This is a genomic window from Ruegeria sp. HKCCE4148 (assembly GCF_017872495.1).
Classification (GTDB): Bacteria; Pseudomonadota; Alphaproteobacteria; order Rhodobacterales; family Rhodobacteraceae; genus Ruegeria.
In genome coordinates, this window is record NZ_JAEDOS010000003.1 from 60,172 (window position 1) to 117,842 (window position 57,671).

The window sequence follows — 57,671 nt, forward strand, 5'->3', positions numbered from 1 at the left end:
CACGATGGCCAACCGCTCTACGCCCGCCACTTTAGCCGGAATGGCGTTCATCAACACCGACGACGGATAGGATGCCAGACCGCCCGGCACGTACAGCCCTGCGGCGGAGACTGCCGACCAGCGCCAACCCAGGGTCGCCCCGGCCTCATCCGTCCAGCTATGATCGGTGGGCATCTGTTTTTCGTGATAGGCCCGGATGCGGGCTGCAGCCAGTTCAAGCGCCTCGCGATCCTCGGTCGAGACTTGCGCCACCGCATCCACAATTTCCTGCGCGCTGAAGGCCAAAGTTTTCTGTGTTAGCTCCAGACGGTCAAACTTAGCAGTCAACTCGATGACCGCCACGTCACCGCGGTTGCGAACATCATCAATGATCTGAGCCACAACCGAATCCACATCTGGGCTGTCTTCGCGCTTGGCTGACAGCAGCGTTTGGAAGGCACCCTCAAAATCGGGTGATGTGGTGTCGAGGAAAACGGGCATGATCAGGCACTCCGGGCGTTGCGACATGGGACATATCGCTGCGAAGGTCGGGTCTCAACCCTCAGTCGTCGGGGTGCAGCGATTTGCGCATCGCCAAGCAGGACAAATCCTGGCGGTCACTGCACCGCCCGGTATCTTCCCACCCATGGCGTAGATAAAACTTCCGCGCCGTCCGGGTCGCATCCAGATGCGCCTCGGTGCAACCGCACGCAGCCAGTTGCTGTTCTAACCGATTGAGCAGAGCGGCCCCAACTCCGCTGCCTACATGACCGGGATCAACGTAGAGCAAGGTGATCTTCCCGGTCTCGAACAAACCGCCGACGGCAGCCACCCGCCCTTCATGCTCGGCCACCCAGATCTGCGACCCTGATTTGAACCAACCCCTGATGGTTTCTGGATCTTTGTTTGTAGTCCACTCTTTCAAATGGTCAGGATCATTACTGTGGTCGGCCACACAAAGCTGCGTGATCGACCGGATCAGCACCCGGCTGATGTCGAACACGTCGAACACGGTGGCCGGACGCAGCGCGATGCCTCCTGGCAGTCTAGACAACGCCTGAGAGATACCGCGCTTATTCTGCATCTATTCGGGGTGATGCGGGGCCTGACCCGACGGGGCCTGATACGGGCGGGTTACATCCTTGAGGGTCACATCGACGGCTTCAACCCGCAGGCGGATCACACCATCCCCTGCCAAAGTCAGCAAGATATGGCCTGCGCCATCCTCGCCCGCTTCAAAATCGACGGACAGAAGGGACATGATCATGTCCTTGTCGCTGCGATCGATACCCTGGCTGGCCACGGACAGTACCGAATCAAAGACCAGCACGGATTGCACCCGTTCAAACGGGCGTTCACGGCGGGTGGCCGCATCTTTGTCTTCCCAGCGAAAGCGGTTCAGCAGCAGACCAAAACGGCGCTGCGACGGCTGCCATTTCATCTCGGTCGCCGGGAAAACCGCGTCCTGCGCCAAGGTCGAGATCACCTGAAGGTCGTCGCTGTCCTCAGCACCCAGATTCAGCGGGGCCTCGCGCCCGTCTTCAAAACTTGCGTCTGTCATTGGCCCTTGATCCGTTCGATTTTTGCACCCACGCCTTCCAGCTTGCGCACCACATGCTCATATCCGCGGTCCAGATGATAGACCCGGCTGACCGTTGTTTCACCTTCTGCCGCCAGCCCCGCCAGAATCAGCGAGACCGAGGCGCGCAGGTCCGTTGCCATAACAGGCGCACCTTTCAGGCTTTCAACACCGGTAACTGTGGCTGTGCCACCATGCACCTCGATATTCGCGCCCATGCGCACCAGTTCGGGTGCGTGCATGAATCGGTTTTCGAAAATGCGTTCTTCCAGCACCGAGGTTCCTTCGGCGGTGCACATCAGCGCCATCATCTGCGCCTGAAGGTCCGTCGGGAATCCCGGGAAAGGTTCGGTCACAACATCCACGGCCTGAACGCGGCCATTCTTTCGCGCGACTTTCAGTCCCTTTTCGGTTTCCGTAACGCTGACTCCTGCTGCGTCCAGCTTCTCGGCAAAGGATTCGACCAGCGACATGCGCCCGCCCAGCAATTCAACTTCACCGCCGCAAATCGCCGGAGCCAGCATATAGGTACCCAGTTCGATCCGGTCCGTAACGACCTGATGCGTGGCACCATGCAACCGATCGACACCCTGGATTTCAATGGTCGAGGTCCCCTCGCCCGAAATCTGGGCTCCCATCTTGCGCAAGCATTCGACCAGATCGACAATCTCAGGCTCGCGCGCGGCATTCTTCAGAACAGTGGTTCCCTTGGCCAGCGTCGCAGCCATGACGATGTTTTCAGTTGCCCCAACCGAGGCAAAGCGCATCTCATGCACCGCGCCTTTCAGCCCGCCCTGTGCCTTGGCGTGCAGATACCCGTCTTTCAGTTCGATCTCTGCACCCAGCGCTTCCAGCCCCTCGACATGCAAATCCATCGGACGCGCGCCGATCGCGCAACCACCAGGCAGTGACACAACGGCCTGACCAAACCGCGCCAGCAATGGCCCAAGCACCAGATTAGATGCACGCATCTTACGCACGATGTCATAATCTGCAGTCTGACTGGTCAGGTTATGACTCGACATTGCGATCACCTGCCCGTCCTGCAGCGCCGACACCTCGGCCCCAAGCGATTGCAGCAGGGCAGTCATCGTTTTGATGTCGCTCAGCCGTGGAGCGTTGGTCAGTGTCAGCGGTTCTTCGCTCAGAAGCGTCGCGGGCATCAACGTCAGGCACGCATTCTTGGCCCCCGCAATCGGAATTTGCCCGGTCAGCGGGCCATTGCCCGTTACAAGAATCGAATCCATCTGCTCTTATCCCTCGTCCTTATCGGCTTTGTCCCCCGAGGCCGCCCGCGCCTTGGCCTGCGCCTTGCGCCGCGCCATGTTCGCCTTCAGCGCCGCCTTCAAACGCTCTTCTCTTGCGCCCCCGGATTTGCCTTGTTTTTTGGGTGAATTTTTATCTGTCATGCTCTTTCTCTACAGGAGGCGAAAAAAACCGTCCAGACACCCTTGCGCCGCGTTTCGTTTGAGTCTAATCACCCGCCCACAGCGCTGCTGTAGCTCAGAGGTAGAGCACTCCCTTGGTAAGGGAGAGGTCGAGAGTTCAATTCTCTCCAGCAGCACCATCTTTTCAATAACTTAGAAGATCGTGTCTCGGAAGTGTGTGGACTGTTCCCACCCCATTCCCACCCCGATCTCTCAGTTCGCTTCCATTTGACCAATGGATCGAAGCGCTCTTCTTCGGGCCAGTTCGATACTCGCGATCTGGTCGTCGGCGCTGTGGACCAGATGCAACAGTTGAGCGTCCGTCAACTGGGTGTGATCCTCAACAATCAAAGGGGGCGACATTGCTACTCGCATCGCCTGAACACCGGCCTGCTCTTCCAGTTGCTTTTGGGCGGGCAAGTCTTCGAATGGAACCAGCACGTCGGTCGGCAGATAGTGGAGTGTATCCCCACGCGACATTTCAATCGCCCACTCGTGTCGGACCTGAGCAGGCGACATCCGACCTTCGCACCGGATGAAAGTCGCAGCTAACTTCAGCGATACCCGCCACTGTCGTTCACTTACAACTCGGGGGTCATCGTCGATCTCAGCGCCACTTCCGACCGCATAGCAGGCCTTATTGTAGGCGTGTGCCGCTCGGTGGATTTGCTGGATGGCGGCAAGTTCGTCGCGCCTGCGCTGCAAGTCCGTTGGGTTCTGTTCGACAAAGGCTGCAATCACGGCATCCTGTTCAGCCTGCGGCGGGTCGATGATCTCTCGTTCGCTATCAGGCAGCTGCATTTGCTTTCTCCTTTTCGTCGTAAGTCTCAAGCAATCTCGAAAGCAACTCTTCTTCATCACTCGGTGCTTCAGTCTTGTTTTCGGTTTCGCTGGGAAGTTCACCGGCCCAGATGCGGTAGTACGAGGCGACCCGGTGAGTGGCGTAAGGCTCGGCCACTTCTAGCTTGAAGCTCTCGCCGTCGATCACCTCCCACATTAAGTCAATTACATACGGCGCTGGATATTGGTTTCCGGGCTCGGTTAGCCAGTGGGTCATAATTGGCCGCACGATCATGTCCGACTGCACCCACATACCGGGTTTGATGTCGTTGGGTATGGCGTCGGCGGGACGGTCCTGACCCCAAGTGATCGGTTCGCTCCAGCCGAGCGCTTTATTCAAGTCTGTCATAGTTGATTTCCTTTTCATCGATTGATGCGCATCCCGTCAGATCGATTGATCTACCGGCGACCACCCGTGGAGGCGGGTTGGTGGTCAGGCGGGTTGCCTGACGCTCAGGATGCATTGGGTTGGCAAGACCGGACTTCCTAACAGGGTCTCCGAAATAGGGCAAACGGATCGTTCTAGGCTCTGGACCTACAAACAGGTCACAGCGTCAACGGCTGCTTTGACCCAGGAGCAGACACTTGCAGAAAACACGACTATGACCGGGTCGCGGACAAAGCCGACATTACGAAAATCATTCAAATGCCTCTCAGTGGTCCAAAGTGGATCACCAAACCACAGTCTAGAAATCTCCGCTTAAAGTGTTTGTTTAAGCCAAGTAGCAAGTAAGCTTCGCAACTATTGAACTTCTAAATGTCCGGGCGGATGTAGTTCAAGATTGAGTTCATCCGAATGATGACCTTACGAATAACATGTGTGGCGGACGCGCTTTCTGTGTAAATCGCCGCGATTCCGGCGGCACCAGGCGGGATCTCATCTAGGATGTTTGGATCGTCGAGAACTATCCTTACAATGAACGGTTCGCTCGCGATCTGACCTGCCTGATACACCGTACCGGTCACCTGCGCTTGCCCTTGCGAGGCAATGTCGAGCACGGTTTCGACGGTACCTGTTATCAACACACCTGGCATTGTTTTGAAAGCCACTTCGACAGGCTGACCCACTTCGATGTGGCGGAGATAAATCTGATGGACTTCGGCGATCACAACTTTTTCGGCTGTGTCGACAAACACTCCCGCTGGAGCAAAGGGAAACGTAACCACGCGCTGACCTTCAGTAATCGCGAGATTGGTCAGGTATCCCTCTGATGGCGCACGGATAATCGTCTGTTCAAGATTCCATTCAGCCTGGTTAAGGGACGCTCTGGCCTCAGCCAGTTTCGCGACTTCACCGTCATCTGTGAGGGCACTGATTTCCACCTCGGCACGTGACACGGCAGATCGAGCTTGATCTACAGCGCCTTCCGCAGCTTCCAGGCTGGCTTCTGTTGATTCGAGTCGGCTTTGAGAGATCGTACCGCTGACGGCCAACCTGCTGTCATCTTCAAAACGTAGTTTTGCGAGGTCCCGTTGCGCAAGAGCCTGACGTAATTGGGCTTGTGCTGAGGCAAGCGCATCTTGGTCCTGACGAACCTGTGCCTCAACCCGCGCCAGGGTGGCTTCCGCCTGTCGAGCGGCTATCTCGAAGGGCTCCGGATCGAGGCGAAAAAGTACTTCACCTTCTTCCAGCGGAACGTTTGGTTTCGCTGCAACTTCGATCACCTGTCCCGCAACATTCGGAACAATCTGGGTGGCGCGTGTTAGGACCTTTATCGGTCCTGAAGGAGCGCCCCACTGCATTGGAATGAAAAGAAAGATCAACAGCACGACCATCCACACAATCGTTGAAAGCCATGTGGCCTTGGTGTTGGGTAGAACCTTCATCTTTACGAGAACGAACAAAACCGCGACATAAGCTAGGGTTAGAAAGACAATCATGCGGTCTCTCCTGAATCCGCACGTCTGCCCCCGCTCGATTCAATCTGTTTTGACAATGGCGACCTTGTGAAAGCCCATATCAAAGCGAGCGGCCAGAAAACCCCAAAAGTCAGAGCTCCGACCCAACCTGCGACATTGATCGCGTCCCGTTGTGGATGACTGCGCTCTGTGGCGATTTTGCCTGGCAACATGGCCAGGTAAATGAACCCGACCAGAAATGTGAGGATCAACACAATCAGCACGATCCACGCAAAAATATCCAATCCACTCATTTCGATTTTCTCCAGCAGCCCCAACCTCTTGTGTCGACCACCGGACCTTCAGCAAAGTATGGCGGACAGTTCGAGCGGTTACAGATTTTATGCGGATCAGTGTGGCCGATCCGCACGATCGACGGTCAATTAGCCTATGGCTAGGCTTGCGTACTCAATGCGGCGCGCAGCTCTTTTTCATCACTGACCGATAAGGATGTTTCGATCACTTCGCCCTTGAGGCCCTCGAGTTCGTTGAGCAGCTTTGTCGGACGGCTGGTCCAGCCGATCATTGCAAGCGCAGAGGTATCTGGCTTCAGTTTGGAACCGAGCATAGCCGCCAGACGGTCTTCGTCATCGGCCTGATCGAGGGCTCCGGCCAGTGTTCCCATCCCGGTTCCAGCAGCCGCCCCAAGTAGCAGGCCAGCCGCCGGATTGCCTGCCAGCGCACCAATCATTACGCCTGTCAGGCTACCCATCGCACCTCCGCCGAGCATACCAGTCGCGGTGAGCGTGTCAGAGTTCTTGATCCGGATGTCGCCAGCTTCATTCCGCGTAATCACTATGAACTCATTAATGTCGGCCTCCCATTCCTTCGACATTTTCGCGACGCGAAGTAGCGCCTCGTCCGCGGCATGACGGCCTTCAAAAAGTATGATGACAAGGTTGGACATTGGTTCTCTCCCTTTGAAATTTTGAAGCCAGTGAACGCGACGTCTTTGATAAACTTACCGTTTGCGTTGTGATCGGGAGTAAATCGAACGCCCCAATCGTATCCAAGCCGGGTTCATTTCACGGAGACATCGACGGTCTCGACACGGTGAATACTCGGCAACCGATAGGATCCATCATTGAACTCAGCATGCGCCCCTTAGGCTCGGACTTAAAGAAAACAGCTGCGACTTTGAGTGACGGCATGGTTGATTGACTAACATCAGAGTTGACCTTGCATGTTAAAAGAGCAGCAGGGGCGCAGGACGCCGCCCCCGCCTGACGGCGATCAGTCGCCGCTTACCAGCTCGAACTCACCGGGCCGCCAGGACTTGTCGAAGAACGCCTTCTCGGGGAAGTAGAGGCGCAAGAAGGTGAACCAGCCCTTTTTCGGATCGGTCTCGATCCAGTTGCCCCGCTCCACACCTTCCGGCTGTTCCGGCGCGAACCAAATGGTTGTCGAACCGTCCTCGTTTTCCACGGCTGCCGGGCTCGGGTAGGTCTGACTGCCCGCACGCGGATAGCGCTGCGATGTCTGCAGCATCCCGCGTGATTGGTTGTCGTAGACCGTCATCGACCAGAAGCGCGCCGCGGGAATGTCCGGCGGTAGATCCAGCTTGTAGGTCTTGGCGCCGTCGAACGGGTTACCATCGGAATCGACATTGGCAATCAGGTACTGCGAGCCGATGTTTTCGAGCCGCATGATCATCGCCGGTGTCACGCCAGTAGCGGTGTAGAACCACGACGTCCGCGAATGATACTTGCGCGCGCCTTTGTCCTCCAACGGCTTGATCTCTCCGTCTTCGACCACACCCGGCGGGTTCATGAAGTCATAGCCACCTGCCCAAAGACTTGCCCACCAGGCCGAGTCCTCATCGTAGTATCGGAAATGGTCCCTGGGATGTGCGCCCATGCCAAGGGTACGGGCCCCGGCGTTGCCGACCGCGACTGCCTCATCAAGGATCCGTCTCATCCGCTCATCCGGATTGAACTCTTCACCCTTCACGATGCCAATTGCAGCTGCTTGCCCTGCAAGCTCGACATCAAACGAAGAGGCAGGTTCCATCTGGATCACTTCGTGAAGCCACTCGTAATGGGTGAAATCGTTCGGTGGGATGGTGTTGAACGACACGCCAGTGCCGTTGACGAACCGAGGAGAAGGATGTTCCGTGGTTACACCGGCGATTGGCGCTTCGCCCAACAGAAATGACCCGATGCTCGTGCCCGTTCCACCCGGAACATAGGGGTAGATCTTGGTGTATTCTTTGACCGTGTCCATCGGTGGCTTTGGGTCATTGTCCTCAAGGAACGCACGCCCCAGCATGAAGACCCGGTTCGTGCGGGAATGGGCCACATAGTAGCCGCCTTCGGGCAGTACGCCGTCATATCCCGGGGGCACCAGCAAATACCGGCCGCCTTCACCGCGGTCAGGGCCGGGGAAGCCGAAATCGATGACCCAACGGAACCACATGTCATCGAAGATGCCCAGCACATTAGGCGGGGTCTCGACAACCATGGGGCCATCGTTCAGGTCGATGAATGACAGGAAATAGGGTGTGTCGGCATTCGCCGTGAGAAAGAGCGAATGCGCGTCCATCAGTTCTTCGAACAGCAGCACTTCGTTGTGCTGCACGCCGATGTCGAGAAAGCCTTTGTAGAAGCCGTGCATCGATACGACCTGGATCGTGTTCATGAAGGTCTCAATCCCGTGAAGGTAGTCGAGCTCATCCTGCACCTTCTGGGCTGTGTCTCCCGTCGGATAGCCGTCTTTGAACGTCAGAGTTCCGAGACGCGTCGATTCTACCTCGTCAGGCGTTGTGAGAAATTCTGGAATGGGTTCGTATTCGACCTCAGCGTAAGCCGGGCTCAATCCCGATACCGACAATGCCAGAATTATCGCGATGGATATGGTGGTTCTTCTTGTCATGAAGAGTGTTCTCCAGATTCGATTTGAGGGATAGCTGTTGATGTCTTCGTTGCGCAGACAGGGGCTGATGCCCCTGTCCACACCTGAACACCTCGGTTACCGCAACTTGACCTCGACCTTCTCCAGCGTGCCGGGGAAGTCGAAGGGCACGTGGTAGCTTTCGCTCACGGGTTCGCCCGCGTCGGAGCCGATGTCGAATGTCTCATCGAGCGAGATTCGGAAGCCCATGGTGCGCTCGACCCGACCCTCGCCAACGAGTTCATCGTTAACGAAAAGCTTGCCCATGCCGCCCTTGCCGACGCCGCCGCCATCATACTCGAACTCGTAGCGGATCGTGTGCTTGCCAGCCGACAGAGGGTCGCCCTCAATGTTGTAACGTTCAAGATTGGCAACATTGTAGGTGTAGACCGGCTTGCCATCGAGCACGTAGAGCGCCCAGCCGCCGAACCGGCCGCCCTGGGTGACGAGCATCCCGTCATTGTCCCCGTCAGCGATCTCGATATGCGCCGTGATGGTGTGCGACTTGTTTTTGAAGTCGGGCGCGGTGCCTTCGGGAATGCGTGTCATGTTGTCGTAGTAGGTGAACTCTGTACGACCCGCCGTCAGGCTGGGGCGCAGCGAGACATCCATGCGCTCCACCTTGCTGCTGACAATCGGCAGCACGTCATATTTTGCTGCCTCGCCGTAGAACAGAAGCTGCAACTCTGCCAGTTTCTCGGGGTTCTCCGCGGCAAGGTTGTTGGCCTGGGTGAAGTCCTCGGCAACGTTATAGAGTTCCCAATCCCACTCGGTGATTACATCGGTCGGCTTTACCACGCTGACCCAGGGGGCTTCCGGCGGTGTGGTGGTCGCCATCCAGCCGTCACTGTAGATCGCGCGGTTGCCCAGCATTTCGAAATACTGGGTCCGGCGGGTTGAGGGTGCCTCCGCGTTATCGAAGGCATACATCATGCTGGTGCCCTCGATCTCGGACTGGGCCACCCCGTTGATCGAGGTCGGTGCTGGCAGGCCAGCCGCTTCGAGGATTGTCGGCATGATATCGATAACGTGGTGGAACTGATCACGGACCTCCCCCCGCGCTTCAATGCCAGCGGGCCAGCGGATGATCATGCCGTTGCGGGTCCCGCCAAAATGGCTGGCCACCTGCTTTGTCCATTGGAACGGCGTGTTCATCGCGTGCGCCCAGGCCGAGGGAAAGTGGCCGAACGTATTCGGTCCGCCCAGCTCATCGATGCGCGCATACGTGTCCTCGAAGGGCACGGGGATGTTGTTGAAGAACGTCATCTCGTTTAGCAATCCATCCGGGCTGCCCTCAGCCGACGCGCCGTTGTCACCCATCAGGTAGATAATCAACGTGTTGTCGAGTTCGCCGGTTTCCTCGACCGCGTCGATGATGCGGTTGATCTGGTAGTCCATGTGCGACAGCGCCCCGGCATAGACCTCCATCATGCGGGCATAGAGCTCTTTCTGCTGATCATTCAGCGAATCCCAGGCACGAAGCTGTTCCGGACGCGGCGTAAGCACAGCATCCTGTGGAATGATGCCGCGCTCTTTCTGACGCGCGAAGGACTCTTCGCGTACGGCGTCCCAGCCCTGATCAAACTGGCCTTTGAACCTGTCGATCCACTCTTGCGGGGCGTGGTGCGGCGCGTGACTTGTGCCCGGCGCGTAGTAGACGAAGAAGGGCTTTTCCGGTGCGAGCGCGTGCTGTTCCCGGATGTAGTTGATGGCCCGGTCGGCCATGTCCTCATCCAGGTGGTAATCATCGGTGTTCGGCGGCTCAATCGGCTTGGTGCCGTCAAAGATCGCGGGCGTGAACTGGCTTGTGTCGCCACCGATGAAGCCAAAGAACTGCTCGAAACCAAGCCCCGTCGGCCACAGGTCGAACGGCCCGGCCTGGCTCGACTGCCAGTCCGGCACGTTGTGGTTCTTGCCATACCAAGCGGTGTTGTACCCGTTGCCTTTCAGGATCTCGGCAATGGTGCCGTTCTCTTTTGGCATCAGCGAGTTGTAGCCCGGGAAACCAGTGCCCAGCTCCATAATGACGCCGGTTGAGTTGGAATGGTGATTGCGCCCGGAAATCAGCGCCGATCGGGTCGGAGAGCAAAGTGCCGTCGTGTGCATCCGGGTGAACAGGAGGCCATCCTCGGCAAGCCGATCATAGGCTTCGGTTGGCACGGGACCACCAAAGGCAGTCGGCGCGCCAAAGCCCACATCGTCCGGCATGATCAAGAGAACATTGGGCGCACCCTCGGGTGCGGACACCTGCCGCGGAAAATCGAGACTCGAGTCCGAGGTGCGGAGCGCGATATGGCCACCAAACTCAGTCATTGGGACCGGCAAGACCGAGCGATCCCAGTCATCTTGGGCCACAGCTGGCGCGGCAGTCAGGGCGAGCGTTCCTGCCAAGAGCGCCATGGGCAACCTGGTCAGTTCAAAAAGTTTCACGGCTGTCTCCTCCTTTTGATTTGAACTGCGCGACGCACCTCGTTTTGTCAGACTGCTTCCATGTCGCGCGGCATGAAGCGCGAGCCAGAATGAAACCGCTACCTTTTGGCAGCGCTCTTCGTAGGACATGTCCGGGAGGCGCCGCGTCGAGTTCTTTTTGCTGCAGTGTTGTAGGCACAAATCGCTTAGTCTAAGAATCAACACTAGCGCCCAAGGAACCAGCTATTGTCTTCAAACACACGGGAAGATCGATCGTTTTGCCGTCCCGACGACTCGAGACAGGTCCGTGCGGGCCTGTTGCTGGGTTTGTTTAAGTGCCTGTCTGATCCCATGTTTGGTCTGGGGAAAGGTCTCTCCGCAGAGGTAGCGGGGCTCGATGTTCCGAATCAGGCGGAGCGTTGGATGCCCGACGGCACCTACCTAGAGGGCCTCGCCCGCATCGACCACCTCGATGATCTTGGCGGGATCATGCTGAGGGCAGGTATGGACCAAGAGTTCGCGGATATGGGGCTTTTCGGCAAAGCCGTCATTCATTCTGAGACTATCTGGGCCGCCCTCTGCATTCTGCGCGACACGGTTCCCTATATCGTTCCCGGGGTCAGTGTTGGCCTCCGAGTGCGAAGGGATCGTTGTCGGTTCACGTACGTTCACCCCTTCGGCGTGGGCCCGGAAGCCTCGCTCGATGTGCAATACACAATCGGACTGATCTGCAACCTTCTCGCCCAGCGCACGGGCACACGCAGCGCGCATATCCGGGTGAGCTATCCCGGAGCGCGCGCTCACCACACAACATTTCTCAGTGGCGTGAGCCAGGTTTCGGAGGGTGATATCGGAACAGTTGAGTTCGATGATCACCTCTTGCGGACGCCGCTCAAACACTCCAGGCCCGACCTGTCCGATCTCCTTCTTTTGGCCATGGCAGAGGCGCCCGAAGTGCCCAATGCGTCCTGTGAGATGTCCGACCTCGTAACTCATTTGCAATACGCGTCATTGCGCACCAACCAGCGCCCTCTTGCGCAAACCGAAGTCGCTAACCTTCTCGACAAACCGCTCAGAACCCTCCAGGATGCCCTAAAAAAAGAGGGCAGCCGTTTTGATCGCCTCCGCGATGGCCCGCGCCATGCCATCGCGCGAGAGGCTTTACGGCAAGGCCGCGAAATTGACGAGGTCGCTCAAAGCATTGGTTTTTCGCACCGGCAGAACTTTTCTACGGCCTTCTCAAAGTGGGAGGGGTGCTCTCCATCAGAGTTCCGGTCGCGCGGAGGCACCTGACCCTCTTCTCTGGCTAGCAAAAGGCATTGAGCAGTGGAGTTTATAGCCACGAGACAACCGACCAGAAGCATTCAACGTGTACGCGAAAGGCTTACTTTGAGACACCATTACTGCTAGATAGCAGTGGAGCGATTTCCGTTTCGCGCTTAGTTCTGCCTGTTGCCGCGTCGAGTTCGAAGGTCCGCTTTGGGCTCTGAGCAGTCGGTCAGCCAGGATTGCCCCAACGACAGCTTCCGAAATCCGAACGGCGGCTTTACTGCCCCGCCACGCCCAACAAAAGTTCGTCTGACAAGACCAGACGGAGGGCCCAAAAGTTGTTACGAATGGGAAACTCACATAGCTTTGGCCCGAGGGTAACTCAGTCAGGCTTTCCCCTGTCTATGGAATGGGCGATGAAATGCTCGGCACGGTTTTGATTATTGCACTCATCGCGTCAGAGGTCATTGCGATTGTTTTCGCGTGGCGCGCTATCCAGACGGCGCGTACTCCTCAAGGCGCGATCGGTTGGGCAATCTTTCTTGTAACAGCACCTTACCTTGGTGTGCCGCTTTATCTGTTTCTTGGACACCACAAATATCGTGGCTATGAAATAAGTCGTGCCTCAAGCGAACAGGTTCTTGAAGGTGTGGCGACTTATCGCGAACAACATAGGCCTAAGTCCAAACCCAAGAACGACACAACACTTTTTGAAAAGATCGCAGAACTACCCGGAGTAGACGGAAATGGTTTTCAGCTTCTCATAGATGGTGAGGAGACGTTCTCAGCGATTTTCAAGGCGATTGATACTGCAAAATCATACGTGCTTGTCCAATCCTATATCGTCAACGATGATGGCGTTGGCCGAGCCCTTTGCGATCACATGATCAATGCCGCTGAACGAGGGGTGTCGGTCCGCTTCATGGTCGATGCTGTAGGAAGCAAAAAGCTTCCTCCCACCTATTTTCAGCGCTTAAAGTCAGCAGGGGTAGAGTTCGTCGATCCGAAGTCGACAAGGGGGCCGAAGTACCGTTTTCAGCTCAATTTTCGCAATCACCGCAAAACAGTAGTTGTCGACGGTCATGTGGGCTTCACGGGTGGTTTGAATTTCGGAGACGAGTACAAAGGACTCGATCCACGTTTTGGTAATTGGCGCGACACACATGTTCAGATGACTGGCCCAGTAGTTTCCCAGCTTCAGTTGATTTTCGTGGAAGACTGGCACTGGGCAACAGACGAAATACTGATCGATGACCTGAATTGGAATGCCGATCGAGATAAAGCTGACATGACATCACTTTTGGTCGCTACTGGTCCGGGTGACGAACTGGAAACAGGGGCCATGTTCTTCATATCCTGCATCGCTGAAGCTAAGAAACGAGTGTGGATTGCATCTCCTTATTTTGTGCCAGATATCGATATTCTGACCGCGCTTAAACTAGCGGCGCTACGCGGCCTAGATGTGCGTATATTGGTCCCGGAGGTCATAGACCATACCGTTCCTTGGTTGGCTGCCTTCGCATACTTTGACGAGATCCGCGACGTAGGAGTCAAAGTGATGCGCTATGATGCGGGTTTCATGCATCAAAAGGTCGTACTTGTTGACGATACGCTTGCAGTTGTCGGAACCATGAACATGGATAACCGGTCGTTTCGATTGAACTTTGAAGCCATGGCGGTTTACTTTGATGATAGTGCTGCATCACAACTAGAAGCGATGTTTGAAGCTGATTTCGAACGTTCCTTCGAACTTTCGAAAAGGCTGTCGCAGCAACCAAAACGTATCAGAATTGGTGCTCCCTTGTCCCGACTAGTTTCGCCTTTGTTGTGATTGGTAGCTTGCACCTTCTTGTAGAGAGACTTCGCCGTCGTTGAAAAAAGCGGGCCAAGCAGAGTCGATTCCACAGCGCCAAACGGATAGGAGGCAATACGCCGCACATTTTCTTCCAGATGCTTTGCCTCACCCAGCCATTCCGACTATGCCGCCTTGATATCGTCCATTGCGAGATCGCGAAATTCAATGACAGGTTCCGGTTCTCGTTCAGCGCTCATTCGAGGCGCGACAAGCACCGGGACGACAGCAAGATCCAGGCTCAAACAGCAAGGATTCCGCCGCCCAGCGCTTTCCCGTAGTTATCGCCCAGACAGAAGAACAGGCAACGTTCCCAAAAAATAGGCCAATCACTGCAACAAGCATAGCAAAACCACTAAGCCAGATTGATAGCGTGCCACCGCAAGACGACGGCGCGCGATCTGATCGCCTGTCCCTTGCGGTTAAGAAATGAACAATCGTCGAGATGGCAATTTTGCAAGGACACTACGCGATTGAGACTATCTCGCTCAGAACACCTCAATTAAAATGACGTAGCCACGCCATACGTTTGAGTTTTTCAAAACTTTTCGCGTTTAGTGATCCTCGCTTGTTTCCGCAGACTAAACTGCTTTCTTCATACGTTCGTAGGCGGCCTTCATCTTCAGACCCAGCTCGCGGGCCGCTTCTCCGACTTCATCTTCGGACTTTTCGAACTGAGACTTACTCAAGAACGAGTCCCAGTCACGCATAAGGCTTTCCCATTCATCCTCTGCTTCTTTCGCACCAAGATGAAGTTGCAAACGAAGCTCGTCACGTGTTTGCTTGAGATCATCCATCCATTTCGCAATATCAGCCATGTCAATCTCTCCTATCGCTGCGGGCCAGAACTTATTTAATGATGTAAGTATTAGTTTAAATTCAAAGTTCTGTATACTCTCGCAGCGCTACAGTTTTGCTAATTTGGGATTGGAATTGAGATCCGAACCAAAAGCCAAACGCTTGACTGCGATACCCTCCAAACACTTTGCATGCACGGTTCAACCACTGTTTGCTGATCCATTACTCGCCGTCATCGCTGCAGCCACGTTCAATCGATTACAGGGGCAAATAATGGTGGCTTAAAAAATTTGACAACCTGGCCGCCGTTTTGACACTGGTAGAGAACTTCATCGATATAGTCGCGCCCCTGTTAAGCGTAGACTATTTATCTCTACTGTCGAAGTCTGCGCGAAGTTGCTCAATTTCCTCTTCAAACTCTTGGCGTTTTTTGGATTGGCCTATATGCGACAACACCGATTGATTATTCTTTTTTGAAGCAACAGTCTGCTCTTCCAGTAATTGACCATCCGCTGACAGAACTATTGCGATCCACCGTGTTGCGGGGATTTCTGCACAAAAAACCATAACGATTACCGTCATCGGTATCGCTAAAAACGCGCCGATCCCGCCCCAGACAGTGGCCCAGAAAGTAAGAGCGACCATTACCATGAACGTGCTGAGGTTCAGAGAGCGACCTTGCATTTTCGGCTGTATGACATTGGCGATGAACTGATCCGCAAGGCCATAGCCAATCAACACGATTAAAAACGGCCTCATAGTATCGAATTGGATCAGAGCAACGAGAGAGGGCAGCGCAATTGCGATGAACGCCCCAATGTTTGGAATGAAGCCGGCTACAAACACGGTCAGTGCAAGTAGTGGCGCAAAGTCCAAGCCAACCCACGAAAAAATGGCGAATGCAACAACGCCGCTCATGGCACTTGTTACTGCATTCACCCACATATACTGCTTCACGCCATTGGAAATTCTCGAAAGCACTTTCTTGGCGCGATGTGCCTCTTCCTCCCCAGAAGCCAAAAGTGGCAATTTAGTAGCCCAAGCTAGTCGTTCAGCAGTCAAGAAGATCAAATAGAGCGTTATAAGGCCAAGCATTGAAAGTGCTCCGCCCACTCCGCTCATTGCTGCAGTAAACCAACGCCCTACATCGGCTTGCTCCATGGCTTGTTGGATTGCGATCACGATCTTGGGTCCGAGAAAACCTTCCAGTTGTTCCGACAAAATTGAGAAGCGCTCCCGGTATCTTGGCAACGCGTCTTGAACATCATCCGCTGATGAAGCGGCAACAAGACCCAGAAGAACGACCGCTCCGACTATCAAAACCGTGCTCAGAAGTTGAGCTAACCAGCCGGGTGGCGACCAGCCAATCAAACTGGTGTGCTGAATCTTATCAACAAGCGCAGAGGTGAGAATATAAAGAAGACCCGTTACCGCAAGAGGAATGAGAAACCCGCGCCCGAACCACAGAGCGCAAATCACGAGAGCGATAGTGACCATCGTGAGGAACCAAATCGGCACTTTTGTATTGTCTTCGCGAGTTGGGTCCAAACAATTGAGTCCTATTGGTAAACTTGTCTCAAATTGAACACGTTATGCATACAAAATACAACATCGCTTAATCGGCTGGGGCACTTCGCGCAGTTTGGGGGCCACTGTCCGACCAGTCTGGCAACTCCGACGTCCAGACGCCAACAAATTCGGACGCGGATGAAATGACTGAAATAAGCACCCGTGCATTTTTGGAGGATGAGGTAGCGAAAGAACTAAATGAACCAAAGAGCGCAGAGACGAAGGTGTTCTGCAAAATGAAAATGGCTCGTTAGCCACCAGTTCGTTTGGCTTCAGCTTTTTCCTGCGTGCTCTGCCATATGTATCGTTTGGGTGGGGTAGGCTAGCGCGGTGCCTGCCCTTGCGACAGTCTCTAAAACTTCTAGGGCAAGGCGTTCACTTGTTTCCAGATAGTCTGAATAAGTACCAGACTTCGTCCAGGCATAGAACTGAATGTCGATGGAACTGTTGCTGATACCCGATACGTTAACGTACTTGGGAGCATCATCATCGAGTGAGAAGGCCCCACTGTTCTTCAAGAACTCACTCAAATCACGTCTAACTTTTTCAATTTGGTCACGGGACGACGAAAGAACAAGTGGAATTGAAATCAGGATACGCCTGTGCTGCATTCTTGAGTAATTTTTAACAACAGAATTTGACAGATCAGCATTCGGAACATGGCGGGGCACTTGGTCGAAGCCAACCACGAGTGTGGAACGCAGATCGATCTTTTTAACCGTCCCCAGAAACTTGCCATCAACTTCTATGGCGTCTCCGGTGACAAATCGAGCCTCGCTTTGGTTGGTCATTCCCGCGATCAAATTCCGTACTAAGTCCTGTGCAGCGATCGCAAGCCCTGCGCCCAAAACACCGACGCCAGTAAGAGCTCCACTAATGTCGACGTTCCAGACCTTCAATATCGCAGTAAGTCCAAAGATAAAAATGGCGAAGCGAGTAACTCTAGTGGTCCAGTCGGCCTCAAGGGTTACATCCTGAAACTCACCTGTTTTTAAGATTGAAACAAAGTTACCCGCTAGTTCATACCAAGTTGCAAACACAGCCACTATGGCAGCGGTCGCTAGAACGCTCCTAAAGAGGCCACCTGTAAACTCGGGAAGTTCCAGAGCTTCAGAGACAAGGAAAATCGATAGGGCTACAAGAAGTACTTGAGTAGCCGAAACGAGGCGTTCACGCGTCGCTTCACCAATCTCGGAAGATAAGTTTGACAGCAATGCATTGAGCGCTGAAACCACCACCATGGCCAGTGCACGACGAAAAACCAAAACCGCCGCACAAAACACGATCGCGGCAAGGGCCGCGGGATGATCTACTGAGCTCCACCACCGTGACAGAGCATCACCGTAAGTGGAAAGTGGCTCTCGAAAACTGTTTTCTTCCATAAATTCGATTTGTAACTCCAGCAAACGGCTGTGTCGAACCCGCTTTAGAATTTGGCGGGTTCGTTGGCCCGTTAGCCGAGTGCCTCACCTGCCAGCTTGGCTGCTTTGCTCAAAAGAGCTTTTCTGTGAGAGTATTCCTCTTGTATCTCTGCTTTTCTCTTTTGGAACCGAGCTTTCGAATTTTCTGTCGCCGAGTCGATTTGCTGGTCAATTGCATCCAACCTAGCATCGAACTCCGCGTCGATCTCCTCTAGCCGAGCGTCAATGCGGTCTATTTGCTTCTTTGACCTTTGATTTGGTCTTGTCGATACTTTCTTGGATGTCTGTCGCCATTTCTTCAGCGGCTTCGTCCAGTTCGTCTTCCATGGCAGTCAGCTCTTTGTCCAATGCAACCATTTCCGCCATCCTCAACTACATCCGTCCCGGCTTATAGCGATTGAAATGGCGCTGGACCGGAAGCTGAAGAGCCCTCCGTAACCTATTCGGCAGTCCTGTCAGAGACTTGAGCCGAAAACGTACTGGCAAGAGCTTTTTCCTGCAGCCGTGGTGTCGTTGTATGATGGCTAAACGATCATCGTTTTGATGAACACACCTGCGGATTATACTGACTTAAGAGCATCGTTGATCTGTTGCACGACATCGTCAGAGAAATCCGATATCAGCACCTCACCCTCAAAAGCAGACAGCTTTTCAAGAACCATTTCTGGGTTCTCGGTTCCACCCAATAGGAAAAGTATGGCACGACCATCTTCCAATGATCGTGCTGTTTTCTTCATAAAATCATCCGGAATGCCACGATCAGCGACCGATCCTCCAACGGCACCTGTGAGTGACCCAAACACACCGCTTGCAGCCAATAGCGCTGGATTCCCGCTCATCAGACCAATAGCGCCACCGATAACCACACCGACCCAAAGACCGCCCAGAGCCCCGAATTTCGTCATGTTGACGGTCTGATCAAGTTTGATTTCGCCATCTTCAGTGTAGACGACAACCGCGTCTTCTAACTGAACAAGCGCCATTCTGGTTAATCCCGCAATTTTGCCACGCGCGGAGCGCGCCGCTTCAACATCTTTCATGAGAATTGCGACCAGGTTCATCGTTCGGTCTCCTTTGGTTCGGCCGCGGATCCTTCTGCGAGACCCATCGCATTATTGTTGGGCCCAAAGTTATGAAACTTCTGGCGGGCTGGCAGCCGGGTTTGAGGCCGCACTGAATCACCCAATAGCCTGCTTGATCAGGTTGCCTTTTTCATCTTGTCATACGCGGCCTTCATTTTGAGGCCGAGATCGCGTGCCGCTTCTCCAACTTCCTCAGCGGACTTTTCGAACTCGGCTTTTGTAAGAAACTTGTCCCATTCGGCCTGAAGCTCTGTCCATTCATCCTCAGCTTCTTTCGACGCAAGGTGCAGTTGCAGTTTCAACTCGTCGCGTCGTTGCTGCAGGTCTTTCATGAGTACAGTCAAGTCCATATGAATTGCCTTTATTTTGATTGAGAGCAGACGAATGTTGCCAGTGTCCGTCGTCAGGGGTTTTGGTACAGAAGGCGGCCATAGCTAAGAGAGGATCTGGCCCATCTGGTTTTTCCGATTATGCGGCGGATTTTCGGTGAAGCAAGCGCCTTGTTTCGATTGTCTTCCGTTTGATCCTTTCGCGTTGTTTCAGAATGGTCTGCCCGCGCCCGAAGTAGACATCAGCCGGCGTGAGGTTTTGTAGGCTTTCGTGGTAGCGACGGTGATTGTAATGCTCGACGAAGGCGTCGATCTGTTGTTGGAGGTCGCCGGGCAGATAATAGTTTTGCGATAAGATGCGGTTCTTGAGAGTTTGATGCCAGCGCTCGATCTTGCCTTGGGTCTGTGGGTGATATGGCGCACCTCGGATATGATCCATTTGTTGATCTTCCAGCCAGTCTGCAAGCTCACCAGAGATGTAACTGGACCCGTTGTCGCTGAGCAGACGCGGCTTGTGCAGCCCGGTTGCCTGATCACAACCTGAGGCCTGCAAAGCGAGGGCCAACGTATCGGTCACATCCTCGGTTTTCATCGTCGCGCAAAGCTTCCAGGCGATGATGTAACGGCTGTAATCATCCAGGATCGTACTGAGATAGAACCATCCTCAGCTGATCACTTTCAGATAGGTAAAGTCGGTCTGCCAGAGCTGGTTCGGTCGCGTCGTCTTGTCCTGGAACTCATCCGCTGCGGACAAAACCACATAAGCCGGACTAGTGATCAGGTCGTACGACTTGAGGATGCGATAGACGGAAGCCCCTGGCACAAAATACTTTTCCGTGTCGGTGAAGCGTACCGCCAACTCACGCGGGGAAAGCTCACTTTCCTTGAGGGCCAGATCCCTGATCTTCTCGCGTACTGGCGTGGGAATGCGGTTCCAGACCCGCGATGGCCTGGGGCAGCGGTCTTCAAGCGCGTCGGGACCACCGGCACGATATCGGTCGTACCAGCGATAGAAGGTGGTCTTCGGGATGCCCAGCTATTCCAAAGTCGAATTGCGTCGCTTTCGCTGCTATGAACACACCGCGATCATTTCCTATGCCCGACCGTTCTCTGACGGGAAAAGCAAGGTACCACGTCTTTCACTCAAGCAAATCCGCGCCGACCTGACCCAGGATCAAAAACAGCTTCACAACCGTGTTCTGCGACTTCGAAACAAACTCGTCGCCCATTCGGATGCCGAGATGATGAACTTTACTGCGGAAGCGAGACCAATAGACGTAAACCATGATCAACCATTCTACGCTATTTTCGCTCAGCACGATGAAGGTTTACAGTTCTAAAGATGGCGCGATCAACCGGATTTTATTGAGCAAATTAGAAAGGTCAGCTTCTGTCTCTATGAGAAGATGACCGAGATCGTGCAGTCCGAACCCGAAGCCTTCAATTTGACTGTCCACTTTCCGGACAACTAGACGCTGGCCCAGAACAATTCCGCATGATCTCCGATGCAGGCTAGAGCAACTGCAGGAATTCCGCAGAAAGCCGTCGATCCAAACGCAGTGGGGGGAGGTACTCGAATGGTTAGAGAAGCATGGCGTAGAGCCTCCGGACCATGGATTGCCTATTGAGCCTGAACTGGGAGGTCCGGACGGCCATCGGTGACCACTCCCCAATAGTAGCCTTAGAAACCCCAAGGGCTTAGGTATGTTCACTTACCGTACTTCTGTGATCGGCTCAGGGGATAACCACCATTCGCCAGAGCAGCACTGGTATCTCTTAACTTCTTCAGACCAGAGGTGCCTTGAGCGGCTTTTCTGTTGGTAAGCTTAGCGCCCCGCTTCATCGATCCTTTCATTGGAAACAAAGGTAACTGGCCGTTGCGCCTGCGAAGCTCGTTGTGTTTGGACAGGTAATCAGTCTTTCTTGGCATCAGCTTCCTCCTTTGCCAATTGAGCCTTGGCCTCGGCAATCATGCGCGCAGTTTCGGCCTCACCGTAGGCTTTCACCAACAGGTGTCTGCCGCGCCGGTTCCCTCCTGCTATCGACCGCGCCATTGTGGCAGCGGCCTTCGGTAATACACGTTTCAACCGTGCCCGCACGTCATCCATTCCGACTACCTCCAAAGGCCAGTTCTTTGCTGAACTCGGAGGGAGGCCTCTTGCGTTTTCGGTTGTGAAAATCACCACTGTGGTTATGCCGTCCGTTCTTTCGGACATATCGCCAATATTGGTGAGACGCTGACCGGCAGGTGTTGCTGCAGAAGAAGTGAGCACGACGCACTGGTTCAAACTGCTGGTGGCAATGGCGACAAATTCGATACTCACCAACATCGTTATGATCCCGATGTCCCTCGCGCAGGGGCGGTTGGCTGTATTCCTTGTTTCGGCGTTCGATCCCCCAAGCTGCTTTCACCGGCCACATCTCAAACCATGACTTGTGAATGCGGCAAGCATTCAACTGACGGATCAGCCAGACAGCCAGCTTCCTACGTGCTTGATATCTTCGGTGCCTGATCCTCGCGCCGCCGCTCGGTGATCTCAGCGGATGCAAGGATTTCACGGACTTCCTTCATGCTTTTTACTCGGAGCGAGCCGGGGAACACCTGCACACAGTTTTCCTCGCGGTTCAGAAGATGTGCTTCTTCCAGCCAGGCGACGGCCGTCTTCACTCGCGTATCGTCGGTATTGCTGTCCCGATGGAAATCTCGCTCTTTCTCCTCATGAACGATCTCACCGGGTGTAGCGACAATTTCACCGCCTTTTCCGGTCCGAGCATCAAGGCGCCGAAGCGCCTTCAGGATCGCGCCGATTTCGTGCCGCGCGAGTCGAGAACGCGCGCTGAGGCTGAACTGACGATCAACGTCTTCTGTATTGAACAACAGGACGCAGTTTGCAGGTTCGCGGTCTCGCCCGGCGCGACCCGCCTCTTGCAGGTAGTTTTCCAGCGACCCCGGCACGTCCCCGTGAACCACCAGACGGATGTCCGGCTTGTCGACCCCCATCCCAAAGGCATTGGTGGCCGCGATCACGCGGAGATTGCCGACCCGGAAGTCCTCCTGGATCTCACGTTTGTCATCGGGGCTGAGGCCCGCATGATACCGTTCAGCAGCAATGCCCTGTTGTTTTAAGAACTCCGCCACGCGCTCAGTTGCGTTTCGGGTCGCACAGTAGACGACCGCCCCAGACACGCCCTCGCGCGGAAGCTGGGCTTCGATCGTGTCGAGGATATCGCTCATCTTGGTGGCACGCTGCGTTGGTAGCACCTGGAAGCTCAGGTTCGACCGCGATGCGCCACCGTCGATCAACACCAGTTCGGACCCCAGCCGCTCTTTGAAATGAGTTCGGATGTCCTGCACGACGTCCGGCTTTGCTGTCGCGGTCAAGCAAAGCACCGGAGCCGGTTCGTCGCCTGAGCTTTCTTTGATAAACCGCGAGACGTAGCGATAGTCGGGTCGGAAATCGTGCCCCCATTTGGACACGCAGTGCGCCTCGTCCAGCACCCACAGCCCCACCTCGCGCTGTGCCAGAGCGGACCGAACTGTTGTGCTGCGCAGTTGTTCCGGCGAAATCAAAAGGATCGCAGCATCCCCAAGCCGCACTTTGTCGAGCGCATCCTGACGCTCGGGCAAAGACAATAACCCGTTAATCGTGACCGCCGAGGAAATTCCGGCCCGTACCAAGCCCTGAACCTGGTCTGCCATCAGCGCCACAAGCGGCGATATAACAACGGTCAAGGCCCCGGTCTTGTCGAACCGAGACAGCGCGGGGATCTGATAACAGATGGATTTACCCGTGCCCGTCGGAAGGATGCCCAACAAATTGTCGCCTTCCATGGCCGTCGCCACAATCTTTTCTTGAAGCGGGCGTCCGTTCTCGTCGACTGGTTCCGGGCGGAAACTTGGAAAGCCGAACCAGCGCTCGAGCGCACGGGTGGGATCATTGTGCTCTGCGCAATAGGCACAGTGCGGATCACGACAATTCGTATCTCTCAGATCTTTGACAAGTCGCGCTGCATCACGGAACTGCGCCCGCACCCAAGGGGGCATAACAGAATCCCCACCAGCGACCGAAATCCAAGCGAGCGCATATGCCATCGGCCAACCCAGTCCAGTGTCCGAGAGCCGCTCGAGCAGAGCGTCCACTTGCCTGCCACAGGCCACGTCTTTTAGCAACGCCTGAATGGCCTCGTGCGCCTCCACTTCCGTCGGGATGGGCGCCCCGCGCACGTCGCTGAACAACCGATCAAATCCGACGCTACTGGGACCTCGGCAGCACAGCCAGTGATAGGCGATCATCGTTTCTGGCGACAACGTGTTCAGCGAGACGAAGGCGTCGATCTGGTTGTGAAGAACCTCGAACACAAGACGCGCGTCGAGCTCGGGATCGTTGACGTAACCACTTTGAAGCCGCCCATCGCGGTAGTGCTTGACCAAATGATGGTAGGGATTGCGCGGGAACGCCAAGGGGTTGAGCCACAGCGTGTCAATCGGTCCGTCCGCGAGCTTTGCGAAGCGCGGCGAGACCGCCATGAGATGCGGCAGGTCATGGCGCAGAATGTTGTGACCAATGACATGTGCGAAACCGGCGCAAAACAAGTCGAGCTTTTCAAGCGCGGCCTTCGGATCACCTTTCCGATGAATAATCCCCTCTCCATCGCCTTCCGGCACGGCTGCAAAGGCAAACAACTTGGCTTCCTTGGGATCAACTTCCAAATCAATCGACAGACAGCGCGACAAGATTTCGGATTGTTCCCGTGGCATTTGAGTACTCTTAATTTCCTCCGGAATAGCCTCTGAGTTTTCGAGTGGCTGTGGTCTGCCACGGCCGAGGGCCTTCGATATGCCGCGGGAAATTAAGTTTTTCATATTCGCAAGTTAATAATTATTCCCAAGGAGCGGAACCTTCGGCGGCCACTTTGAAAAAAATGTTGTCCCGATGCCATGCCAGGTTTGCGAGGTGCGGCAAGTGTCTTTTCCTTCGGGTTTGCAGATCTTCCCATCCGGAACCAAAAGCCGGTTGACAGCATCACTCGGCACTTTTTTTGCCAGACCGCAGCTGGCAGGTTCCAGACAGGCCTATTGATAAAAGTTCGTATATTTTCCGGCCCGTCGATCTTTTGCGAATACAGCAAACTTCCTGTTCCGCCTAAACGACAAATACTACGCTCATCACCTATGTCGCCTATGGGCTCAATGCCAACGTTCGCCTGAATATTTCGAGCGACCGCTATGCGGACAACCTTGCCATCCGCTTCATTTTTCTCATTGTCTGCTAGTGGCGTACGACCGACATCTACGCTTTCCCCGAAAAAGGGGATGGTTCTTCTGCTGCCATTTGGTGCAAAGAAGGACGTCTTCGCTCCTACTGACGGATTTGCAACGTGTTGAAGCTCATCAAGAATGCGCGCCTCTATTCACCTGAACCTGTTGGTTTGGGCCATATTCTCACTGCGGGTGAACGCATCATTTACCTCGGCAGCAATAAACCCGAATTGCCTGACCAGCTTCAGGCAGAGATCATTGACGTCGAAGGCGCAGCGGTTGTTCCGGGTTTTATTGATGGGCATGCGCATATAACTGGCGGTGGCGGTGAAACCGGACCAGCCAGTCGGGTGCCGCCGCTTGTCCTGTCCTCTTTCACGCGTGCCGGTGTCACTTCAGTCGTTGGAGTATTGGGCACGGACGATCTGACCCGCAACACGCAGACGCTGGTGCAACAGGCCTATGGGTTGCGCGAAGAAGGACTTTCAGCCTGGTGTCACACCGGTGGCTATCACGTCCCACTGACCACCCTCACCGGTTCAGCCCGTGGAGACATTGTGTTCCTTGATCCGGTCATCGGTGTTGGGGAACTGGCGATCAGTGATCACCGGTCGAGCCAACCGACATTGGACGAGTTTCTGCGGATCGCAAGCGAAGCGCATGTCGCAGGCCTGATGACTGGCAAGGCGGGGATTGTGCATTGCCATATGGGAGATGGCGAGCGAGGGCTGTCAATGTTGGAACAAGCCATCGCGACCTGCGAAATGCCCGCACGCGTCTTCAATCCAACCCATGTCAATCGCAACAAACCACTCTTCGAACAGGCCGTGGCGCTAGCACGGCACGGATGTTACATCGACGCTACCGCATTCCCCTGCGGACATGTCGAGCCGGGCATCTCTGCTACTGAGGCCTACATTCAGTTTCGCGATTTGGGCGGTCACGCCGACCGGTTCACCATCAGCTCTGACGGTGGTGGATGCCTGCCCGCCTTTGACCATGAAGGCAATCTGACACGGTTTGGTGTGGGTTTGTCGGACACTTTGCCGGACACGCTGCGCGAACTCACCAACAGAGGAGTACCAATGCCCGAAGCGCTGGCTCCGCTGACCTCAAATGTCGCCGACCTGCTGAAGCTGCACCAAAAAGGTCGTCTGAACGTGGGTATGGACGCTGATTTGGTCGTTCTTGACGAAAACACTGCCGTGCGGCATGTGATGGCCCGGGGGGAATGGCATGTACGCGACGGCCAGATAGCCCGACGCGGCATGTATGAACAGGTTTGAGCGTCCGCGCGGTCCCCGGTGGCTGCCCGCTATAGCACCGGAAGGTAGTTAAGATATGTGCCCTGCACCCGTTGATGCAGAAACCCCGCGCGGGTTCATCATTCCGATCGGCGGCGGTGAAGACCGCGTCAAGGAAATGCAGATTCACCGAAAGTTCGTAGAGCTGTCCGGCGGTGCCGACGCTGATATCGTCGTGATCCCAACAGCCTCGATGCTGGAAGAAACCGGACCGGACTATAACCGCATCTTTTCCGAGCTTGGTGCAGGCAAGGTTGAATTCCTGCCTATCTCGCGCCGCGCCGATTGCGACAACCCGGATTACGCGGGGATGCTGGATCGTGCTACCGGAATTTTTATGACCGGTGGGAACCAGTTGCGCCTGTCAGCGATTCTTGGAGGCACGCTGGTCGCCCAGAAAATCCGGCGCCGAAACGCGGCAGGGGTGCCGGTTGCAGGAACATCGGCCGGTGCTTCGATCATGTCCGAGCATATGGTAGCAGGTGGCAGCAGCAACTCTGGTCCAGCCGAAGGTAACATCACGCTGGCTCCCGGTATGGGTCTGACCAACGCCGTCATCATTGATCAGCACTTCACCCAACGCAACCGCCTGGGTCGATTGCTAACCGCTTCATCTTTTAACCCTTTTCTAATCGGATTGGGCGTTGACGAAGACACGGCGGCCTTCATTGGGCCCGATAACGTCTTTGAAGTAATCGGCAGCGGAACGGTTACCGTGGTGGATGCCAGCCATTTGACCCATTCTTCGATGTGGGATGCCCGTCGCGGCGAAGCACTCAGCCTTCTTGGACTTCGGCTTGACGTTCTGGGTGAAGGGTGCCGTTATGATCTGACGGCTCGCCAGGCTTTTCCGCCGGATGAGCATATGGCGTTCTGCACATTGCCGGATCTGTCCGAGGATGAGGCCGCCAGCGGGGGAAAACAATAAGCTTACCAACGGGGAGCCTCATGAAAATAATCTCGACCAATGTCTTTGTCGGCCCGAATGTCTGGGCAAGTTTTCCGGTCATTCGCCACGTCATTGATCTGGGCGTTCTGGAAGATTGGCCTTCGGCCAAAATTGGTTCCGAGTTTATTGATGCATTGACCCAGGCCCTTCCCGGTCTGGCGGAACATGGCTGTTCCTACCGCGAACCCGGTGGTTTCATCCGCCGATTGCGCGAAGATGAAGGCACTTGGCTTGGTCATGTTTTGGAACATTGTGCCATCGAAGTGCAGAACGTGGCCGGTTCGGATGTAACCTTTGGCCGCACGCGCGGCACAGGCGAACCCGGCCAATACAACATGGTTTACGAATACCGCCAGCGCGATGTTGGACTGGACGCAGGCAAGCTTGCAATGCGGCTGCTGATGCATCTATTGCCGCAATCCCTCAAGGAACAGGTGGACTACGACTTCGACCCGGAATTCAACTGGGATGACGAGTTGCGTAGCTTTGTGCTGCGGGCACAGCGCAAGGAGTTTGGTCCCTCAACCGGCTCATTGGTTAAGGCCGCGCAAGAGCGTGACATCCCTTGGATCAGGCTGAATTCTGGGTCATTGGTTCAGTTCGGGCACGGCAAATACCAGAAACGCATTCAGGCAACCATAACCTCTGAGACCAAGCATATCTCGGTCGAGATTTCCTGCGACAAGGAAGACACCCACAATCTGCTGAACGATCTGGGCCTGCCTGTGCCGCAGCAACGCATGGTCTATTCCGCGCGTGAAGCCGTGCGCGCCGCCGCACGGATCGGGCACCCGGTGGTGGTCAAACCGCTCGATGCCAATCATGGGCGTGGTGTTTCGATCAACCTGAACTCGGACGAAGAGGTCGAGGCAGGCTTTGCCGAAGCCAAGGAACATTCCCGCAGCCGCGCCATTCTGGTGGAAAGCTTCATCACCGGGTTCGATCACCGGATGCTGGTGGTGAACAACAAGCTGGTCGCTGTAGCCAAGCGCGTGCCGGGCCATGTAGTAGGCGATGGCACGCACACGATTGCCGAACTGGTCGATATCGTGAACGAGGATCCGCGCCGTGGCATCGGGCATGAAAAAGTGCTGACCATGCTGGAGATCGACAATCAGGCCAACCGCCTGATGGAAAATGCTGGCGTGACGGAAGAAACTGTGCTGCCTGACGGCGAGGTCTTCTATCTGCGATCAACCGCGAACCTGTCGACTGGCGGCACGGCCATTGATCTGACGGATGTGGTGCACCCAGACAACCGTGACATGGCCGAGCGTGCCATCATGGCCGTCGGGCTGGATGTGGGCGGCGTCGATTTCCTGATCGACGACATCACCAAATCCTACAAGGATATCGGCGGCGCGATTGTCGAGGTGAACGCCGCCCCTGGTTTCCGGATGCACGTGGCACCGTCCGAAGGTCAGCCGCGCGACGTGGCGGGCAAAGTGATCGACATGCTGTTTCCGGCCACCGAGGAAACCCGCATTCCCATCGCGGCAATCACCGGAACCAACGGCAAGACGACCACTTCAAGGATGCTGGGGCACATCATGAAAACCAGCGGCAAGACCGTTGGCATGACCTCGACCGATGGCGTTTATGTTGACGGCAAGCTGAGCGTGAAGGGCGACATGACGGGACCTAAGTCGGCACAGATCGTTCTGCGCGACCCGGCTGTCGATTTTGCGGTGATGGAAACCGCACGCGGCGGACTTGTGCGCTCGGGTCTGGGCTATCAGCGCTCGAACGTAGCGGCCTGCCTCAACGTCTCGGCAGATCATCTGGGTCTTGGCGGCATCAACACGGTTGAGGAACTGGCCGTTGTCAAACGCGTGGTGGTGGAAAGCGCCACCGACACGGCAGTTCTGAATGCCGATGACATCAACTGTTTGAAAATGGCCGACTATGCCGGTGCGGATCAGATCTTTTATGTCACCACCAATCCGGGGCACAGCCTGGTCAAGGAACATATCAAGGCGGGCGGCAAGGCCATTGTGCTTGAAAAGGGCATGAATGGTGACATGCTGACCATTTATGACAACGGTCTTCATATCCCGGTGCTGTGGTCGCATCTGATCCCGGCGGCATTGGAAGGCAAGGCCATTTTCAACGTCCAGAACGCGATGTTCGCCGCCGCGATGGCCTATAGTTTCGGAGTGGATCTGGACAATATCCGCCATGGGCTGCGTACCTTCGACACCAGCTATTTCCAGGCACCCGGGCGGATGAATGTCTATGACGAGCATCCCTTCAAGGTGATCCTCGACTATGGCCACAACCCTGCCGCGCTCAAGGCGATGGCGGCTCTGGCCGATCAGTTGGAGGTCAAGGGCCGAAGGCTGTGCGTTGTTGCGATGCCCGGCGACCGGCGCGATGAGGATATCATCGACGGGGCCGCCGCATTGGCCGGGCATTTTGATCATTTCATCTGCAAGGCAGATGACCGCCGCCGGGGCCGTGGACACGACGAAGTACCGCAAATGATGCGGCAGGCCCTGATCGACAACGGCGTCGATGATGCCGCGATCACGATCATCCCGGATGAGGTCAAAGCGGTGACTGCAGCGTTGGAACAGGCCGCACCGGGCGATCTGCTGGTGATTTTCGGTGATGACACAACGCGCTGCTGGAAGCAGATCATCTATTTCAACTCCGATAGCGAAGCGCCGGTCACAGAGGCTGCGCCGGTGGCAAGCCCCATCGACACCTCGTTCGAGGACATGTTCGAAAGCGACCAGAACCTGATCCGGGATGCGCGCGGCGTGCGCCTGGCCCGCGACATCAGCGAAGACGCGGATTAAGCGGGGGTACCGGAATGGACCGGATCGAAGAGCTTGAAAACGCGCTGACAATTGAAAGCGCGTACGCCGATCATATCCGGGTAGACGATGCCCGACGCTTGACCGGGCCGGGACTGTTGTGGAACCGCCCCGGCGCGGTGATGGATGTGTTTTTCACCGATACCGGCACCGCGCAGGTCACTGCTTTGTGGGAAAAACACGCGCGCCGCGTGCTGGACGCACTTGGCTGGCAGGATCAGGACGTAACCCACCGCAGTTTCACCGGTGGCGTCAATCTGGCGATTTCAGCACCGATGGATCAGCTCTATTCCGCGATCTTCGCGGTGCAAACCGTCTGGCATTTCTGTGCTGCCGAACTGTTGGCATCCGAGCCCGGCGATTTCGATCAGATGGTTGCGGATGTCAAATGCGTTATGGAGAAGGAAGCCAATCCCGCGCTGATCGCCCTGATTGCGGCAGCAGAAGCGCATGGTGTGGATATCCTGTGCGATGATGACGAAGTGTCGATCGGGCACGGTACTGGCAGTCAGACCTGGCCGGTCGATGCGCTGCCTACCCCCGATGACTTGGACTGGTCGGCTCTGCACAATATCCCGGTGGCCTTCATAACCGGAACCAACGGCAAAACAACCACAACCCGTTTACTTGAGGCGATCGCCCGCGCTTCGGGCAAGGTTGCCGGGCTGACCTCGACCGAATTTGTGCGGGTGGGAGACGACATTCTCGACCGTGGCGATTATTCCGGCCCCGGCGGCGGGCGAATGCTGTTGCGTGACAAAAGGCTGGAGGTCGCCTGTCTGGAAGTCGCGCGCGGAGGTATCCTGCGCCGGGGTCTGCCGACCCGCGCGGCAACGGCAGCGGCGGTCACCAATGTGGCAAACGACCATCTGGGGCAATACGGGGTCAACACGGTGCCGGAACTGGCTCAGGCCAAATTCGCCGTGCATCGCACGCTGGCCGAGGGTGGCGTGCTGGCACTGAATGCCGATGACTTGTATGTCCGCGCAGAAGCGGAAAATACATCCGCAAATATCTGGTGGTTCTCGCTGGATGCGCAGAACAACCTTGTCCGTCAGGCGCGTGATGCGGGCAAGTGCTGCGCCTATGTGCAGGAGGGAGATATCGTCTTTTTCGACGGTGCGGTCGAACAGGTAGTCATTGCAGTTTCCGATGTTCCGCTGACCATGGGCGGCGCTGCGAATTACAATATCCTGAACGCGCTGGCGGCCCTGTGCCTTGCCTTGGCACTGGACTTGCCCGTTCAGGGGGCTCGGGATGGGTTGGCCGGGTTCAAACCCGACGCCAAGGACAACCCCGGACGCTGCAACGAGTTTAGTTACAATAATGCGCGTGTTTTTGTGGATTTTGCGCATAACCCGCACTCGATTTCGGCCGTTTGCGATGCGCTGTCAAGCCTACCGGCGAAACGGCGTTACATTATGCTCAGCCATGCTGGCGATCGGTCGGATCAGGATATTCGGGACGTTACCGCGACGGCGTTAAATTTCCAGCCCGACGTAGTCGTCGCAGCCGAACTGGAAGGGTATTTAAGAGGTCGCGAATTGGGAGAAATCCCGGACCTGATCAAAAAATCCGCCTTAGAACAGGGATATGACGCGCAACAAATCCTGAGAGCATCTTCGCCCTCTCTAGCTGCCTCGATGATATTGGAAAAGCTGGAACCGGGTGATCTTGCCTTGCTGTTGGTCCTGTCCGAACGCGACGCCGTGCTCGCGATGCTCGACGGATAAACAGAGCCGGGTGCCGGTGTCACGCAGTTGTAGCTAGCACACGGCGATGTAAGCGCGCGCAAATGCAAACAGGCAGGGAAGTATGCACCAAAAATGTTGCACCTTCGAACTAAGACCGATCGGAGGCGGACTACGGTGCAGAACCCGCCAAGTGATCGTTGCGCAGTATCCGGTACTTTGGGCTCAGTGGAGACTTTGAATGAATTCCACTCAACGACCGCAGTGCGGACGAAGCGGTCGTTAGAATTTAATTGCGTCTCCAAGATTACGGGGCCAAATTTCTTAGCCATTCATTGGGTCAAAGGGTTTATTGTTTCGGTTGTATTGAACCAGAGAACATAACCCGGCAGGACGCAAACATGACTTTTGAAGGAAAACCGATTTATCTATCTGACAAAGACTTGGAGGATTTAGGTATCCAGCCCTCCGAAGTAACCGAAGCCATCGAGCTTGCCCTGACAGCCAAGTCGGAGGGAAAACTTCATACTTCTCCCAAGACAGCCATCTTGCCTGGGGATGGACGATACGCAATGTCTACCTTGGCAATGGGAGATGATGGGTTCATCGTGACTAAACAAGTTACTGTATGCCCAAACAATCCGGTACGGGGGCTCCCGGCAATAAACGGTGCGATCATGGTTATGGACGCGCAAACCGGACTTCTCCGAGCTGTCTTGGGGGCGAACTGGATAACGGCTGTCAGAACAGCAGCACTGTCAATGGTGGCGGCTCGTCGGCTTGCTGAACCTAATTCTGAGACGGTGGCATTTGTGGGTGCGGGTGTGCAGGCTCACAGCCATTTGAAAGCGTTTTCGGAAATCTTTCCGCTGGCGAGTATTCGTGTGCTCGGGCGTGGCAAAGAGAATGTCGATAAACTTTGTAGCCATGCTCGGGATATGGGCCTTGAGGCCGAAACAGCCGCAAATGCCAAGGATGCCTTGCAGGGTGCCGATCTGGTGGTGACATCAGTAACACTGGATTATTCGATCAAACCCTTCTTGGATGCTCGCTGGCTCAAACCAACTGCCTTCGCCTCTATTACAGATGCCTGTATTCCGTGGGTTCCAGAGGGCATGACCGCCTTTAAAACTGTTATTGTTGACGACCGAAAACAGGAATTAGAGAGCGACAAGCCAATGCTGCCGTATCAGCAAGTCACTGGTGATTTGATGGAACTTGTTTCTGAAAAATTTGATACCTCAGCACGAGAGAATCCGGCTGCCTTCGCTTTCCGAGGAATATCATTGGGAGATTATGCCGCAGCGGTCCTTGCGGTTCGCCGGGCTGCCGAAGAACGAAGGCAGTGAGGTTAGCTTTTTGGTCACCGTTCCAAAAAATACGTTGACCGCTTTGGGCTCGATGCAGTCATTCGCCGAAGTTAAGCCGAACGACTGCAATGCGGACAAACCTGCCGTTTGCTTTCATTCAAAGCGAGCTCAGCGCGGGTTGCTCGCAGGGTCCTGCCTGAATATCGTCGAAAAACACGTGCGCACTGTCGGTCAGCGAACTTCACAAGAGCATTCGCGCGTCTTCCACAGAAGCAAGTCTCATAAGGATGGCAAGAACAGTGCCAGGTTTGGGAAAATGATCAGCAGAACGACCAGCAGGATCGAGCAGAAAATAAACGGGAATGCCGACGTATAGATTTCGCGCATCGTGGTTCCGGGCGGCGCGACGCCTTTCATCACAAACAGCAGCAACCCAAATGGTGGTGTGGTGAAGCTGATCTCGAGCGAAAGCAACATGATCAGACCAAACCAGATCGGATCAAACCCGAGCGTTTGCGCCAGTGGAAAGAAGATTGGCACGGTCAGCAACATGATCGAGATCTGCTCCATGAACATGCCAAGAAGCAGCAAGACAGCGAACATCACCGTCAGCATGGCCAGTGGGGCAAGTTCAAACGCGATGGCCCAATTCACCAATCCCCGAGACGCTCCGGAAAATGCCAATAGCTGGCTGAACGTGGCCGAGCCAAAGACAATCAAATAGGCCATCAACGTGACCTTTAGGGCGCCGATGACCGACTTTTTGATCGCCTCCCACGATAGGCAGCGAAATATGGCAGCCAGGATCAACACGCCCAATGCGCCAAACGCTGCTGCCTCGGATGGCGTAACAAAGCCTTGAATCATCAAGACGATAATCACGACCATGACGCCAACCATCGGCACGACCTCAGTCATGAGCAGTTTCAAGCGGTATGCCAATGACATCGGCTCGACGTCGTAGGCTGGCGCTGCGTCGGGATCCAGCCGGGTCTGAAGCCAGATCGTGCCAATATAGAACAAGGCGAGTATCAAACCGGGAATTACTCCGGCTATCAGCAAGGCTGCGACGTCTATCTGTGCGAGTGTGGCAAGAAGAACGGCAAGCGCCGAGGGTGGGATGATGATCGCCAAGCCACCCGTTCCTAAAATTGGTCCAATGCTCATATACGATTTGTATCCGCGGCGGTTCATTTCCGGCACCATAAGCGAACCTAAAAGCGCGGTTGAGCCCATGGACGACCCTGACAAGGTTGAAAACGCAGTGCCCCCCAGAACGGTCACATAACTCAGCCGTCCCGGCAGGCGGCCCAGCAATTTGTCTATCGCGCTGAACATGCGCCCGCCCAACCCGGTGTGGAAGAATATCTCGCCCATTAACAGGAACAGCGGGATTGGCATGAGCGCGTATTTGGTCAATGCGCCCAGCCCGTTGTTGAGGAGTTGCGTGACGCCTCGCTCACCCCCCATAAAAACCCAAGCGCCCAGAATGTTGGCCGCCAGAAAAGCCAGTGCCACGGGCATTCCGATGGCCATCAGGAACACTATTGACCCAAGCAGCAGGGCAAGCGCTTCGTACCACTCCATTATTCGTGTATCCCTGCTTCTCCGCTGTGCATCAGCTCAGGCCCGAAAACAAAGCGCGAAAACTCGATCGCCATCATTCCAAACGATAGCGGAAAGGCGATAGTCAGCATCCATCGGGGGAAATAGTAAGCGCGGGTGTCGTAGTCCCCGCGCTCGATATTTGTCAGGACCAGATCAGCCCCTTGCCAGGCGAGGATAAGGCAGACCAAAACGCAGGCGGCTGCCACTGTTCTGCTAACAATCCGGCGCAAACCAACTGGCAGCGCGGCCGTCACCAGTTCGATGTGGACGTGGCCCTTTTCCCGAACCAGCCAAGGCGCACCCAGCATGGTCATGTACAAAAGCCCGTATTCGGCAGATGTAAAAAGCCATGCAAAGGGTTGCAGCCCGGCATTTCGCATCAGAACCGACGTGATGACGGATAGCATCAGCCAAACCAGCAAAAGGCCAGCGACAATGGCCATACCAAACAGCACTGCGTCATAGGTCCTTTTCATCATCCCGCCTGCTCTGCCCCGAAAAGTGATAGGCCCGTCAGTCTGGAACGGGCCTGTCAGTGGTCTTAGTTCGCAGCGTCGAGATCGTAGAACAGCTCGATCAGGCGATCATAGTTATCGGTGCCGCCGGGTTGCTCGGCCATCAGGCCTTTCATACGCTCCCATGTCTTTTCGCGGGCCGCCGCAAGGTAGTTCGCCTTTGCCTCACCTTCCAGGCTAACAACCGTCATGCCTGCTGCGTCAAGGGCCGCAAAGTCTTCGTCGCGTTTGCTGCGCAAGGCTTCAACACTGTCCTTTTCGTGTTGGATCGCCACATCTTGCAGGATCGTGCGCGCCTCCTCAGACAGCGAGTTCCAGCGGTCGAGGTTCACGATGACGCCGAGATCGGTCGAGAAGAAGCATGGCTCAATGCGGTAGTTCAGGAACTCGTTCCATTTCAGGTCGATCAGGCCAATCTGGGTCCAGCCTGTCGCATCAACAACACCACGTTGCAGGGCCGAATACACCTCACCTGTGGGCAGGTCGATCACTTGCGCACCAAGATAGTTGGTGAAGAAAGCGTTGTAGACGTTGTTGCCGCGCAGTTTCAGCCCTTCAACTTCCAGATTACCGTCGGCATCAAAACTAGGCTCGTTGCGGGTCCAAAGGTTGTAGCAGACGCCACTATCGAACCAGCCGAGGTATTTCAGGCCCATTTTGTCCTGGTGAATCTGATCGATCAGTTCCGTTCCGCCATTTTCGCGCGTTTCAATCGCGGTCAGATTCGACGCGACCATCGCGTCTTTCTCGGGCAGCGCGCCACCGTAGAAGGAGCCTGGAGTGTAAACCATGTCAACAATTCCGTCGCGCACCGCATCGGGCTGTTGGAACATGCCAATGGCTTCCGGCCCGCCGCGCACGTCAATCTGGATGACCCCTTTGCCCGCTTCGTTAACTTTTTCGACAAAGTCCAGAAAACTCTGCGTATAGATCAGCGTTTCGGGAAAGGCGTGCACCGCCGAGATCGTTTCTTCGGCTTTGGCCGTTCCGGCGACGATCACGGCCCCTGCGATGAGGCCAGCCAATGCGTTCATCTTCATATTTACTCCTCCACTTGTTTCAGGGGCATTTTCTTGGTTTCCCCTAATTTCAGGTCTCTTGACCCGTGTTGCGTCGTCTTTGCGCGACGTGTCCTATTCCGGTTTGTTCGGCCAGGCCCAAGGGGCGGCCCGGTTGCGATTGTCCCTATGCGCGTTGATTGCCTGCTTATGCTGCTGAGTCAGGTCGATGTCGTCCCAGCCGTTGATCAGTTTCACACGCCATCCTTCGTCCAGCTCAAAGGTCGCTGTTATGTCCCCAAGGGTTAGCCGCTTCTCGGTCAGATCAATCGAAGCAAGGACTGGGGCATCTTTCAGCGCATGCTGTAGCTGCGTCACCTTCTCGGCATCCACTCGCGCGGGTAGCAGGCCGTTATTGATGGCATTGTTGGCGAAGATGTCACCAAAACTGGGTGCGATGACCGCACGAATGCCTGCGTCGACCAGCGCATAAACCGCCGCCTCACGTGACGATCCGCTGCCGAAGTTATGTCCGGCAACCAGTATGCTGATCCCCTCGTGGCGGTTCAGCGGGAAGTCTGCTTTCAGCTGTTCATCATCGTCCCGCCGCATGTCGTGCAGAAGGTACCGGCCATACCCCTCGCTGCGCGGGACTGACATGAAACGCGCCGGGATAAGCTGATCCGTGTCGATATTGCCGATCGCCAGTGCTATGGCGTGCCCCTTTTGAGTGCTCCACCCCGCCATCACGCTGCCCTGCCCTGCAAAAGCGGCCTGACATCAGTGATTGTCCCTGTCACGGCCGCTGCGGCGACCATCGCCGGGGACATCAGATGCGTTCGCGCGCCGCGTCCCTGGCGTCCACGGAAATTACGGTTGGTCGAGGATGCGCAGCGTTTGCCTTCGGCCACAACATCTCCGTTCATGCCAACGCACATAGAGCAACCTGACGCGGCCCACTCCAACCCGGCATCTTGGAATATCCTGTCCAACCCTTCGGCTTCGGCCTGTGCCTTTACCCGCGCCGAACCCGGCGCGACAAGCCCCGGCACGCGCGCCCGACGTCCCGACAAAACCAAAGCAGCCTCGCGAAGGTCTTCAATACGCCCATTCGTGCACGAGCCGATAAAGACCTGATCCACCGGGATACCGTCCAAGGGCTGCCCCGGTCTCAACGCCATGTATTCCAATGCTTCGCGCACCGAATTGGACTTGGCTGGATCGGTGGGGTCTGGACCGGGAATGCTGGCCGTTATGGGCAGGGCCTGTTCCGGGCTGGTGCCCCACGTCACAGTAGGCGCAATGTCAGCTGCGCTCAGCGTAACCTCGCGGTCGAAAACGGCCCCTTCGTCCGTGATCAGGCCGCGCCACGCCTTTTGGGCGCTCTGTAGGTCTGCGCCCGAAGGCGCGTATTCACGCCCCTTAAGGTAGGCAAGCGTTACCTCATCCGGTGCCACCATGCCAAACCGCGCCCCGCCTTCGATTGAGAGGTTGCACAGTGTCATGCGCCCTTCCATCGACAGATCACGGATCGTCTGACCTCCGTACTCGATCGCATGGCCTTGCGCACCGCCGCTGCCCAATTGCCCGATCCAGTTCAGGGCAATGTCCTTGGCCGTAACGCCGAACCCCAAACGACCTTCGACGTTTATGCGCATTGCCTTGGGTTTTCGCTGCCAAACCGTCTGTGTCGCCAACACATGCGCTACCTCTGTCGCCCCAATCCCGAAAGCCAACGCGCCAAATGCCCCGTGAGTGGATGTGTGGCTATCCCCGCAATTGATAAGTAGCCCGGGCAATGTCAGACCCAACTCGGGCCCGATGACGTGAACGATGCCCTGCGACGGGTCGCTTAGATCAAAAAGTCTGATGTTGTGGTCCGATGCGTTGTTTCGCAAGGTTTCGATCATCCGGGCGATCTTTGGATCGGCAATCCGGTCTCGGTTTCTTGTGGGCGCGTAATGATCTGCAACCGCAAAGGTGAGGGCAGGTTCAGCCACGGATAGGCCACGCTCTGCCAGCTTGGCAAAGGCATGATGCGACCCTTCATGCACAAAGTGTCGGTCGACCCAAAGCAACGAAACACCATCCTCGCGCCTCAGAACCTCGTGCGAGGCCCAAAGTTTGTCGAGCATGGTGCGCGGTGCGCTCATTTCCCAGTCTCCTCGCCGCGTCCAATCGCAGGTTCCCAATGCCGGGCTGAACCGGTTCCCACGCGCGCCAAAGGCATTTCGAGCCGAAACATGTCAGAGCGATAGAGGCCGGAAAGATACTCAACCCCATTGCCTTCGACGTCCCGAACGATCCGCTTCAACGATAACAACGCCGAACCGACTGCAACGCCCAATGCCTCGGCCACATCAGGCCCTGCCAAAGTTGCTGAAACGGTCTGATGTGCCTCTTCAATTTGCACACCGCTGCGCTCCAGAAGTTTGAACAGCGGTGTCGTGGCGAGGTCGCTTTCCGAGTAGTTCTGCGCAATCGAAGCGGGAACGTAAGTCGTCAGATGTGAAAACGGCACATCATCAGTCAGGCGCACTCGCGTTGCGATCTGCACCTGCTGGTCGCTCGGTAGCCCCATGGCCGACGCCACCACCTCCGGAGCCTTGCCGTACGAAAAGGACAATAGCCGCGCGGCAGTGCTTTGCCCCATTTCGACCAGCTGCGGCATAAGCGTGTTGAAATCCATCGCCGCAGGTGCCCCAAGGGTAGATCGGCCGGAAACCCGGGTGCCGCTGCCTGCTTGACGTTCGATCAGGCCATTTCGTGAAAGCGCGTCCAGCGCCCGCCTTATGGTCACGCGTGAGACGCTGAACTTCTCGGCCAGCCGCTGCTCACCGGGCAGGGTTTCCCCTGCCGAAAGCTGTCCTTCGGTGATTTGATCATGCAGATGCAAGTAGACGCGTTGCGCCTTAGTCCCGTCCGGAAGATTGGCCGCGTTGATCTTGTTCACCCGTTGATTCCCCTTTCACAGCCCTTTCAATCGTAAAACCGGAACTTGGAAAATCAAGCTTTAGTATTATTGCTTCTCTAAAAATAGTCTTACAATTATCTAACAACCTGTATTACAGATAATACAATAACCGGAGGAGCTTTTGCATGCCGATCGTCGAATTGCATGTGATCGAGGGCTATGGCGCGCAAGAAAAACAACGACTTGGCGTGGCGCTTACCAATGCTGTGCGATTCGTAGTGCCTGCTGCGCCAGAGCTTGTGACCGTCGTGATCCACGACATTTCAGGCCAGAACTACTATCGCGGCGGCAAGACCAGACAGCCTGCTCGGGCCAAACAGGACCCCGAACACATCGTGCGGGCCTTTCTGTCTGAAATGAATGATCGCGCGTTTGAAAGCGCGCGCAAAAGGCTCAGCTCGGACTTCGTGATGCAATTTCCCGGAACCGCGCCTATGCGTGATCTGGAGGATCTCAGGAGTTGGGCGGCAAACCGGTATAGCCGGATCGCGAAAACCTACGAGGGGTTCGACGCCATGCAAAGCGATGGCGACGCTGCGATCGTTTATTGCCGGGGTACGTTGTCCGGTGAATGGACCGATGGTTCACCCTTCAACGGCATCCGCTTCATTGACAGGTTCGAGATTCAGAATGATCTGATCACACGTCAGGATGTCTGGAACGATATTGCAGAAACAAGGGCACAGGCATGAGCGAGATTGACCCGATTACCCTATCTGTTCTTGCAGGTCGTATGGAACAGATCGCCGACGAAATGGATGCAACCCTGTTTCGGGCAGCCTTCAACCCGATCATTGCCGAGGCGCATGACGCCAGTCACGGTCTGTATTCCGCAACGACGGGCGACACACTGGTTCAGGGCAAATCCGGATTGCCGATCTTTGTGGGTGTGATGTCTTTTGCCGTGAAAGCGGTGATCGAAAAGGTCGCAGCGGACGGGCATCTGGAAGACGGCGATATCTATATCTTCAACGATGCGCATATCGGCGGCACACACTTGTCTGACATGCGCCTGGTGCGTCCCTATTTCCGCGATGGCAAGTTGTTCTGCTATCTCGCGTCAGTTGGGCACTGGCATGACGTCGGCGGTGCGGTGCCCGGAAACTATAACCCGGCTGCGACCGAAGTTTTCCAGGAAGCCTTTGTTCTGCCGCCGGTAAAATTGGCGCGTAAAGGTGAGGTTAATCAGGACATAATCGACATTCTGCTGCGCAATACCCGTCTGCCTCAATCGGCGATGGGGGACTTGAACGGGCAACTAGGTGCTCTGGATCTTGGGGTTCGGAGGATGGACGAATTGCTGGACGAATACGAAGCTGAAACAATCTCAGCCGCTCTTGAGGCGCTCAGCGATCGGGCCGAGGTGCTTATGCGGTCCGAGTTGCAGGAATTGCCGGACGGTCGCTGGGAGGCCGAAGATTTCCTAGACAATGACGGTATCACCGATGACCCGCTTCGCATCAAACTGACGCTTGAGATCAAGGGCGATCAAATGGTGCTGGATTTCACAGGCTCATCCCCGCAATGCGCCGGGCCTGTGAACATCGCCTTGCCCACCACCGTTGCAACCGCCTATGTGGCCATAAAACACGTCTTTCCGGCGTTGCCTGCCAACGCCGGCGTGATGCGCCCCATCGAAGTAATCGTGCCCGAAGACAGCCTGTTGTCAGCCGAGTTCCCTGCCCCAACCGGTGGATACACGGAAACTATTTTGCGAATGATCGACGTAGTGTTTTCGGCCTTTGCCAACGCTGCACCGGATCGTGTTGTCGCCAATGCCTACGGTACGATCAATGCGCTTTCCATCGCCGGGAAACGCTCGAACGGACAGCCATGGGTGATGTTCAGCTTTTACGGCGGGGGCCACGGCGGCTCGATCGAAAGCGACGGGCTGAACCACGGTAACGCTCCGATCTCGACGGCGACGATCCCGCCGTTGGAGATTCTTGAAGCCGCCTATCCTGTCATGTTCCGTCAGTGGACTCTACGTCCCGACAGCGCAGGTGCGGGTGCGCATCGGGGCGGGCTTGGCGCTGTCTACGAAATTGAAGTTCTTGAGGAAAATGGCGCCCAGGCGTTTCTGTTTGGCGAACGCGGCAAGTTCCCTCCCAAGGGTATCTCCCATGGTGGTGACGGAGCGATGAACGTCTTCACTTATGAACAAGACGATGGGTGGAAGGCGCCGCCTCTTGTTTCAAAAATGAGAGGGATCAATTTGAAGCAAGGACAAGCGGTTCGCCTTGAGACACCCGGCGGCGGCGGCTACGGCTCTGCGGGTAGCCGCGCCCCTGAAGCGATCGCCAAGGATGTGGCGCGCGGGCTTGTGAGTGCTGAACAGGCGGACCAGGTCTACGGCACCACATGGCGGGAGGCTAAGCCATGACCGGACGTATGATCGGCGTGGACGTGGGGGGCACGTTCACGGATGTTTTTGTCCTAAACGAAGCGGACGGAAGCGCGTCCGTCGCCAAGGTTCCCACCACGCGCCCGGACCAGTCGGGTGGATTTCTTGACGGGATTGGGCGCGAGGTTGACGACCTGTCCGAGATCTCAGTTGTGGTACACGGCACCACGGCGGGCACAAATGCTCTGCTGGAACGCAAAGGGGCCAGAACGGGTGTGATCTGCACTGCAGGTCTGCGGGACGTGTTAGAGATGCGTCGAAGGGACCGGCCGCGCACCTGGGGATTGCGCGGGGATTTCGAACCAGTTGTGGACCGTCGCGACAGGTTGGAGGTGCCAGAACGCACGCTGGCGGATGGCACCATTCGCACACCGGTCGATCTGGTTGCCGTTCGCAGAGCAGCAGAGCACTTGCGAGAGCAAGGATGCAAAGCCATCGCGATCCTGTTCGCCAATGCCTATGCCAACCCGGAAAACGAAGCTGCCGCCGTTGCCGCCGTCCGCGAGATTTGGCCAAACCCTCATGTTTCGGCCTCGTCAGAAATTCTGCCGGAAATCCGTGAATTCGAACGGTTCTCGACCACGGCGTTGAACGCCTATCTGCAGCCCGAAGTCTCGGGCTATTTGACCCGCCTTGAAAACGCCTTGCAATCCGGCGGATTCGATGGCGAGTTCATGGTTGTGCAATCCAATGGCGGCGTCATGGCGGTCGATACAGCATCCCGTCTACCGGTGCGTACGGCGCTGTCTGGTCCGGCGGCGGGAGTGATTGCTGCGGGCTATATCGCGCAATCCGCTGGCTTCGACAATGTGATCACTGGGGACATGGGCGGCACCAGCTTTGATGTTTCGCTGATATCACAGGGGCAAACGATGTTGTCGGCCCAGACCTCCATCGATTTTGGGATGGTTGTACGCAATCCAATGATCGAAATAACGACCATTGGCGCAGGCGGGGGGTCGATTGCCTGGGTCGATAAGGGCGGATTGTTGAACATCGGCCCTGAAAGCGCTGGATCAAATCCCGGCCCGGTCGCCTACGGTCTGGGCAATAATCGCCCGACGGTAACGGATGCCAATGTCGTGCTGGGTCGAATCGATCCGAACAACCCGATTGGTGGCAAACTGGAAAGGCTGGACGTGGAGGCTGCTGGAAAAGCTATTGATGTCCACGTCGGCGAACCTCTGGGTTTATCCAGACTTCAGGCGGCCGAGGCCATCCTGCGCGTCGCCAATTCCCGCATGGCCGGAGCGATCCGCCTTGTAAGTATCGAGCGCGGCTTTGACCCCAAACGTTTTGCCTTCATGCCGTTCGGCGGTGGCGGAGCTTTGCATGCCGGGGCGATGCTGGCTGAAGTGGGGATCGCCCGCGCGATCATTCCGCGTTACCCCGGTGTCACCTCAGCATTGGGCTGTGTGATCGCCGACATGCGGCAAGATTTCGTACAGACGATCAACACACTAGTCACGCAGTTGGACAAAGCTGCTTTGGGCGCATTCATGCAAGAGCACGTGGATCAGGGTATGGCGCTGCTTGACGCATCGCGGACCACATTCGACAAGCGTGAGATCTCATTCGAGCTGGATATGGCTTATGTGGGTCAAACGCATACTGTGCCGGTGCCGCTGACCGTCACGATGACAAACGGTAAGGTTACAGCGCCAAGCAAAACCGACATCGAACAGGCCTTTGATACGGCTTACAACGCCACCTATGGAAGACTGCTGAAAAACGGCGTGCGACGCATATTGAACCTGCGCAGCGCTGTAACGGGCAAGCGACCGAAATTCGATCTTTCTTCTCTTGCTCCGGCAATCGAAGGCAGAGCCACGCCCTCGTCGACGCGGAAAGTTCACTTCGGAGATGCTTGGCATGACACAGCCATTTATGATCGCTTGTCGCTTCCGGTTGGCACGTTAGTCAAAGGTCCAGCCATTCTGACGCAACCGGACACGACCGTCCTGATCGAACCGGATTTTCAAGGGCGCGTGGACTCCTTTGGCAACACGATCATCGAACCACAGGAGGAGGGCTGAATGAGCGAACCAGAAACCTGGGACCCGCGCAAGACGGCGTTGCTGACCATCGATCTTCAGAACGACTTTATCCATCCTGAAGGTGCCTATGGCCGGGCCGGCCAGTCGGCCCAAGAAATTGCTGATCTTCCCGAACGCATCGCCCCTTTGGCACGAAAGTTGCAAGCCGCGGGTGGGCGTTATTTTTCAGCGCAGTTCACACTTGTACCCGACCGCGATGGCGAGCCATTGATTGCACCGCACCTGAAGAAACTACGCCCGTTCCTGACCAAAGGCGACTTTGCGCCAGGCGAGTTTGGCCATAGTCTGGTCGATACGCTGAAACCCTGCGATTTCGCCATCGAAAAGGTTGCCTACTCGGCTTTTTACCAAACACGTCTGGAATATCTGATGCGCGCCTTGGGCATCGAAAATCTGATTGTCGGCGGCATCGTGACCAATGGTGGCGTTGCTTCGACTCTGCGCGATGCGCATCTACGAGATATCGATACTGTTCTGCTGACAGACGGATGCGCCGCCTTTCGGCAAGAGGTTCATGATGCGACGCTCCTGTCACTGGGCACCGTCACGCACCAGCGAAAGTGCGATCAGATGTTGAACTGGCTGGAGGGAGCCAAATGAGTCTTAAATCCCGCCTGACAAAGAAAGAAATTCTCGTCGCACCGGGCGTGTATGACGGTTTGACGGCTGCGCTGGCTGAAAAAGCTGGATTCGAGGCGCTGTATTTGAGCGGCGCCGCCGTAGCTTACACGCGACTTGGTCGCCCCGATATCGGATTGTCCACGGCGTCCGAGATGGCAGACACGATGACGCTGATCGCTGATCGAGTCTCATTACCCGTTATCATCGACGCCGACACCGGCTTTGGGAACGCATTGAACGCCCAGCGAACCATGCGGCTATATGAACGTGCCGGTGCATCCGCGCTGCAAGTCGAAGACCAGACCTTTCCGAAACGCTGCGGACACTTGTCGGACAAGTCACTGATCCCCGCACAGGAAATGGCTGGAAAGATCGCGGCGATGGCTGACGCGCGCGCCAGCAGTGACACGCTGATTATAGCCCGAACGGACGCCATCGCCGTTGAGGGGTTCAACGCTGCTATCGAGCGCGCTGAAACCTATATGGAGGCTGGTGCTGATGTTCTTTTTCTCGAAGCTCCGCAAAGCCGCGGACAACTAACGTCCATCGCGGGCCGATTTGCCCCGCGCGTCCCCCTTTTGGCGAATATGGTCGAAGGCGGCGCGACCCCGATACTTGGCGCTGACGACCTGGAGGCACAGGGTTATTCTATCGTCATTTTCCCTGGCGGGATCGTTCGGGCTTTGGCCAAAACTGCCCAGGCATATTATCGTAGCCTTGCAGACAACGGCTCGAACAAGCCCTTCGCACAGAACATGTTCGATTTCCGCGGTCTGAACGAAGTCATTGGAACCTCCGAGATGCTGAATGCCGGGGCCCGCTATGATGACACCCAAGGTTGAGGATGTTCCACCGGACCGGTTCGATCTGAAGATTGGCACCCTGATCATCGGCGCGGGGGCTTGCGGTCTGGTCGCCGCCCTGTCGGCTTCTGAGGCAGGACAGGACGTGCTGGTTATCGAGGCCGAACCTTATCCCAGCGGCTCGACCGCTTTATCCGCTGGGTTAATCCCTGCTGCGGACACAAAGATACAGCAGGCCGCTGGGATCACGGACGATGCAGCACTCTTTGCCAGCGATATCCAGTCGAAGGCCCACAGCGAGAACGAGCAAGATCTGGTCGATCTGTTGACCAATAATGCCGCTGAAGTCATCGACTGGCTTTCTGAACGCCACGCCCTGCCCTTTTCGGTTGTCACGGATTTCGACTACCCCGGTCACTCGCGCCGTCGGATGCACGGGCTGCCGACGCGCTCGGGGCGAGAGTTGATCGACGCGCTTCGCAGCGCTTGCGAGCGCGAAGGTTTGGACATCATCTGCAATCGCCGCGCGACAACGCTGTATCGCGATCAAGACCAAATCTTGGGTATTGCCGTGACCGGCCCGGAGGCAATCGTCGAAACCATTGCCTGCGACCGCCTTATCCTTGCCTGCAACGGTTTTGGTGGCAATCGCGCCCTTGTGTCCGAGCACATGCCGCAAATCGAAGATGCGCTCTGGTTCGGGCATAGCGGTAACCGGGGTGAGGCCGTTCTGTGGGCAGAGGGGCTGGGTGCCGGGCTGCAAAACCTGGGGGCCTACCAAGGCCACGGCAATGTCGCGCATCCACATGGAATCCTGATAACCTGGGCAGTGATTACCGAAGGCGGGGTACAGGTGAACCGCAACGGTCATCGTTTCTGGGACGAGTCGCAAGGCTATTCTGAGGCCGCTTGTGCGGTGCTGGCGCAGCCCGGTGGAGAGGCCTTCGCCATCTTCGACGGCCGCGTTGCCGCGATCGCGCGCCAGTTCGAGGATTTCAAGCGCGCGGAAGAGACAGGCGCGATCCGGTCCGCTGAGACAATCGAAGACCTTTCGAAGGCACTGGGCCTGCCATCTGTGGCTTTGGAGCAAACCATTCGAGAAATTCCTGTAGGTGGCACGGATCAATTCGGCAGGTCTTTCAACCCGCCCTTATTGGCGCCACCTTTCATGGGCGTCCGCGTCACAGGTGCCCTGTTCCACACCCAAGGCGGTTTGCGCGTCGATTCCTCTGCGCGCGTCCTTAAGGAGGACGGTATCGCATTCACCAACCTTTATGCAGGCGGCGGCGCGGCAGTTGGTGTTTCGGGCAAGGGGGACAGCGGGTATCTTTCCGGAAATGGCTTACTGAGTGCCGTTGTGCTGGGTCGCATAGCAGGGCGTGGTGCTTGATATCAAACTTGTGCATTGGAACTATCGGAACAGTGGGGTCAGACTAATTCGGGCCCGTCTCCACAAGGACCGTGAGACTGTCTCTTACTCCGCGCTGAGACCGCGCTACTCAGCAAGAGCAGCAGCACGGTTCAATTTGAAATTTGGTCTGGTGCAGAGGCTGTGTTGCGAATTGAAGAGGTTGTAAATCGAAGCGTGGACGGTGGCGAACTTCTACAAACTTCGCATGCGCCTGAAGCGGAGCATGGCCCGTTCTCTTCGTCGGAATTGCAGGTATGAATTCTCAGCTCGATTGTTCAGCCAGCAACCGACTTCCTGCCTTTTGGCCAAACCGATAATCTTTAGTATCGCTCCATAAGAACGCAGCATATCTGTCACGAATACATCTGGGCAACAATGCTTACGCATTGCTTTCTTTTAGAATTTCAAGGCGGCTTTCTTGTCGCGCGTCTTCGTCACGAAACTTTCAATTTCTTCACCTTCATAATCCACGGTCCGCCACAGATAGTGCCTCTTGCCGTTCACTTTCACGAAGACCTAATCCAAGAGCTACTTCCATCTTGTAAAGGCTCGAAGTTGCTGAACCCCTTTTACTTTGGATCTCAGAGGAGAACACAGGACCGAACGTATTCCACCAATACCGAACGGTTTCATGGCTGACATCGATCCCGCGTTCGTGCAGCGGGTCTTCGACATTTCGCAACGAAAGCGGAAAACGAATGTACAGCATCACCGCAAGACGAATGATCTCGGGACTTGTTTTGAAGTATTTGAATGAGGCGGGGTTTGGTTATTGCCAGAAGGTATGCGACCGACCCCGATCCAGCCAAGTTATTCTGACAGTGCCGACACACACACCCGGTTTCCATAAAACTGACTTTGATGCTTGCCGCAGGGAGCTTCCGCTCCCCGCCCTCGCAAGACGGTTTCTGCATAGAATATCAATTGGTGTAATCGACACCTTCCGGTCATCTGAGGCAATTTACAGGGTTCCTCAGGACTGAAGGACCGCTTTCGAGATTTGCGCGAGTTCATTTCGCGCCAGCGGCGAAAGTCGGTTGTCCGCCCATCCTGTCAGATACTGCGCCACTGAACAACGTCGGGAGTGTGCTGGGATCAGTGACTCGCGAAAATTGGTTCGAACGACCGTTTTGTGGTGTCGATTCAACAGATCGCCGCAACACACTTCTCGAATTTCTCTGCGGGTGAGAAGTAATTCAAGGTCATTCTCGGCCGTTCGTTAAGTTCACTGGCAACTGCGTCGAGATGCTCTTGCGTGTGGATTGAGAGGTTGGTGCCTTTCGGGAAGTCCTGCCGCGTCTTTTGTCCGAACTGCAGCAGCACAATCGGTGCAATAGATGATCAGCCAACGGTCGCTTTGCTGGTTGGGTGCCTCGACACCAGAGATCGAGACAATCTTGTTTCATCAGCACACAGCTTTCTGAACCAAAGGACAAGCTGGTGGGAAATCACGACACGCCAATCGAAAGATTAGGCAGAATAAGTGCGTCGATTGAAAGACGGGGCCGATATCAATGGGGTCGTTCGCTCTGTTTGTTGCTAAAACCATTTCGATTGGTCAGAGTGGTTTAGATCTATCTCGCATGGTGGTTCAAATTGGTCGATGTGAAAGAAGAAGCGTCTCAAACCAGCTTGCTAGCCCAGGCAATCCGATCTGTTGGGACGCCAGACTTCATACAGGACTTACTTGATCTCATGCGCAGCGCTGCACCGTTTCATGGTGCTTTTGTCAGCCGCTTGTATCTTAATCGCGCCCCGGGTCACATCTACGACAATGTACGGCAGGAGCGCCGGGCCGTCGTCATTGATCGTTGGCTTGATCGTGCGTGGCTTTTGGACCCGTTCGTTGTGCGGTTCATTGGTGACAGTCACGAACCAGTTATGGTTCTGAGCGACGTCGCCCCAGACCGTTTCACCAGTTCAGACTACTATGGAATTTACTACAAATCCTTAAAGCTGAAGGACGAGATGGCGGTGTTTGTCTTGCTCCCCGGAGGAGCCCTGTTCTTCTCCCTAGGCCCCGTAGAAAACAAAAAACGGTTTACTCTTCGTGATGTAAGAAATCTAACCCGGTTGCATCCGGTAATCGCGGCACTCTGCGAGCAACATTTTCACCGCCGTCCGAGAACCGAACCACTGGATGCCGACCGGCAGATAGATTTGAAAATGGTGATAGAAAAGGTCTGTGACGGCCTTACAAAGCGCGAAGTGGAAGTAGTGCAGAACCTACTGCGCGGCCATTCCAGCCAGTCAATCGCACTATTGCTGGATGTTTCTCCAGAGACGGTAAAAGCGCATCGTAAAAATATCTATAGAAAGCTGGGAATCTCATCCCAATCTGCACTTTTTTCAATGTTTTTACAGTTCGTTACCGACTAAGCTGTCTACCCCCTTTGGGGTAGAAACGCATCGCTCTCTAGAGGTATTCACAGGTCGCCCTTCGGTGGCCTAGTCTGATTCCTAATACGCATGAAGGTCCAAAACCGGGGTCAGAACGTGATCGAAGTTAAAAATGTGACGAAACGCTTTGGCGAAGGCGCGTTTGCGGTTACAGCTTTGGGTGACGTGTCGCTAACTATCCCTGAGAGTAGTTTCTTTACACTTTTAGGACCTTCCGGTTGTGGCAAGACGACTCTTTTGCGCTTGATTGCCGGGTTTGAGCTGCCGACGGATGGCGAAATCCTGCTTGATGGTGAGACCATCGGCCATTTGGCGCCGCACAAGCGGCCGGTGAACACGGTGTTCCAAAATTACGCTTTGTTCCCGCATATGAGCGTCGCGCGAAATGTCGGTTTTGGATTGGAAATGCTGAAACGTCCAAGGCCCGAGATCGAAAACGCCGTCGCGGAAATGCTGGAGTTGGTGCAACTTGGAGAATTTGCGACGCGCAGGGTGGATCAATTGTCCGGTGGACAGCAGCAGAGGGTTGCGTTGGCTCGCGCACTGGCACCCCGACCCAAGGTTCTGCTGCTGGACGAACCACTCTCGGCTCTGGACCTGAAATTGCGCAAGGGTATGCAGAGCGAACTAAAGCGGCTTCAGTACGAAACCGGGATCACCTTTGTGTTTGTAACGCATGATCAGGGTGAGGCCCTGGCCATGTCTGATCAAATTGCCGTCATGTCGGCAGGTGCAGTACGACAGGTGGGCACTCCCGAAGAGATCTACACCGCTCCGCAAAGCCGGTTTGTTGCGGATTTTATCGGAGACACCAACATCGTAAATGCCGAACTATTGGCGTATGATGGCGACTTGGCAAAAATCAAGTTCGAGAATAGTTCTCCCATACTGGTACAAACCGCAAGCAAGTCGCTGCAGCCCGGTCGGGTGCATGTGGCGTTACGCCCAGAAACGATCCGCGTCGTTGAAGCCAACGCAGCATTTTTAAAGGGTGAAGTTCTCGACAGCACCTACCTCGGTGCAGGCTCACGCATGCTGGTGAGATTGGACGATGGTGGTGAAGTTCATGCACAGGTCGACACGCCGCTCCCATCGGGCAAGCGCATAGGTCTTGAATGCGATACGTCCAAGCTGCACGTCCTGGAAGACTGATGCCTGATGCTGTCAGCATATCACAGGACAAAGGTGCCTCGCTACGCATAGCCCAACAAGAACGTGCCCGGCAAACCCGCAGAACGCGGCTATTTCTTTTGGTGCCCGTGCTGCTGGTCATTGGTATTTTCGGTCTGTTTCCGCTATCGATCGCGCTGGTCTATTCGTTTCTTGAACCAGGAACGTATGGCGGAGTGGAATGGATTTTCTCAACAGACGCCTACGTTCAGTTCCTGTTCGAAAGGGATATCTTTGATGACACCCTGACCTTCAACAGCGCTTATCTCCAAATCTTCGGACGTTCCTTTGGGCTAGCCGTTGTCACTATGGTCGGCACTTTGATCCTCGGCTTTCCCGTCGCTTACTTCATAGCGGCCCGTCCTCCTGAACAACGCAATTTCTGGCTATTCGCGATTACTTTACCTTTCTGGACAAATCTGCTGATCCGCACCTACTCGATATTGCTGATCGTTCGCGATGAAGGATTTGTGAATCTGGTGCTTATGAATTTGGGGTTAATCAGCGAACCGCTGGAGATGCTCTATACGGACGGCGCAGTTTTAGCTGGGCTGATCTATAGCTATTTACCATTCATGATCTTGCCGATTTACGCTTCGCTTGAAAAGTTTAACTTTTCACTACTCGAAGCCGGGCATGACTTGTACGCATCGCGGGTTCAGGTTTTCCGCCATGTCATAATACCGATCAGCCGCCCTGGTATCGTCGCGGGTTGTGTTCTCGTACTAGTACCGGCGCTCGGTGCTTTTATCACGCCGGAGCTCTTAGGCGGGGGCAAGAAACTTATGATTGGCAATCTTATTGCCTTGCAATTCGGAGCCGGTCGCAATTGGCCCTTTGGTTCGGCGGCCGCTTTGATCCTGATGGCCTTGGTTCTGATCTCCCTTTTGATCAGCCTGCGCGTCGGAGCCGCTAGGGAGAGTGGTCATGGCTAAGTTTGTCTCCGTACTTTCTCGCTCTACCGGGTCACGCGAGTTGCGCAAGCAACCTTTGTTTACTGGCATTTCCTGGCTTGTCTTACTTGTGCTTTATGCGCCTATCGCTGTTCTTATCGTGTTTTCTTTCAACGACAATCGCTCGGTCGTCCGATGGACCGAGTTCAGTTTCAGGTGGTACACCGCCGCGTTGGAGAACGATGACATTCGTGACGCCGCTATGACCTCTTTACAAGTCGCGTTTTCAGCTACTGTATTCGCTACAACAATCGCCACAATGGCTGCGCTGGCCACCACACGCTGTGGAAATTATTTGGGAAAGTCCGCCGCGATTGCCCTGATTAACCAGCCACTTATGATCCCAGAGATTGTTACGGCGATTGCAACCTTGTCGTTCTTTTCGATCCTGCGCCAGCTGACAGGCGTTACTGGAATTGGCTGGCTTGTACTGGCGCACACAGTCTTTTGTATACCTTTTGCTTATATGCCGATCCGAGCTCGGCTCTCCGATATGTCAATCACGTACGAGGCGGCAGCCGCAGACCTTTATGCCTCGCCCTGGCAAGCTTTCCGGCACGTGACTCTGCCACTCTTGATGCCCGGCGTTGTGGCAGGCGCCATGCTGGCTTTCGTGGTTTCCCTAGACGATGTAATTATTACGCTTTTGGTTGCTGGGCCCGGGGAAACAACTCTTCCAATCTACATTCTCGGTCAGATCCGGCGTGGTGTGACACCCGAGGTCAATGCAGTATCGACAATCCTTATCGGTGTCACTGTAGCCATGGTGACGCTGACATTCATTCTACAACGCAAACGAAGATAATCAGAACCCCAACTGCATGGGGCACCAAAACCTTACGGAGGACAAAACATGAAAGTGAAGTTACTCAAAGCGGTCGCCGTTTCTGCATTGGCACTTAGCACCGTTGCGGCACATGCCGAAGGCAAACTGAACATCTACAACTGGGGAAACTACACCAACCCCGACATGGTGAAGAAATTCGAAGAACAGTATGATATCGAAGTCACGCTTGACGGCTATGACAGTAACGAAACCATGCTGGCCAAGGTCAAAGAAGGCAACACTGGTTACGACATTGTTGTCCCAGGCGACTACATGATCGCGATCATGGTAAAGGAAGGTCTTTTAGCCGAAATAAACGCTTCCGAAATGGAGAACTTTAAGAACATGAACCCGGATTGGGTTGACGTTTATTGGGACCCAGGCCGAAAGTATTCTGTTCCCTACCAGTGGGGTACTACCAGCTTTACCGTAGACAGCGAAGTCTATGGCGGCGACATTGACACTTTGGCTTTGATCTTTGACACGCCCGAAGAACTCAAAGGGCGCATTAACATGCTCAATGACATGAACGATGTCATAAACGCCGGACTGCGTTACCTCGGCTATCCTCGTTGCAACTCCGATCAGGAACAAATGAAAGAACTGTTGGAACTGCTCCTCAAGGCCAAAGCCGATTGGCGCACGATGGACTATTCGGTCATCGAAAAGTTGACATCGAAAGACGTGGACTTGTCGCAAAGCTGGAACGGTGCTGCAATGCGTGCAAGAGCAGATCGACCTACACTGACTTACGCCTATCCCAAAGAAGGGTTTACCGGTTGGATGGACAACGTTGCCGTTCTTGCCGATGCTCCCAACATGGAAAACGCAAAGTTGTTCGTTAACTTCATGATGGATCCGGAAAACGCCGCCATGACATCGAACTTCGCCCGATACGCCAATGGCATCAACGGTTCAGAGAAGTTCATGGATGCGGAAATGTTGGAAGCACCTGAGATCGTGATGCCCGCTGGTGCCCCAGTTCCAGATTTTGTCCAGCCTTGTGAGCAGGACGTAGTTGACCTTTACAATAAGGTCTGGACGCGTCTGAAGCAGTAAATCAACTCACCCAGTCGCGGTGCCTAAATACAGGCACCGCACAACCGGATTGTGGCTCGATTGGCGGGTCGCACGGCGGGAGCATGGATCATGCACAGCAGCAAAAGCACTATAATGCCTAAGACGGCGCGCGAAATTGGGATCATGCAGGGGTTTCCGCCGCCGCCCGAAAAGCGGCCCTCACAGGATAACTGGGACCTTGCCCCTTTCAACCGCTGGTCATTCCAGAATATGCGCGGTTTGTTTCCAACTGTCGAAGTCCCGCCAGCGAAAAAGCCACGCCAGTTTGGAGAAAACATACTTGATCTATCCAACGTCGAATTCGACTCATTCGATGGACAACGTCTGACTGTTGATCAATGGCTTAGAGAAAGCTACACAGACGGTCTTTTGGTCTTGAAGGGTGATAAGATCGCAACCGAAGACTACTTCAACGATATGAGGCCCGAGACTGCTCATCTGGGTCAGTCGGTCTCAAAATCCATTATCGGCGCTTTGGCAGGAGTTCTGCATGGGGAAGGCCTGCTTGACCTGTCAGCACCTTTAAAAGACATCGTGCCAGATTTGGCAGAGTGCGGTTACTCCGAGTGCACCGTCGATCAAGCACTAGACATGCAATCGGGCGTTCGCTTCAGCGAAGATTACGGGCTACCAGAGAGTGACATGACACGGGTGGATATAGCGTCCGGGTGGCGGCCAGTACGCAGGGGTGAAATCAAACCAACAATCCGCGACGTAATACTGACCTTGCCGAAAGAGCGTCCTCACGGGTTGAGTTTTTCTTATAGATCCATTGAAACAGATGTGATCGCCTGGGTGTTGGAACGGGTCGGCGGCACAGACCTGGCGACGTTGCTCTCAGACAGAATCTGGCAAAAGATCGGATGCGAACACGCCGGATTTTTTACTGTCGATGATGCAGGCACGGCGTTGGCAGACGGTGGGTTTAATGCGACACTCAGAGACTACGCCCGCTTTGGCAGAATGATGGCAGAAGGCGGCCGTGTCGGCGGTCATCAGGTTGTTCCGTCCGAATGGGTTGATGGGATTTGCCGAGGGGCCGATCATTCGAAATTTGGCGATCCATACGACCTATTGTCCCCTTGTGGGGCATACCGGCGCTTTTGGTGGGTGCACGAAGCAGACAAAGGCGTCTTTATGGCCCGCGGCGTTTTTGGTCAGTTGATCTTCATTGACCAGGAGGCCGATGTGGTTGTCGTTAAGATGTCAAGCTGGCCAGACTACCTGATCCAGTCCTACAGTCACGATGCCGTTCGCGCTTGCGAAGCGATCGTTCGCAATCTCGGCTGACAAGTCATTTTAGCCAAAAAAGGGATCAGAATGACGTCGACACCCGATCTGATCATTCTAAACGGAGCGCTCTTGACGTTTGATCCGGCGATGGCCGATGCCACAGCTTTGGCGATACGAGGCGGCGTGATATCAGCCATAGGATCAACGTCTGATATCCGTGCTCTTTCAGACTCTAAAACGAAAGTAATCGACGCGCGCGGCGGTACGGTCATGCCCGGCTTCATTGATAGCCACGTACACCTTTTTGGCGGCGCAGCCGAGCTAGATATGCTGGATTTGCGTGAAACGAAGGGTCGCGATGAGCTCGCCACTGCTCTTCGTAACTTCGCAGTCGAGCGGCCGGATGATCCGCTGTTGATGGGCGTCGCTGCAAGCTACGATATTTTGGGGCCAGGCAAGACAACCACGCGTCATGATTTGGACAGTGTCCTGCCAGAACGCCCGGTGGCCCTGATGTCCGCAGACCATCACACTGTTTGGGCCAATACCGTCGCTTTGGAGCGAGCTGGCATTCTTCGTGGAGGCCCGGTTCCCGAAGGCTCCGAAATAGTAATGGCGCAAGATGGATCCGCCTCGGGACAATTGAATGAGACAGGAGCCTTTGGCCCTGTGCTGCGACTATCGCGGCTGGGCGGCCGAGACCTTCTTGGATATGTCACCGGTGCGGATCCCGAACCACCGGCTACTGCCCAAGAACGCGCGTTTGACAAAGAAGTAATTCTGCGTGGTCTTAAACACTGCGCGAGCCACGGTATTACCGGTTTGCACAATATGGACGGGAATTACTACCAGTTAGAGCTGTTGAGCGAACTGGAGGCTGAAGGTCTTCTGCGAAACCGCGTACAGGTTCCAATGCATCTGAAGAATTTCGACCCGCTAGATCGGTTGGAAGAAGCGGCCGATATGCAACGCCGGTTTGCGTCCGACATGGTCTGGTCTGGCAGGGTGAAGATGTTCATGGATGGTGTTTTGGACAGCTACACCGCATTAATGCTGGCTTCCTACCCCGGCAAAACTGACAGCGTCGGTGACGCGGTTTTCGACGCCGAACACTTCAATGAGGCGTGTATAAAGGCAGACGGTATGGGATTGCAAATCAGCGTCCATGCAATCGGCGACGGGGCCGTGCGCCGAACCCTGGATGGTTACGAAGTTGCCCGCAAAGTCAATGGTGTGCGCGATAGTCGTCACAGGATCGAACACATTGAAGTCATCGATCCGTCCGACTTGCCGCGATTGGCCAAATTGGGGGTTGTCGCGTCGCTTCAACCGCTGCATGCGCCGATTGGCGGTCTGTTCAAGCCATATCCAGCTGGCGACATTCTGTCCGAGGCGCAGATCCCCTTCGCATTTGCCTGGCGTAAAATTCGCGACACCGGGGCGCGTGTGTGTTTCTCAACGGATTGGCCCGTAGTGCCGGTAGACACGATGATGACGGTTTTCGGAGCCGTGCACGGCTTGACGCTTCCTGAACCATGGGCAGACAATCGCCAGACACTTTTGGAAACCCTTGCTTCGTACACTAGCGAAAATGCGTGGCTGGAGTTCAATGAGCATCGAAAAGGAAAACTAAAAACAGGCTACATGGCAGACGTCACCATTTTGGACCGCAACATACTTGAGATGCCATCAGAACAGATTTCTGAAACCAATGTCGCAACTACAATTTGCGGTGGCACCATTTCTTACCAACTATGATTTTTGGGAAGTCGACGTTGTATGCAAAACGGGTACTCGCGGTGTTTCGACGCCTTTGGACTGGCTGAACATCCGTTTTTGGAGCGCAGAGCAGCCGTTCAATGCGTCTCAGCGCACCAACTTGCAATGCTTGACCGCTTTGGGCTCAATGCGGCCATAAGACGCCCTTATTCCAATGTCCGCTATGTAGCGGACCGCTGCCCTAAAAGATCGCCTAATCGAAAGAACTGTCACCAAATTCCGCCTTCTAAAGCTCCCACTCCTCGGCCTCCAATCGGAACCCTTCCGCGAGAGTAGGATCAATTTCTGGAAGGAATTTCAGAGACTAGCGCGCCCGGGTACGCTCTATTTTGCATGCTGCAACTCAAAACGCCTCCACTGGTGACTCTTGATTCGTTGACGACACCATTTGCTTCCTCTATGCAAGAGGCATAGCTTGTAAGAGGCCAATCGGCACCCTCGCCTACCCTGAAACCACAGGGGGTGTAGTGTGCTGTGATTGTCTGCTCCCCCAAGAGGAGAAGACAATGCAAATAATCCCAGATCGCCTTTACACCGACCACGATGTTGCCGCGTTTTGCGGAGTGTCGGTCCATTCCGTACGGCGCTGGCGCGCAAACCGCACGGGCCCTCAGTACGTCCGCATCGGTGAACGCAAAATCCGGTACCGTGGCGCGGATGTCCTGCGCTGGGCGGACGGGCTTCCAACCGGAGACGTAATCGAAAATCTCTTAGTCTGAAATGTCCGAAGACAAAGTCGGGAAGCTCGCCGAGCAAGTTAACCAATCAGGCGTGAAACGCTTGCCTGAGGGTTCCGCATGGGACACCGCAAAAGCCGAAAAGAACTGGTGTGTGGCGGCCGAAACGACCACGACGAAGGTGCCGGTGAACGCCGCAACAGGCTTCCCCTGTGACCGCGAACAGGCCGCTTTCCTAGATCGGGCCAAGGCCGCGCAGAAGGCCAATGACCTGAATAAATGGATTGACGAGATCAATGCCAAGATCGACCGCGCCAATGAAGACCGCGCCGTTCCCTTCGACCATGTTGTCAGGTTTGGCGTCGGATACCTGCCCCGCGCCGGATCGGCCATGGTCGTCGCCGACTTTGACAAGGTCCGCGATCCCGACACAGGCGACATCACCGCCGAGTGGCTGAAACCCGTCATGGAGCAGCCAGAGAGCTACACCGAAGTGTCAGCCTCGGGCACGGGGCTGCATGTCCTCATGCCCCGCGAGGAAGCTGACGCTGGCACACGGGAGCGCAATGGCGCCGGGCTGTATGCAAGCAATGCACGGTTTATCCTGCTCACTTTTGATCAGGTCGCCGGAGCGCCTATCAGCCTCAACAGTGCACCGGAGACGCGCAGGGTGATCAGGGATCGCGTGGGCGTGCAGCATACACAGCGCATCAATTTCTCGCTGGCACTGCCAGAAGATCACCACAGCATCGAAAGCATCCCAGAAATATTGGCACAACTACCCAACCCGGCGCTGGGCAGAGAATACTGGGTGAGCATGGCACACGCCTGCTGGGCCGCCGCGCAGGAGGCTGACCGCGCCACGGCCCTCAGAATCGAGCAGGCCTTCTACGAGTGGTCGGCACGGGGGGACACACACGGAATTGGTCGTAAGGACGGATCAAGCCCCGGGCGTCTCTGGCGTAGCATCAGAAATGTGCGCGAAATCAGTGTCGGGTCATTCTTCTACAAGGCCCGTGAACTGGGATGGTCGCCGAGGCACAACAAAATGCACCCCAAGGACATTCCTCACCCGCGAATTGAAATGGTCGGCCTGATGGACAGGGCCTTTGACGGAGATCGGGAACCGTCGGGAAGCAATCGCGGCGATCAGGATCAGCACGACATCAAGCACGGGACGGAGATCGTAGACACGGCACGCTGTGCAATCAGCATGAACAAAATCTCACGTACCAAGCTGCAGGAGTGGGGCGTCGACCCCCACCGGAACATCGTCAAGGCGGCCACGACCAAAAGCAATATCGGCCCGTCAAATGTCACCCACTACGAGATCACCCTGAGGGAGGTACTGTGCGCGGACGGGAATACCGAGATCGTGGGCACTGCCAAGGAATACAAGCCGCCGCAGACAGCCGGAGTTGCCGATATCATCTGGGAGGATGTCAGGCATCGCCTGATCACCGAGTGGGTGGCAGATTACTCAGGCT

General features: G+C 55.5%; 48 protein-coding genes, 1 tRNA gene and 4 pseudogenes (2 of these 53 only partly in view). 24 read left to right on the forward strand and 29 right to left on the reverse strand.

The annotated features are described in order from the left end of the window. The 5 genes from hisD to I9187_RS10195 all read right to left on the reverse strand — a co-directional run. Nucleotides 1-480 carry the 5' portion of a histidinol dehydrogenase gene (gene hisD / locus I9187_RS10175; protein WP_171176267.1) on the reverse strand. It extends 822 nt beyond the left edge of the window, so the window shows 480 of its 1,302 coding nt (coding positions 1-480); its start codon is at nt 478-480; its stop codon lies off the left edge, out of view. A gap of 61 nt (nt 481-541) precedes the next feature. Next, nucleotides 542-1,063 (reverse strand): GNAT family N-acetyltransferase, encoded by a 522-nt coding sequence (locus tag I9187_RS10180; protein ID WP_171727353.1) that lies wholly within the window; start codon nt 1,061-1,063, stop codon nt 542-544. Further along, nucleotides 1,064-1,540, reverse strand: a complete 477-nt coding sequence (locus I9187_RS10185; RefSeq protein ID WP_171175820.1) for a DUF2948 family protein — start codon at nt 1,538-1,540, stop codon at nt 1,064-1,066. It abuts the gene before it with no gap. Then, nucleotides 1,537-2,805: a UDP-N-acetylglucosamine 1-carboxyvinyltransferase gene (murA, locus tag I9187_RS10190; RefSeq protein ID WP_171175823.1), complete on the reverse strand. Its 1,269-nt coding sequence runs from the start codon at nt 2,803-2,805 to the stop codon at nt 1,537-1,539. The genes I9187_RS10185 and murA overlap by 4 nt, the downstream gene beginning before the upstream one ends. 6 nt (nt 2,806-2,811) lie before the next feature. Then, nucleotides 2,812-2,967 carry a hypothetical protein gene (locus tag I9187_RS10195; RefSeq protein WP_171175825.1) on the reverse strand — a complete coding sequence of 52 codons (156 nt, stop codon included), beginning with the start codon at nt 2,965-2,967 and terminating at the stop codon, nt 2,812-2,814. A gap of 83 nt (nt 2,968-3,050) precedes the next feature. Between I9187_RS10195 and I9187_RS10200 the strand changes: the two genes are divergently transcribed. Then, nucleotides 3,051-3,125 (forward strand) — tRNA-Thr (locus tag I9187_RS10200). A 73-nt stretch (nt 3,126-3,198) separates the two neighbouring features. Here the strand turns inward: I9187_RS10200 and I9187_RS10205 are convergent. The 6 genes from I9187_RS10205 to I9187_RS10235 form a co-directional block, all read right to left on the reverse strand. Next, complete coding sequence (locus I9187_RS10205) at nt 3,199-3,786, reverse strand: hypothetical protein (RefSeq protein WP_170567912.1); 588 nt, start codon at nt 3,784-3,786, stop codon at nt 3,199-3,201. Continuing rightward, nucleotides 3,773-4,174, reverse strand: coding sequence for a hypothetical protein (locus I9187_RS10210; RefSeq protein WP_170567911.1), 402 nt, complete (start codon nt 4,172-4,174; stop codon nt 3,773-3,775). Before I9187_RS10210 ends, I9187_RS10205 begins: the two co-directional genes overlap by 14 nt. Nucleotides 4,175-4,578: 404 nt before the next feature. Further along, on the reverse strand, nt 4,579-5,706 hold the full coding sequence (locus I9187_RS10215; RefSeq protein WP_170422152.1) for a biotin/lipoyl-binding protein: 1,128 nt from the start codon (nt 5,704-5,706) through the stop codon (nt 4,579-4,581). Between the two features lie 412 nt (nt 5,707-6,118). Continuing rightward, nucleotides 6,119-6,631, reverse strand: a complete 513-nt coding sequence (locus I9187_RS10225) for a DUF1269 domain-containing protein (protein WP_170422155.1) — start codon at nt 6,629-6,631, stop codon at nt 6,119-6,121. Between the two features lie 326 nt (nt 6,632-6,957). Continuing rightward, nucleotides 6,958-8,595: a DUF1254 domain-containing protein gene (locus tag I9187_RS10230; RefSeq protein WP_170612385.1), complete on the reverse strand. Its 1,638-nt coding sequence runs from the start codon at nt 8,593-8,595 to the stop codon at nt 6,958-6,960. Nucleotides 8,596-8,691: 96 nt separating this feature from the next. Continuing rightward, entirely contained in the window at nt 8,692-11,043 is a 2,352-nt protein-coding gene (locus I9187_RS10235; protein ID WP_348540085.1) for an arylsulfatase, read from the reverse strand. Nucleotides 11,044-11,445: 402 nt separating this feature from the next. Here I9187_RS10235 and I9187_RS10240 point away from each other — a divergent pair, with 402 nt between their 5' ends. Then, nucleotides 11,446-12,315: an AraC family transcriptional regulator gene (locus I9187_RS10240; RefSeq protein ID WP_170422160.1), complete on the forward strand. Its 870-nt coding sequence runs from the start codon at nt 11,446-11,448 to the stop codon at nt 12,313-12,315. Nucleotides 12,316-12,700: 385 nt separating this feature from the next. After that, nucleotides 12,701-14,122 (forward strand): cardiolipin synthase, encoded by a 1,422-nt coding sequence (cls, locus tag I9187_RS10245; protein WP_245223189.1) that lies wholly within the window; start codon nt 12,701-12,703, stop codon nt 14,120-14,122. Nucleotides 14,123-14,724: 602 nt separating this feature from the next. Here the strand turns inward: cls and I9187_RS10250 are convergent. From I9187_RS10250 to I9187_RS10275, 7 genes and pseudogenes are all read right to left on the reverse strand, one after another. After that, nucleotides 14,725-14,961, reverse strand: coding sequence for a hypothetical protein (locus I9187_RS10250; protein WP_170422163.1), 237 nt, complete (start codon nt 14,959-14,961; stop codon nt 14,725-14,727). Between the two features lie 343 nt (nt 14,962-15,304). Then, nucleotides 15,305-16,489: an AI-2E family transporter gene (locus I9187_RS10255; protein ID WP_170567910.1), complete on the reverse strand. Its 1,185-nt coding sequence runs from the start codon at nt 16,487-16,489 to the stop codon at nt 15,305-15,307. A gap of 293 nt (nt 16,490-16,782) precedes the next feature. Next, the gene (locus I9187_RS10260) at nt 16,783-17,916 is read right to left on the reverse strand and encodes a mechanosensitive ion channel family protein (protein WP_170567909.1); all 1,134 of its coding nucleotides are present in this window, start codon (nt 17,914-17,916) and stop codon (nt 16,783-16,785) included. Between the two features lie 237 nt (nt 17,917-18,153). After that, nucleotides 18,154-18,288: a hypothetical protein gene (locus tag I9187_RS22110; protein ID WP_256368552.1), complete on the reverse strand. Its 135-nt coding sequence runs from the start codon at nt 18,286-18,288 to the stop codon at nt 18,154-18,156. Between the two features lie 203 nt (nt 18,289-18,491). Beyond that, nucleotides 18,492-18,992, reverse strand: a complete 501-nt coding sequence (locus I9187_RS10265; protein WP_171238617.1) for a DUF1269 domain-containing protein — start codon at nt 18,990-18,992, stop codon at nt 18,492-18,494. A gap of 137 nt (nt 18,993-19,129) precedes the next feature. Further along, a complete protein-coding gene (locus tag I9187_RS10270) occupies nt 19,130-19,363 on the reverse strand; it encodes a hypothetical protein (protein ID WP_170567908.1) in 234 nt (77 codons plus the stop codon). A 118-nt stretch (nt 19,364-19,481) separates the two neighbouring features. Then, nucleotides 19,482-20,390, reverse strand: a pseudogene (locus tag I9187_RS10275) (IS3 family transposase); the annotation flags it as partial. Between I9187_RS10275 and I9187_RS10280 the strand changes: the two are divergent. After that, nucleotides 20,371-20,682, forward strand: a complete 312-nt coding sequence (locus I9187_RS10280; RefSeq protein WP_170611859.1) for a hypothetical protein — start codon at nt 20,371-20,373, stop codon at nt 20,680-20,682. The pseudogene I9187_RS10275 and the gene I9187_RS10280 overlap by 20 nt on opposite strands. A 368-nt stretch (nt 20,683-21,050) precedes the next feature. On the opposite strand, the gene I9187_RS10285 is transcribed toward I9187_RS10280, so the two are convergent. From I9187_RS10285 to I9187_RS10295, 3 genes and pseudogenes are all read right to left on the reverse strand, one after another. Then, nucleotides 21,051-21,272, reverse strand: a complete 222-nt coding sequence (locus I9187_RS10285) for a hypothetical protein (protein ID WP_170619892.1) — start codon at nt 21,270-21,272, stop codon at nt 21,051-21,053. Then, complete coding sequence (locus I9187_RS10290; RefSeq protein WP_209940176.1) at nt 21,256-21,450, reverse strand: hypothetical protein; 195 nt, start codon at nt 21,448-21,450, stop codon at nt 21,256-21,258. Before I9187_RS10290 ends, I9187_RS10285 begins: the two co-directional genes overlap by 17 nt. 410 nt (nt 21,451-21,860) lie before the next feature. After that, nucleotides 21,861-24,101, reverse strand: a pseudogene (locus I9187_RS10295) (RecQ family ATP-dependent DNA helicase); the annotation flags it as partial. 620 nt (nt 24,102-24,721) lie between these two features. Here I9187_RS10295 and iadA point away from each other — a divergent pair. The 5 genes from iadA to I9187_RS10320 all read left to right on the forward strand — a co-directional run bounded on the left by iadA (nt 24,722) and on the right by I9187_RS10320 (nt 32,714). Further along, nucleotides 24,722-25,888: a beta-aspartyl-peptidase gene (gene iadA, locus I9187_RS10300; protein ID WP_170411834.1), complete on the forward strand. Its 1,167-nt coding sequence runs from the start codon at nt 24,722-24,724 to the stop codon at nt 25,886-25,888. Between the two features lie 55 nt (nt 25,889-25,943). Then, the gene (locus I9187_RS10305; protein ID WP_170353282.1) at nt 25,944-26,834 is read left to right on the forward strand and encodes a cyanophycinase; all 891 of its coding nucleotides are present in this window, start codon (nt 25,944-25,946) and stop codon (nt 26,832-26,834) included. 20 nt (nt 26,835-26,854) lie between these two features. Further along, on the forward strand, nt 26,855-29,656 hold the full coding sequence (cphA, locus tag I9187_RS10310) for a cyanophycin synthetase (RefSeq protein ID WP_171175831.1): 2,802 nt from the start codon (nt 26,855-26,857) through the stop codon (nt 29,654-29,656). Nucleotides 29,657-29,670: 14 nt separating this feature from the next. After that, nucleotides 29,671-31,407, forward strand: a complete 1,737-nt coding sequence (locus tag I9187_RS10315) for a Mur ligase family protein (protein WP_170353284.1) — start codon at nt 29,671-29,673, stop codon at nt 31,405-31,407. 359 nt (nt 31,408-31,766) lie between these two features. Next, nucleotides 31,767-32,714 carry an ornithine cyclodeaminase family protein gene (locus I9187_RS10320; RefSeq protein WP_171175835.1) on the forward strand — a complete coding sequence of 316 codons (948 nt, stop codon included), beginning with the start codon at nt 31,767-31,769 and terminating at the stop codon, nt 32,712-32,714. A gap of 240 nt (nt 32,715-32,954) precedes the next feature. On the opposite strand, the gene I9187_RS10325 is transcribed toward I9187_RS10320, so the two are convergent. The 6 genes from I9187_RS10325 to I9187_RS10350 form a co-directional block, all read right to left on the reverse strand. Continuing rightward, the gene (locus tag I9187_RS10325; RefSeq protein WP_171175853.1) at nt 32,955-34,262 is read right to left on the reverse strand and encodes a TRAP transporter large permease subunit; all 1,308 of its coding nucleotides are present in this window, start codon (nt 34,260-34,262) and stop codon (nt 32,955-32,957) included. Continuing rightward, complete coding sequence (locus I9187_RS10330; protein WP_171175855.1) at nt 34,262-34,762, reverse strand: TRAP transporter small permease; 501 nt, start codon at nt 34,760-34,762, stop codon at nt 34,262-34,264. The genes I9187_RS10325 and I9187_RS10330 overlap by 1 nt, the downstream gene beginning before the upstream one ends. Before the next feature lie 62 nt (nt 34,763-34,824). Next, nucleotides 34,825-35,832 (reverse strand): TRAP transporter substrate-binding protein DctP, encoded by a 1,008-nt coding sequence (gene dctP, locus I9187_RS10335; protein WP_245223201.1) that lies wholly within the window; start codon nt 35,830-35,832, stop codon nt 34,825-34,827. Between the two features lie 99 nt (nt 35,833-35,931). Then, nucleotides 35,932-36,543, reverse strand: coding sequence for a 3-isopropylmalate dehydratase small subunit (gene leuD / locus I9187_RS10340; protein ID WP_171175859.1), 612 nt, complete (start codon nt 36,541-36,543; stop codon nt 35,932-35,934). Beyond that, nucleotides 36,543-37,949, reverse strand: a complete 1,407-nt coding sequence (gene leuC, locus I9187_RS10345; RefSeq protein ID WP_171175861.1) for a 3-isopropylmalate dehydratase large subunit — start codon at nt 37,947-37,949, stop codon at nt 36,543-36,545. Before leuC ends, leuD begins: the two co-directional genes overlap by 1 nt. After that, complete coding sequence (locus tag I9187_RS10350; protein ID WP_209940177.1) at nt 37,946-38,749, reverse strand: GntR family transcriptional regulator; 804 nt, start codon at nt 38,747-38,749, stop codon at nt 37,946-37,948. The genes leuC and I9187_RS10350 overlap by 4 nt, the downstream gene beginning before the upstream one ends. Before the next feature lie 146 nt (nt 38,750-38,895). Here I9187_RS10350 and I9187_RS10355 point away from each other — a divergent pair, with 146 nt between their 5' ends. From I9187_RS10355 to I9187_RS10380, 6 genes are read left to right on the forward strand one after another with little or no spacing between them, the layout of a single operon-like run. Further along, on the forward strand, nt 38,896-39,462 hold the full coding sequence (locus I9187_RS10355) for a nuclear transport factor 2 family protein (protein WP_171175863.1): 567 nt from the start codon (nt 38,896-38,898) through the stop codon (nt 39,460-39,462). Continuing rightward, complete coding sequence (locus I9187_RS10360) at nt 39,459-41,153, forward strand: hydantoinase B/oxoprolinase family protein (protein ID WP_209509498.1); 1,695 nt, start codon at nt 39,459-39,461, stop codon at nt 41,151-41,153. The genes I9187_RS10355 and I9187_RS10360 overlap by 4 nt, the downstream gene beginning before the upstream one ends. Further along, nucleotides 41,150-43,210, forward strand: a complete 2,061-nt coding sequence (locus tag I9187_RS10365) for a hydantoinase/oxoprolinase family protein (protein WP_171175867.1) — start codon at nt 41,150-41,152, stop codon at nt 43,208-43,210. The genes I9187_RS10360 and I9187_RS10365 overlap by 4 nt, the downstream gene beginning before the upstream one ends. Beyond that, the gene (locus I9187_RS10370; protein WP_171175870.1) at nt 43,211-43,831 is read left to right on the forward strand and encodes an isochorismatase family cysteine hydrolase; all 621 of its coding nucleotides are present in this window, start codon (nt 43,211-43,213) and stop codon (nt 43,829-43,831) included. It begins immediately after the preceding gene. Continuing rightward, a complete protein-coding gene (locus tag I9187_RS10375) occupies nt 43,828-44,694 on the forward strand; it encodes an isocitrate lyase/phosphoenolpyruvate mutase family protein (RefSeq protein WP_171175872.1) in 867 nt (288 codons plus the stop codon). The genes I9187_RS10370 and I9187_RS10375 overlap by 4 nt, the downstream gene beginning before the upstream one ends. Then, the gene (locus I9187_RS10380; protein ID WP_171176269.1) at nt 44,678-46,045 is read left to right on the forward strand and encodes an FAD-dependent oxidoreductase; all 1,368 of its coding nucleotides are present in this window, start codon (nt 44,678-44,680) and stop codon (nt 46,043-46,045) included. The genes I9187_RS10375 and I9187_RS10380 overlap by 17 nt, the downstream gene beginning before the upstream one ends. 105 nt (nt 46,046-46,150) lie before the next feature. On the opposite strand, the pseudogene I9187_RS10385 reads toward I9187_RS10380, so the two are convergent. Continuing rightward, nucleotides 46,151-46,793, reverse strand: a pseudogene (locus tag I9187_RS10385) (IS6 family transposase). Between the two features lie 416 nt (nt 46,794-47,209). Beyond that, a pseudogene (locus I9187_RS21945) lies at nt 47,210-47,362 on the reverse strand (IS30 family transposase); the annotation flags it as partial. A 309-nt stretch (nt 47,363-47,671) separates the two neighbouring features. On the opposite strand from I9187_RS21945, the gene I9187_RS10390 reads away from it, so the two are divergent. From I9187_RS10390 to I9187_RS10430, 9 genes are all read left to right on the forward strand, one after another. After that, nucleotides 47,672-48,445 (forward strand): LuxR C-terminal-related transcriptional regulator, encoded by a 774-nt coding sequence (locus I9187_RS10390; RefSeq protein ID WP_348540103.1) that lies wholly within the window; start codon nt 47,672-47,674, stop codon nt 48,443-48,445. Nucleotides 48,446-48,535: 90 nt separating this feature from the next. Next, the gene (locus tag I9187_RS10395; protein ID WP_171175876.1) at nt 48,536-49,618 is read left to right on the forward strand and encodes an ABC transporter ATP-binding protein; all 1,083 of its coding nucleotides are present in this window, start codon (nt 48,536-48,538) and stop codon (nt 49,616-49,618) included. Beyond that, entirely contained in the window at nt 49,618-50,571 is a 954-nt protein-coding gene (locus I9187_RS10400) for an ABC transporter permease (RefSeq protein ID WP_171175878.1), read from the forward strand. Before I9187_RS10395 ends, I9187_RS10400 begins: the two co-directional genes overlap by 1 nt. Further along, nucleotides 50,564-51,394 (forward strand): ABC transporter permease, encoded by an 831-nt coding sequence (locus I9187_RS10405; protein WP_171175881.1) that lies wholly within the window; start codon nt 50,564-50,566, stop codon nt 51,392-51,394. Before I9187_RS10400 ends, I9187_RS10405 begins: the two co-directional genes overlap by 8 nt. Nucleotides 51,395-51,442: 48 nt before the next feature. Then, entirely contained in the window at nt 51,443-52,474 is a 1,032-nt protein-coding gene (locus I9187_RS10410; RefSeq protein WP_171175882.1) for an extracellular solute-binding protein, read from the forward strand. Nucleotides 52,475-52,564: 90 nt separating this feature from the next. Next, the gene (locus I9187_RS10415) at nt 52,565-53,785 is read left to right on the forward strand and encodes a serine hydrolase (protein WP_209509499.1); all 1,221 of its coding nucleotides are present in this window, start codon (nt 52,565-52,567) and stop codon (nt 53,783-53,785) included. Between the two features lie 30 nt (nt 53,786-53,815). Further along, nucleotides 53,816-55,486, forward strand: coding sequence for an amidohydrolase (locus I9187_RS10420; protein WP_171175886.1), 1,671 nt, complete (start codon nt 53,816-53,818; stop codon nt 55,484-55,486). A gap of 527 nt (nt 55,487-56,013) precedes the next feature. After that, the gene (locus tag I9187_RS10425) at nt 56,014-56,226 is read left to right on the forward strand and encodes a helix-turn-helix domain-containing protein (protein WP_170353308.1); all 213 of its coding nucleotides are present in this window, start codon (nt 56,014-56,016) and stop codon (nt 56,224-56,226) included. Nucleotide 56,227: 1 nt separating this feature from the next. Then, nucleotides 56,228-57,671: the 5' portion of a hypothetical protein gene (locus I9187_RS10430; RefSeq protein ID WP_209509500.1), read on the forward strand. 209 nt of this gene lie beyond the right edge of the window; only the first 1,444 of its 1,653 coding nucleotides appear in the window; it begins with the start codon at nt 56,228-56,230; its stop codon lies beyond the right edge, outside the window.

Coding starts and splice junctions, on each gene's coding strand:
- I9187_RS10355 (WP_171175863.1), top strand. CDS start 38,896: ATGCCGATCGTCGAATTGCATGTGATCGAGGGCTATGGCGCGCAAGAA.
- I9187_RS10250 (WP_170422163.1), bottom strand. CDS start 14,961: ATGGCTGATATTGCGAAATGGATGGATGATCTCAAGCAAACACGTGAC.
- I9187_RS10395 (WP_171175876.1), top strand. CDS start 48,536: ATGAAGGTCCAAAACCGGGGTCAGAACGTGATCGAAGTTAAAAATGTG.
- I9187_RS10370 (WP_171175870.1), top strand. CDS start 43,211: ATGAGCGAACCAGAAACCTGGGACCCGCGCAAGACGGCGTTGCTGACC.
- leuC (WP_171175861.1), bottom strand. CDS start 37,949: ATGAGCGCACCGCGCACCATGCTCGACAAACTTTGGGCCTCGCACGAG.
- cphA (WP_171175831.1), top strand. CDS start 26,855: ATGAAAATAATCTCGACCAATGTCTTTGTCGGCCCGAATGTCTGGGCA.
- I9187_RS10280 (WP_170611859.1), top strand. CDS start 20,371: ATGCCCAGCTATTCCAAAGTCGAATTGCGTCGCTTTCGCTGCTATGAA.
- I9187_RS10330 (WP_171175855.1), bottom strand. CDS start 34,762: ATGATGAAAAGGACCTATGACGCAGTGCTGTTTGGTATGGCCATTGTC.
- I9187_RS10205 (WP_170567912.1), bottom strand. CDS start 3,786: ATGCAGCTGCCTGATAGCGAACGAGAGATCATCGACCCGCCGCAGGCT.
- I9187_RS10410 (WP_171175882.1), top strand. CDS start 51,443: ATGAAAGTGAAGTTACTCAAAGCGGTCGCCGTTTCTGCATTGGCACTT.
- I9187_RS10240 (WP_170422160.1), top strand. CDS start 11,446: ATGCCCGACGGCACCTACCTAGAGGGCCTCGCCCGCATCGACCACCTC.
- I9187_RS10320 (WP_171175835.1), top strand. CDS start 31,767: ATGACTTTTGAAGGAAAACCGATTTATCTATCTGACAAAGACTTGGAG.
- I9187_RS10380 (WP_171176269.1), top strand. CDS start 44,678: ATGACACCCAAGGTTGAGGATGTTCCACCGGACCGGTTCGATCTGAAG.
- I9187_RS10265 (WP_171238617.1), bottom strand. CDS start 18,992: ATGAACCTGGTCGCAATTCTCATGAAAGATGTTGAAGCGGCGCGCTCC.
- I9187_RS10270 (WP_170567908.1), bottom strand. CDS start 19,363: ATGGACTTGACTGTACTCATGAAAGACCTGCAGCAACGACGCGACGAG.
- I9187_RS10210 (WP_170567911.1), bottom strand. CDS start 4,174: ATGACAGACTTGAATAAAGCGCTCGGCTGGAGCGAACCGATCACTTGG.
- I9187_RS22110 (WP_256368552.1), bottom strand. CDS start 18,288: ATGGTTGCATTGGACAAAGAGCTGACTGCCATGGAAGACGAACTGGAC.
- I9187_RS10290 (WP_209940176.1), bottom strand. CDS start 21,450: ATGGATGACGTGCGGGCACGGTTGAAACGTGTATTACCGAAGGCCGCT.
- I9187_RS10215 (WP_170422152.1), bottom strand. CDS start 5,706: ATGATTGTCTTTCTAACCCTAGCTTATGTCGCGGTTTTGTTCGTTCTC.
- I9187_RS10325 (WP_171175853.1), bottom strand. CDS start 34,262: ATGGAGTGGTACGAAGCGCTTGCCCTGCTGCTTGGGTCAATAGTGTTC.
- I9187_RS10185 (WP_171175820.1), bottom strand. CDS start 1,540: ATGACAGACGCAAGTTTTGAAGACGGGCGCGAGGCCCCGCTGAATCTG.
- I9187_RS10195 (WP_171175825.1), bottom strand. CDS start 2,967: ATGACAGATAAAAATTCACCCAAAAAACAAGGCAAATCCGGGGGCGCA.
- leuD (WP_171175859.1), bottom strand. CDS start 36,543: ATGGCGGGGTGGAGCACTCAAAAGGGGCACGCCATAGCACTGGCGATC.
- I9187_RS10315 (WP_170353284.1), top strand. CDS start 29,671: ATGGACCGGATCGAAGAGCTTGAAAACGCGCTGACAATTGAAAGCGCG.
- I9187_RS10405 (WP_171175881.1), top strand. CDS start 50,564: ATGGCTAAGTTTGTCTCCGTACTTTCTCGCTCTACCGGGTCACGCGAG.
- I9187_RS10285 (WP_170619892.1), bottom strand. CDS start 21,272: ATGCCAAGAAAGACTGATTACCTGTCCAAACACAACGAGCTTCGCAGG.
- I9187_RS10365 (WP_171175867.1), top strand. CDS start 41,150: ATGACCGGACGTATGATCGGCGTGGACGTGGGGGGCACGTTCACGGAT.
- I9187_RS10375 (WP_171175872.1), top strand. CDS start 43,828: ATGAGTCTTAAATCCCGCCTGACAAAGAAAGAAATTCTCGTCGCACCG.
- I9187_RS10400 (WP_171175878.1), top strand. CDS start 49,618: ATGCCTGATGCTGTCAGCATATCACAGGACAAAGGTGCCTCGCTACGC.
- I9187_RS10180 (WP_171727353.1), bottom strand. CDS start 1,063: ATGCAGAATAAGCGCGGTATCTCTCAGGCGTTGTCTAGACTGCCAGGA.
- I9187_RS10425 (WP_170353308.1), top strand. CDS start 56,014: ATGCAAATAATCCCAGATCGCCTTTACACCGACCACGATGTTGCCGCG.
- I9187_RS10305 (WP_170353282.1), top strand. CDS start 25,944: ATGTGCCCTGCACCCGTTGATGCAGAAACCCCGCGCGGGTTCATCATT.
- I9187_RS10415 (WP_209509499.1), top strand. CDS start 52,565: ATGCACAGCAGCAAAAGCACTATAATGCCTAAGACGGCGCGCGAAATT.
- murA (WP_171175823.1), bottom strand. CDS start 2,805: ATGGATTCGATTCTTGTAACGGGCAATGGCCCGCTGACCGGGCAAATT.
- I9187_RS10225 (WP_170422155.1), bottom strand. CDS start 6,631: ATGTCCAACCTTGTCATCATACTTTTTGAAGGCCGTCATGCCGCGGAC.
- cls (WP_245223189.1), top strand. CDS start 12,701: ATGGGCGATGAAATGCTCGGCACGGTTTTGATTATTGCACTCATCGCG.
- dctP (WP_245223201.1), bottom strand. CDS start 35,832: ATGAACGCATTGGCTGGCCTCATCGCAGGGGCCGTGATCGTCGCCGGA.
- I9187_RS10230 (WP_170612385.1), bottom strand. CDS start 8,595: ATGACAAGAAGAACCACCATATCCATCGCGATAATTCTGGCATTGTCG.
- I9187_RS10420 (WP_171175886.1), top strand. CDS start 53,816: ATGACGTCGACACCCGATCTGATCATTCTAAACGGAGCGCTCTTGACG.
- I9187_RS10360 (WP_209509498.1), top strand. CDS start 39,459: ATGAGCGAGATTGACCCGATTACCCTATCTGTTCTTGCAGGTCGTATG.